Raw genomic sequence first — 56830 nt, 5'->3', positions numbered from 1 at the left:
CGGCCACTTCGATATCCCGATCGAGGCGGCGCCCGGGCAGACGCAGCGGCTGGACTACCGGATCGACGAGTCCGTGACGGGCAGTTGGAGCGGTGTGGCCGGAGTGAGCTGGGCGGCGAGCAAACGTTTCGGGCTGCTTGCGGAGTTCGGTTACGGCTATCACCGCAACGACGTCATCCTCACGGCGTTTCTGAGGTTCTGATGCGCGCGCCGCGGATTGCCATGGCGGGGCGGGATATGCGGCTCGGCGGCACGGCAGCCGTGCTGCTCGCCGTCAGCGCATGCGCCTGGGCGCCGCCGGCGTGGGCCCTCGACGCCGGCGCCCAGACGTCCGTTGCCGCACCCGCGGCCGGCTCGGCGACGACCGTGCCGGCCGACACATCGGCGACGGAGGCTTCGCCTGCCACGCGGCAAGGCTGGATCGATCGCCTGCTCGCGAAGCTCGGCGCGGCCGACAAGGTCGACGTGAGCCACGGGATGGACTGGGGCGTCATGCCGGGCCCGTTCTACAACCCCGAGATGGGGTTCGGCATTGGCGCGGCCGCCGTTGGCCTGTACAAGACGCGAGATGCCTTGCCTACCACGCAGCTCTCGACCATGACGATCCACGGCTTCGGCACCACGACCGGCGCGTTCGGTATCGGCGTGGACAACACGACGTTTTTCACCGACGACCGGTTTCGCTTCGTCTTCGCGGGTGCGCTGGTCAATATGCCGACGCAGTACTGGGGAATCGGCTACACGCGTGCAAGCAACGACGACAATCGCGAGAAGTACACCAAGCGCAGCGCCTTCGTGCGGCCGACCTTCCTCTGGCGACTCTGGCCCAGCGCCTACGGCGGCTTCGGCGTCGACGCGCACTTCGATTCGGCGGTGAACCGGGACAAGGGTGACGCCAGCGCGTTCGTTACGGACCCCATCGGTCCGTATGTGCGCAGCATCGGCGTGAGCGCCAACTTTTCCTACGACACCCGCGACTTCATTCCGAACCCGTACCGCGGCCAGGCGTTGGTCCTCACCGGCACTTTCTACCGGCGCGCCTTCGGCAGCAGCACGGCGTTCGAGTCGCTGGAATGGTCCTACGATCACTACACGCGGTTTCGCGAGCGCGATGTGCTGGCGGTGGACGTCTACGGGAAGTTCAGTTGGGGCGACGTGCCGTGGAGCATGATGCCGACGTTTGGCGATGGCAAGCACATGCGCGGCTATTTTCTCGGCCAGTACCGGGACAGGAACATGCTCACGGCGCAGGTGGAATACCGACTGCATCTCACGGGACGCCACGGGATGGTCGTGTGGCTGGGGGCGGGGGCGATCGCCGATCGCCCCGGTAACCTGGCCTCGGCGCACTGGTTGCCCAACGGCGGCGTGGGCTATCGCTTCGAATTCAAGCCACGAGTAAACGTGCGATTCGATGTCGGTTTCGGTCGCCAGACGCGCGGCGTCTACTTCCAGATCAACGAGGCGTTCTAGCGCGCTGATCCATCACGCCGAAAGCGGGGAGGGTGCCGCCCGGTTCGTTGTCGCCGGCACAGCGGCCGCGGGTGGACCGCCTCCGCCTCGCACTCAAAGCTCGTAGTTCTCGTGCTCGCCGCGCAGCGCCTGCTCGACGAGCTTGCGGGTGAGGATCGGCGAGAGCAGCTCCACCATGGTGAAGACGTAGCCGCGCAGGTATGCGCCCTGCTTGAGCGCGACGCGCGTTACGTTCGTGCCGAAAAGGTGCCCGACCTGGATGGCGCGCAGATTGCGGTCACGCTCCGGATCGAACGCCACCCCCGCGAGAATCCCCACGCCCAGACCCAGTTCCACGTAGGTCTTGATGACGTCGGCATCGATCGCCTCGAGCACGATATCCGGCGGTACGTGGCGCAGGGCGAACGCCTGATCGATCTTGGCGCGTCCGGCGAACTGCGGGTCGTAGGTGATCAGCGGATACTTGGCGAGATCTTCGATGCCGACCGACGATAGTTGCAGCAGCGGATGGTCCGGCGGCACCACGGCCACATGCTGCCACTGATAGCACGGCAGCGAGACCAGATCCTTGTAACCGGCGATGGCTTCGGTGGCGATGGCCAGGTCCGCCTGGTCATGCAGCACCATTTCTGCGATCTGCGTGGGGCTACCCTGGAGAATCGACAGCCGCACCTTGGGGAAGCGCTTCTTGAATTCGGCCACCGCGTGCGGCAGCGAGTAGCGCGCCTGCGTGTGCGTGGTCGCGATGGTGAGGCTGCCCTGGTCCTGGGCGGCATAGTCCTTGCCGATGCGCTTGAGGCTTTCCACCTCTAGAAGGATGCGCTCGATCGATTCGAAGATGATGCGCCCGGGCTCCGTCAGGTTACGGATGCGCTTGCCATGCCGGGCAAAGATGTCCACCCCGAGTTCTTCCTCGAGTTCGATGATTGCCTTGGAGACCCCCGGCTGAGAGGTAAAGAGCGCCTTGGCGGCCTCCGTCAGATTGAAATTCTGGCGGACGGCCTCGCGCACGAAACGGAACTGGTGCAGGTTCATTTGTATAACTTTAGAAAATATACAAACAATTTTTAATTCGTTTGAAGTATATAGCCTTTTCATTACAGTGGGTGCCACTGTTTCGATAACGTTATTCCCGCCAGGCATTAAGCATTCGACAGGCATTCGACACATTCGGCAGGCACCTGGCCTGCACCCAACCCGCACCCAACAGGAACGTCATTCATGTCGCTGTGGCTCGAACCCATTTCCGGATTTGGCGTCGGCCTGCTGGTCGGGCTGACCGGTGTGGGCGGCGGCTCGCTGATGACGCCCCTGCTCACGTTGCTGCTCGGCTATGCCGCGCCGGTCGCGGTCGGCACCGATCTGGCGTTCGCGGCCATCACGAAGAGCTTCGGCACCGTGGCGCACCGCGCGCACGGCCACGTGAAGTGGCACATCGTGCGCCGCCTGATCCTCGGCGCGCTGCCCGCGGCGCTCGTCACGATCCTTGGCCTCAAGCGCCTGGGCGAGATCGACGACGGGGCCTTGCACGTCATCAAACTGACGATCGCCGCATCGGTGTTGCTCACGGTGCTCTCGCTGCTTTTTCGCGCGAAGCTGCTCGCCACGCTGCGCGCCCACCCGAACTGGCAATTGACGGGATCCGCGCAGGCGGGCGCGACGGTGCTCGTCGGCGCCGTGCTCGGCGTGCTGGTCACGATTTCCTCGATCGGCGCAGGCGCCGTTGGCGCGACGCTGATCCTGATGCTGTACCCGCAACTGGAGCCGGCCGAAGTCGCCGGCACCGATATCGCCTACGCGGTGCCGCTCACGGCCATTGCCGCGTTGGGCCATATCTGGCTCGAGACGGTGCATTGGGCACTGCTCGGCAGTCTGCTGATCGGCTCGCTGCCCGGCATCTGGCTGGGCGCGAAGCTCGCCCGTCACTTGCCCGAGCGCATCGTGCGCGGGGCGCTGGCGGCGACGCTCACGCTCGCCGCGGTGAAGCTGGTCGGCTGACACCCCACGGAACACAAGGAGTTCGCGAGATGCGAAACGAAACCCGTCCCGAGGCCGCGATTCAGGCCGACAAGACCACGGTGCCGCCAAGCGCTGCCGATGCCGAGCATCAGGACATGGCGCTGCTCGACGAAATGGAGGCCGTGCTGGCCGAGCGCCTCACGCGCATCGCGCGCTCGCATCGCAACGTGAAGTTCGCGAGCAGCCTGGCTGCCGAGGACATGCTCATCACGCACGTGATTCTGCGCGAGCGGCTGCCGATCGCCATCTTCACGCTGAACACCGGGCGGCTGCATGCCGAGACGCTGGGCATGATCGATCGCATCAAGTCTCGCTACGGTTATGACGTCGTGCAGTACGCGCCGCAGGCCGAAGCCGTCGACGCATACGTCGCCGAGCATGGCGCGAACGCGTTTTACGAAAGCGTGGACCTGCGCAAGGCGTGCTGCCAGATCCGCAAGGTCGAGCCGCTCGGCCGCGCCCTTGCCGACGCCGATGCATGGCTCACCGGCCAGCGCCGGGAGCAGTCGGTCACGCGCGGCGAACTGGCCTTCGCCGAGCACGACGACGCGCGCGGCATCGCCAAGTACAACCCGCTGTTCGACTGGACCGAAGCGCAGGTGTGGGCGTATCTGACGGCGCGCGACGTGCCCGTCAATCCGCTGCACGCGCGAGGCTACCCGAGTATCGGCTGCGAGCCGTGTACGCGTGCCATCCGCCCGGGCGAAGACAGCCGCGCCGGACGCTGGTGGTGGGAGTCGCGCGACAGCAAGGAGTGTGGGCTGCACGCGAGCAATCTGAGCAAGATCCCGGTCTCGGTGCAATCGGGCTGAGCGCCTGCGGGCGCGACGCCGGCGAGCGAGGCGAGCGAGGGGAAAGAGGGCCGCCACGGCAGAACGAATGAGGATGCGAGGCCGCGCATGGCGGACATCGCGGCAAACCGAATCTACGGAATCACGGAATCATAAAGGAAGGAACACTATGGGTGCGATGCACGAAGTCGCGCAGGCCAACGGCGCGCGCATGGACCATCTGGACTGGCTCGAAGCCGAATCGATGTACATCCTGCGCGAAGTCGTGGCCGAGTGCCGCAAGCCGGCGCTGCTATTCTCGGGCGGCAAGGATTCGGTCGTGGTGCTGCATCTGGCGCTCAAGGCATTCGGCCTGGGCCCGAATCGCAAGACCGTCCTGCCGTTCCCGCTCGTTCATATCGACACCGGGCACAACTATCCGGAAGTGATCGAATTCCGCGACCGTCACGCCAAGGCGCTCGGCGCTGAACTGGTCGTCGGCCATGTGGAAGATTCGATCCGCCGCGGCACGGTGCGTCTGCGTCGTGAGAACGATTCGCGCAACGCCGCGCAGGCCGTGACGCTGCTCGAGACGATCGCCGAACACGGTTTCGACGCGATGATCGGCGGCGCGCGCCGCGACGAGGAAAAGGCGCGCGCGAAGGAGCGCATCTTCTCGTTTCGCGACGAATTCGGCCAGTGGGACCCGAAGGCGCAGCGCCCCGAACTGTGGCATCTGTTCAACGCGCGTCTGCACAGCGGCGAACACCTGCGCGTGTTCCCGATCTCGAACTGGACCGAACTGGACGTGTGGCAGTACATTGCCCGCGAGAAGCTCGATCTGCCCTCGATTTATTACGCGCATGAGCGTGAGATCGTGCGCCGCAACGGCCTGCTGGTGCCGGTCACGCCGCTCACGCCGAAGCAGGACGGCGAGTCGAGCGAGTACGCTTCGGTGCGTTTTCGCACGGTCGGCGACATCAGTTGCACGTGCCCGGTGGCGAGCGTCGCGGCCAGCCCGGTGGAGATCATCGCCGAGACGGCCGTGACCGACATTACCGAGCGCGGCGCCACGCGCATGGACGATCAGGCGTCCGAGGCGGCGATGGAGCAGCGCAAGAAGCAGGGGTATTTCTGAAGCTGCGACGCGTCGCCATCAGCCCCAACGTTCAGAGACACCGGCCCGACGGGCGCGCCGCAACACCGCGCCGGGGGCCTTGCAATCGAGTTGAATAGACCATGAGCCTCACCCCGCATCAGGAAGACCTCGGCGTGCTGCGTTTCATCACGGCGGGCAGCGTCGACGACGGCAAGAGCACGCTGATCGGCCGTCTGCTTTACGACAGCAAGTCGGTGCTCACCGACCAGCTCTCCGCGCTCGCCCGCGCCAAGCACAAGCGCACCGCCGGCGAGGACATCGACTTCGCCTTGCTCACCGACGGCCTCGAAGCCGAGCGCGAGCAGGGCATCACGATCGACGTCGCCTATCGCTATTTCACGACGGCGCGCCGCAAGTTCATCATTGCCGACACGCCGGGCCACGAACAGTACACGCGCAACATGGTCACGGGCGCCTCGACGGCGCACGCGGCGATCATTCTCGTCGACGCCACGCGCGTGAGCGAAGTGAACGGCCGCACCGAATTGCTCGCTCAAACCAAGCGCCATAGCGCGATCGTCAAGCTGCTGGGCCTGCAGCACGTGATCGTCGCCATCAACAAGATGGACCTGGTCGATTACAGCGAGACGACGTTCAACGCCATTCGCGCTGCCTACCTGGAGCTCGCCCATCGCCTGGGTCTGGAAGGCGTGCGCTTCGTGCCGGTCTCGGCGCTCAAGGGCGACAACATCGTGTACGCGAGCGAGCGCATGCCCTGGTATCAGGACGAGCCGCTGCTCGACGTGCTCGAATCGCTGCCCGTCGCGCAGTCCGGCGGCGAGCTGCGTTTCCCGGTGCAACTGGTCGCGCGCCAGGACGGCTCGCATGCCGACGATTTTCGCGGCTACATGGGCCGTGTCGAATCCGGTACGGTGCGCGTGGGGCAGGCGCTGCGCGTGCTGCCGGCCGGGCGCACCGCGACCGTGGCCGAGATCGTCGGGCCGCGCGGTTTGCTCGACGAGGCGTTCGCCGGGCAGTGCGTGACGATTCGACTGGCCGAAGACGTCGACGTCTCGCGCGGCGACACGTTCGTGGCGGCCGAGTCGACGCTGGCGCCGTCGCGCAAGGTGGCCGCCGACGTCTGCTGGTTCGACGAGGAGGCTCTCGCCCCGCAGCGCAAGTACCTGCTCAAGCAGGCGACCAGCACGGTGTACGTCAAGATCGGCAGCGTCGATACGGTGCTCGACGTGAGCACACTCTCGCACGGCACGGACAAGGCCACGCTCACGATGAACGACATCGGCCGCGTGCAGCTGAGCCTGCAAAAGCCGCTTGCCGCCGATACTTACGACGCGAATCCGGCCACGGGCGCGTTCGTGCTCATCGACGAAGCGACGCACCATACCGTGGCGGCGGGCATGATCCGTTCGCTCGCCGCGTAAGCCGCCGCAGGCGTTATCCGTTGGCGCGCATGCCTCGGCATTCCCGCGCATTCTCGCTACTTCGGATGCTCGGATGCACGGCCCCCGCGAAGGGGCCGGCCTCCGGCTCCACCAAAACGGTCGCATCATGACGACGACGCACTCACAATCCGCTCCGGCACCCGGCAAGGTGTACCTCGTTGGCGCCGGCCCCGGTGCGGCCGACCTGATCACGGTGCGCGGCGCGCGCCTGTTGGCCGAGGCCGACGTCGTGCTGCACGACGCGCTCGTCGAGCCCGAGATGCTGGCCCTGTGCCCACAGGCGAAGCTCGTCGCCGTGGGCAAGCGTTGCGGCAAGCACTCGAGCGCGCAGCACTTCATCAACAAGCAGCTCATCGATCACGCGCGCACGCACCGGCGGGTGGTGCGCCTGAAGGGCGGGGACCCGATGCTGTTCGGCCGAGCCGACGAGGAACTGCGCGCACTCGAAGGCGCGGGCATCGAAGTCGAGGTCGTCCCGGGCATTACGGCGGCGCTGGCCGGTGCGGCGGCGCTCGGGCGCTCGCTGACGTTGCGCGGCGTGGCACGCAGTGTGGCGTTCGCCACGCAAAGCCGTGCGCCCGAGTCGGCCGAGATCGCGGCACAGGCGTCGGCGGATTCGCTGGTCTACTACATGGGGCGCGATGCGGCACAGCGCATTGCGGGCGAGCTGATCGACGCGGGCAAGCCGGCGGGCACGCCCGTTGCGATCGTGGAAGCGGCGACGACGCCGCGCGAGCGCCGCGCACTGCTTTCGCTGCAGGCGTTGCGCGACGGCGCCGCCTCGTCCTGGTTCGATGCCGCCCAGCCCAGCGTGCTGCTCATCGGCGACGTGTTTGCGGGCGCGAACGCGCAGCGCATCTCGCGGTGCACGGCGCAGGTCGCGCGCGAGGCCGCGTGAGGTCGCGTGAGGTCGCCTGAGGTCGCGTGAGGTCGCTTGAGGCGTCCCGGCAGGGCGGTCAGGCAAGGTCGCCGGAAGAGACTGAAAGAGGCTGAAAGAGGCTGAAAGAGGCTGAAAGAGGCCAGGAAATCAGGCGCGGTCGAGTTCGCTGGCGCAGAAGGCGACGATGGCCTGCAGCACGGTATCGTCCTCCCCAACGGGGACGCTCACGCGCACCGTCAACCCCGCATGCGCCTGACGGCAGGCCTCGACGAGCACGGGCAGGTCGCGCCGCACATGCCCGCCCTGGCCCAGGAACACCGGCACCACGGTGACCGTGCGACAACCCTGCGCCGCGAGTTCGGCGACGGCGTCGCCGAGACTGGGCGTCATCAATTCCAGAAAAGCGAGACGGACGACGGCGTCCGGGCGTTGCGCACCGAGTTTCTCGCGCAGCCGCTCGAACGGCTCGGCCCAGCGCGGATCGCGCGAGCCGTGAGCGAAAAGGACGATGCCGGCCGGGCCACTCATGGGTGTGCGCTCAGTGTTTGTCGACCCAGCGCAGCGCGGCGACGGCGAGCACCAGATAGAGCAGTGAGGGCAGCGCGGCGGTGAACCACGCGGGCCAGGTATTGAGCAGCCCCAGATGCGAGAACAGATTGTTGAGCAACTGGAAGCTCATACCGAGCATGATGCCGCCGAACACCTTCAGGCCGATGGCCCCCGCGCGCGCATGCAGATACGCGAACGGCAGCGCGAGCGCCATCATCACGAACACGGCGAACGGGTACAACAGCTTTTGCCACAGCGCGAGGCTGTAACGGTCGGTGTTCTGCTGGTTTTCCTTCAAGTGACCGATGTATTGGTACAGGCTGCCGATGGCCATGTTGTCCGGCGAAACCATCAGCACGGACAGGATCTGCGGCGTGAGCTCCGAGCGCATCTGCACGGTGCCGATGTGCACCTGCTTGCTCTGCACCAGCGCGCGCAGCGGATCGGTGCTCGAGGCGGCGTCGTCCGCGGCGGTAAACACCGTCTCCGAGACATCGGTGAGCTTCCAGTAGTTGGGCGACTGGAACTGGCCCTTCTTGGCGAGGCGCACGCTGTCGAGCCGCAATGCGGCGTCGAATTCGTAGATGCGCACGTCCGCGATGGTGTTGTCCGGGTTGAGCGTGCCCACGTTGATGAAGCGGGTGACGCGCGTGCCGTTCTGATCGACCGTGTCCTTGACCCAGACGCCCGAGCGGAATCCGGCCGAGACCGAACTGCCCAGCGCCTCGAGACGAATTTTCTGGGCGAGCTGCTCGGCGTTTGGCGCTACGTATTCGCCGATCAGGAACGTGATCAGCACGATCGGAAAACCGATCTTGAGCAGCGAGCGCAGCGCCTGTCCGGTCGACAGCCCCGAGACGCGGAAGATCGTGAACTCCGAATTGCCGGCCAGTTGCGCGCAGACGTAGATGGCGGCGATCAGCGAGGCGACCGGAATGATTTCATACATGCGCTGCGGCGCGAACAGCATCACATACGCCAGCGCGTGCTGGAAGCGATAGCCCCCGCGGCCCACGTCGCCGAGCTCGCTCACCAGATCGAAGAAGACGAACAGGCCCACGAACGCGAGCAGCACGAACAGGAACGCCAGATAGATCTGGCGCGCGAAGTATTTCTCGTAGACGCGCATCAGCGAACGCCTCCCGAGGCGCGAGCCGCCGTATTCGTCGAATTGCGGCGTCGGCCGAACAGACCACGGAAGCGCACCCGGCGCACGTAGAGCAGCACGATGATGCACAGCGCCAGCGCATGCAGCAGCCACACGCCGATGGCCAGCGGCAGGCGCTCCTGCGCCACGTAGGCCTGCGAGAGACTGAGCAGGTTCGTGTAGGCGAGGTAGATGAGCACGGCCATGACGAGGTTGATCGTGCGGCCATGGCGCGGGTTCTGATAGGCGAGCGGCACGGCGAGCAGCACGAGCGAGAGCGCGAGCAGCGGCAGGCCGACGCGCCAGACGATTTCACCGCGGAAGATCGGATTCTGGATCTCGTGCAGCAGCCGCATGGTCGGCACGCCCTTGGTCGGCGTGTTGTCGACCTCGGCGGTGGCCGGGTTGTCGATCTTCACGCCGTAGCGTTCGAACTCCATCACGCGATAGTCGGGCTGGCCCGGTACGCCGTCGTAGCGGCGGCCCTTCTCCAGCACGATGTAGCGGTTGCCGTCCTTGGCCGTCTCGATGTGGCCGTCCTTGGACACGACCACGTTGACCTTGCCGTTTTCCGTGCCGGAGACGAACACGTTGTGGACCCTGGTTGCGTCGGAGGACACCGTCTCCACGAAGAACACCCGATGGCTCGACGCGCTCTCGCGGAACTGTCCCGGCGAGATCATGGAGACGTCGTCGCGCTGCGCGAAGCGGGTCTCGAGCGCGGAGATCTGCTGGTTGGCCCACGGCCAGGCGACGAGCGCGCAGAACGTGATGACGGCGAGATATGGCGCGGCGAAGCGCAGCACCGGCCTGATGAAGTCGGTAATGGACAGGCCCGAGGCGAACCACACGATCATCTCGGAGTCGCGGTACCAGCGGGTGAGGACGAACAGGATCGAGACGAACAGCGTGACGATCAGGATCACGGCGAGGTAGCCGATCACGGCAAGGCCGATGAGTACGAGCACATCGCGCGGATCGGCTTTCCCCGACGCGGCGAAGCCCAGGATGCGGATCATCATGGTCGTGAGCATGACGGTGATCAGCACCATGAAGACGGCCCCGGCGGTGTAGTTCAGCTCGCGCTGCAGGGAACGCTGAAAAATCATGTGATGGCGATTGGGGAGCTCTCGCGGTTGGGCGAGCGCAGAAAAAAAGCGGATAATTGCGGCTCGAACGAATTTTACCCGAGGAAAGCGCGATGGACTTTAGCACAAAAGCCTTCGATTCGACCAAGGCGGGCCAGGCCGGTCTTGCCAACGCAAAGACCGAGTGTCTGGTGGTCGGCGTGTTCGAGCAGCAGCCGCTCGCGGGCCTTGCCAAGGCGCTCGACGCGGCAAGCAAGGGCCTGCTCGCACGCATGGTCAAGCGCGGCGAACTCGACGGCAAGCTCGGCAGCACGCTCATGCTGCACGAGGTCGCCGGCTGGAGCCCGGCACGTGTGCTGTTCGTCGGTCTGGGCCGCGAGGACCAGCTCTCGCAGAAGGGGTTCAACGAAGCCACGCGCGCCGCGGTGCGCGCCGTGCTCGCCTCGCGCGCCGCGGACGTGCTGTGGACGCTGCCGCAAGCGAAGGTCGCCCAGCAGGATACCGCCTGGGCCGTGCGCGCTTCGGTGCTGGCCCTGCGCGAGGCCACCTATCGCTTCACGCAGATGAAGAGCAAGGTCGAGCCGGCCAACACCGCGCTGCGCAAGGTTGTCTTCGCGGTGGCGCCCGAGGCGCTCAAGGCCGCGCGCCAGGCCGCCAGGTACGGAGAAGCGATCGCCAACGGCATGGCGCTCACCAAGGATCTGGGCAACCTGCCCGGCAACGTGTGCACGCCGACCTATCTGGCCGACACCGCCCGCAAGCTCGCCCGCGAGTTCAAGCTCAAGGCCGAGATTCTCGGACCGAAGCAGATCGAAGCGCTCAAGATGGGGGCGTTCCTGTCGGTCGCCCGCGGTTCGGTTCAGCCGCCGCAGTTCATCGTGCTCAGGTACGAAGGCGGCGCGGCCAAGCAGGCGCCGATCGTGCTGGTCGGCAAGGGCGTGACGTTCGACTCGGGCGGCATCTCGCTCAAGCCGGGCGAGGGCATGGACGAGATGAAGTACGACATGTGTGGCGCCGGGTCCGTGCTCGGCACGATCCGTGCGGTCGCCGAGATGGGCCTCAAGCTCAACGTCATTGCCATCGTGCCCGCCACGGAGAACATGCCGAGCGGTCAGGCGACCAAGCCGGGCGACGTGGTGACGAGCATGTCGGGGCAGACCATCGAAGTGCTCAATACCGACGCTGAAGGCCGCCTGATCCTGTGCGATGCGCTCACCTACGCCGAGCGCTTCAAGCCGGCCGCCGTGATCGATGTCGCCACGCTGACCGGTGCCTGCATCATCGCGCTGGGCCATGTGAACTCGGGCTTGTTCTCCAGGAGCGACGCGCTTGCCGACGAGCTGCTCGCCGCCGGCCGCACGACGGGCGACACCGCCTGGCGCCTGCCGGTCGAGGACGAGTATCAGGAACAGCTCAAGTCGAACTTCGCCGACGTGGCGAACATCGGCGGGCGCCCGGCCGGCAGCGTGACCGCGGCCTGCTTCCTGGCGCGCTTTACCGAGAAGTACGAGTGGGCGCACCTGGATATCGCCGGCACCGCGTGGAAGAGCGGTGCGGCCAAGGGTGCGACGGGCCGGCCGGTGCCGTTGCTCACGCAGTTCCTCATCGATCGCGAAGCCCGGTGACACGCGTCGATTTCCACACTCACGTCGCGGACCGGCTCCAGTATGCGTGCCGGTTCGCGCGCAAGGTCTACGGCACCGGGCAGACGCTCGTCGTCGTGGGCGAGCCCGATATTCTGCGGGCGTTCGACCAGACGTTGTGGACGTTCTCGCCGCTGGAATTCGTGCCGCACTGCTTCGCCCGCGATCCGCTCGCGCCCCGCACGCCGGTGGTGCTGGCCGCGCCCGACGAAGAGGCGCAGCACCACCAGGTCCTGCTCAATCTGGCGGCGAGCGTGCCCACGCACTTCGCGCGCTTCGAGCGCGTGGTCGAGATCATCGGCGACGCCCCCGAGGAACTGTCCGGCGCGCGTGAGCGCTACCGGTTCTACCGCGATCGCGGCTACACCCTGAACAATTACGACCAGAGAGGCTGATCGTGACCCACGAGCCCGAGCGCGCCGACCCCGGTATTCCCACGCTGACCGAAGTGCTCGCGCCGGGCGCCGCCGCGCCCGCACCGGCTGCCACGCGGGCGGCCGAACGGGCGGCCGAGCGCGGCGTGCCGGCCGACGTCGCGGTCTTTGCCGAGCGCGTGAGCACACGGCTCACGCGGCAACTGGCCGACGAGATCACCACGATGGTCGAGCGCCGCTGCCACGATGCGCTGATCGACCAGACGTCCTGGCTCGTGCAACTGATCGGCAAGCAGGTCGCCGACGCCCTGCAAGCGCAATTGCCGGACAGGATCCGGCAGGCGGTCATCGACGAAGTCGCGAAGCAGTCTCGCTCGCAGGGATAGCACGAAGCCGGGAAGCGGGCGGACGCGCGGCGCGGCCGTGCGCCCGGTCGATGATGACGGCGTGGGCAGCAAGTGGGGGCTCGGAAAGGCGACGGTGGGCGCTCTCGGGAGTGCGCAGGCCGGCATGCACCGGCGCGAGCCGCCTCAAGCCCCCTCAAGCCCCCTCAAGCCCCCTCAAGCCCCCTCAAGCCGCGGGTTCAGCGTGCCAGCCCGAGAATCCAGCGTGCCAGCCGGTTCGCCTCCTCCGGGGCGACCTGCGGGCCGGCGGGCATCGGAATGCTTCCCCACTTGCCACGACTGCCCTCCGCAATGGAGTGCGCGATGACCTCGGCGGCCTTCGGCTGTCCGGCATACCGCCGGGCGATGTCACGATACGACGGCGCCAGCAGCGTGCGATCCGTGGCATGACACGTCATGCAGTTCCGGTCTCGGGCGAGCTTCTCGACGGCGCGAGCGTCGGTGGCGGCGTCGGCGGTGGCGGGGCCCGTCTGCGCGGTTGCAGCGCCTGCCGCGAAGAGGAGCCCCGCAACGATCATCGCAGTCGCAGACTGGCCGGCAAATGGCTTCATTCGAGCGTCGTATCCGGGAAGTGGAGGGTGGTTTCGGCAGCAATATAGCACTTGCGCACCGCTGCACGGACCTCCTGCCGGGCGGATTTGCGCCATCGGCGCAAGCCCTGCGACGCGAAATCGCACGCGCGCGAAAAAAACGACACGTCCGCGGGCAGGCCGGACGTGTCGTCGGTGCAGCGCGAAGTCGTGCGATCGGGTCAGCCGGTCACGGCGCCCTTGTTGGCCGGCTGGGCCAGTGCCGCGTACTTGGCGAGCACGCCTCGGGTATAGCGGGGTGCGGGCGCTTTCCACGCCGCGCGGCGCCGCGCGAGCTCGTCGTCGGGCACGTTGAGCTGCAGCAGCAGCTTGTGCGCGTCGATGGTGATCGAGTCGCCTTCCTGCACGAGCGCGATGGTGCCGCCCACGAACGCCTCGGGCGCCACGTGCCCGACCACCATGCCCCACGTGCCGCCGGAGAACCGGCCGTCGGTGATGAAGCCCACCGATTCGCCCAGACCCTTGCCGATGATGGCCGACGTCGGCGCGAGCATCTCCGGCATGCCCGGGCCGCCCTTCGGGCCGAGGTAGCGCAGCACGAGCACGTCGCCTGCCTTGATCCTGTCGGCGAGAATCGCCTCCATCGCACTTTGTTCGTCGTCGAACACACGCGCCGGACCCGTGATGACCGGGTTCTTCAGCCCCGTGATCTTGGCCACCGCGCCGTCTTGCGCAAGATTGCCCTTGAGGATGGCGAGATGGCCTTCCTTGTACAGCGCACGCTCGATCGGGAAGATCACTTGCTGGTCAGGGCTCGGCACGGACGGCACGTGCTCGAGTTCCTCGGCGATCGTGCGGCCGGTGATGGTCATGCAGTCGCCGTGAAGCAGGCCGGCATCGAGCAGAATCCTGAGCACTTGCGGAATGCCGCCGGCCCTGTGCAGGTCCGTCGCGACATACTTGCCCGACGGCTTCAGATCGCAGATGACCGGCACGCGCGCGCGAATGCGTTCAAAGTCCTCGATGCTCCATTCCACCTGCGCCGCATGCGCGATCGCGAGATAGTGCAGCACGGCGTTGGTCGAGCCCCCGGTGGCCATGATGAGCGCCACGGCGTTTTCGATGGACTTGCGCGTGATGATGTCGCGCGGCTTGAGGTCCTTTTTCACGGCTTCGACCAGCACGCGCGCCGATTCGGCCGCGGAGTCCACTTTTTCCTGATCGGGGTTGGCCATCGTCGACGAGTAGAGCAGCGACATGCCCAACGCCTCGAACGACGAGCTCATCGTGTTGGCCGTGTACATGCCGCCGCACGAGCCGGTCGACGGACATGCGTTCTTCTCGATGCCCTTGAAGTCGGCCTCGGTCATGCGCCCGGCGGTGAATTCGCCGACGGCCTCGAACGAGGAGACGATCGTCAGATCCTTGCCCTTCCAGTTGCCCGGCTTGATGGTGCCGCCATAGACGTAGATGCCCGGCACGTTCATGCGCGCGAGCGCAATCATGCCGCCCGGCATGTTCTTGTCGCAGCCGCCGATGACGACCACGCCGTCCATCCATTGGCCCTGCACCGCGGTCTCGATGCAGTCGGCGATCACTTCGCGCGAGACGAGCGAGTACTTCATGCCCTCCGTGCCCATCGACATGCCGTCGGAGATGGTGGGGGTGCCGAAGATCTGGGGATTGGCCTGATGGGCCTTGATCGCTTCGACAGCGGCGTCGGCAAGACGCTGCAGCCCCGCGTTGCACGGGGTGATGGTGGAATGGCCGTTGGCCACGCCGATCATCGGGTTGTCGAAGTCTTCTTCCTTGTAGCCCAGCGCGTAGTACATCGAGCGGTTGGGCGAACGCGCCACGCCCTGCGTGACATTGCGCGAACGACGGTTGAATGCCATGACGTCTCTCTCCTGTGGGGATGCGCTACGCCGCGGCCTGTCGCGGCGTTGCGCATAGGCGTTGTTGTATCACGCTGGGATGCCGGGCGCACGACCCGGGCTGCGACGTGCCGCCCGCGGTGCGTGTCGAGCGCGGTCCCGCGATCGGGGACGGCGGGGGCGGCGGCAAGCATCTGGCGTGCCGCCGCGCCGGGTCAGGCGCCGGCGCGCTCAACCGCGCTTGGCGAGCTTCAATTGCGACAGGTCGCGCACGGCGCCGCGGTCGGCCGACGTCGCGAGCGCCGCATAGGCCTGCAGCGCCTGCGACACCACGCGTTCGCGCGCCACCGGCTGCCAGGCCTTGTCGCCGCGCGCTTGCATCGCCGCGCGACGACGCGCGAGTTCCTCGTCCGACACGGCCAGGTGCATCTTGCGCCGGGTGATGTCGATCTCGATCACGTCGCCGTCTTCGACCAGGCCGATCGTGCCGCCTTCGGCCGCTTCCGGCGAGGCGTGGCCGATCACCAGGCCCGACGAGCCGCCCGAGAAGCGGCCATCGGTGAACAGGGCGCAGGTCTTGCCCAGGCCCTTGGACTTCAGATACGAGGTCGGGTAGAGCATTTCCTGCATGCCCGGGCCGCCCTTCGGGCCTTCGTAGCGGATCACCACTACGTCGCCCGGCTGCACCTTGTCGCCCAGGATGCCCTCGACGGCGTCGTCCTGGCTTTCGAACACGCGGGCGCGGCCCGTGAAGACCCACTGCGATTCGTCCACACCGGCCGTTTTCACGATGCAGCCCTTCTCGGCGAGGTTGCCATACAGCACGGCCAGGCCGCCGTCCTTCGTGTAGGCGTTTTCCTTGCTGCGAATGCAGCCCGTCTCGCGGTTGAGGTCAAGCGACGGGTAGGTCGACGACTGGCTGAACGCGATGGTGGTGGGCACGCCGCCCGGCGCGGCGCTGTAGAACGTCTGCGCCTTGTCGCCGGCGCCGCCGGCCACGTCCCACTGCGCGATGGCGGCGCCCAGCGTGCCGCTGTGCACGTTGCCGCACGAGGTGTCGAGCAGGCCGGCGCGCGAGAGCTCGCCGAGAATGCCGATGATGCCGCCGGCGCGGTGCACGTCCTCGATGTGGTACTTGTCGGTCGCGGGCGCGGCCTTGCACAGGCACGGCACCTTGCGCGAGATGCGGTCGATGTCGGCCATCGTGAAGTCGACGCCGGCTTCCTGCGCGGCGGCGAGCAGGTGCAGCACGGTGTTGGTCGAGCCGCCCATGGCGACGTCGAGCGTCATGGCGTTCTCGAACGCGGCCTTGGTGGCGATGCTGCGCGGCAGGACCGAGGCGTCGTCTTCCTGATAGTAACGGCGGCACAGATCGACCACGAGACGGCCGGCCTGCTCGAACAGGCCCCGTCGCCAGGCGTGCGTGGCCACGATCGTGCCGTTGCCCGGCAGCGCGAGACCGATGGCTTCGGTCAGGCAGTTCATCGAGTTGGCGGTAAACATGCCGGAGCACGAGCCGCACGTGGGGCACGCGCTGCGCTCGACTTCGGCCACGTCGGCGTCGCTCACGTTCGGGTCGGCGGCCTTGATCATGGCGTCGATCAGGTCGATCTTGGCGATCACCTGGCCGTCGCCTGACTTCACCTTGCCGGCTTCCATCGGGCCGCCCGAGACGAAGACGACCGGGATGTTCAGGCGCATGGCGGCCATGAGCATGCCCGGGGTGATCTTGTCGCAATTCGAGATGCACACCATCGCGTCGGCACAGTGCGCGTTGACCATGTACTCGACCGAGTCGGCGATCAGCTCGCGCGAGGGCAGCGAGTAGAGCATGCCGCCATGCCCCATGGCGATGCCGTCGTCCACGGCGATGGTGTTGAATTCCTTGGCCACGCCCCCGGCCGCCTCGATCTCCTTGGCCACGATGGCGCCGAGATCGCGCAGGTGTACGTGACCCGGCACGAACTGCGTGAAGGAGTTCACCACGGCAATGATCGGCTTGCCGAAGTCGCCGTCTTTCATGCCGGTGGCGCGCCACAGCGCGCGGGCGCCGGCCATGTTGCGGCCGTGGGTGGAGGTGCGGGAACGGTATTGAGGCATGGTCGTCTCTGGAACGCTGTACTTATGGGGAAGGGCCGTCGGGCCGTCCGGCTTTTCTTGTCGGCGTCCGCGCGCTGGGAGCGCACGGCGCCGGTCTGGCCGGACGTCAAGATTCGTCTTTCCTTGAGTGCTTGTCAAATATATTATTTGACTCGAATTGAGTCGAAAAACATATCATGGACTTACGCCAACTCCGGTATTTCGTCGCGGTCGCCGAAGAGCGCCATTTCGGCCGTGCGGCGCAGCGCCTGTCGATGACGCAGCCGCCGCTCTCGCAGCAGATCCGGGCATTGGAGACGTCGCTCGGCGCGCCGCTTTTCGTGCGCACCAACCGTTCGGTCGAACTCACGGCAGTCGGGCGGCAGCTCTTGCCCGAGGTGCGGCGCGTGCTGGCCGATGCGGACGCCTTGCCCGCGCTTGCGCAGGGTCTTGCCCACGGCGAAGTCGGCACGCTTTCGCTGGGTTTCGTATCGACGGCCGACTACGGCGTTCTGCCCCCGCTGCTGCGCGAATTCGGCGAGCGTTATCCGCGCGTGCGCCTGCAACTGCTCGAAGCGACGAGCGACGTGCAGGTCGAGGCCCTCATGGACGGGCGCATCGACGCCGGTCTTTTTATCCCGCCCGTGCCGGCGCGCTACGCCAGCGAACTGTCGTACCTGCCGATCGTGCGCGAGCCGCTGATGCTGGCGCTGCCGGCCGGCAAGGGCGAAGCGGCCACCGGCGCCGACGGGCTGCCCAGCGGCACGGTGAGCCTGGCCGACTACGCCGACGAGCCGCTCGTCATCTTTCCGCGCCGCGTGGCGCCCGCGTTTTACGACATCATCATGGAATGCTATGCGGCGCTCGGTCTCACGCCGCGCGTGGGGCAGGAGGCCATTCAGATGCAGACCATCGTGAGCCTGGTGTCGGCGGGCATGGGCGTGGCGCTCGTGCCGCAGTCGCTGTGTCACCTGCGCCGCACCGGCGTGACGTACCGGTCGTTGCGCGAGACGAGCGCGCTCATCGAGACCGGTCTGCTCTGGCGCACGGCCGAAGTCACGCCCGTGCTCGAAGGCTTTCTGCAGACGGCCCGCGGTATTGCGCTCACCCCGCCGGGCGCGATGCTGGCCGGCTGACGGCGCCTCACCTTCGCGACGGGACGGCGATGCCGCACGCGGGCAGGCTCGTGGTATCGTGCTGCCCATCCCAGCGCGCCCCCGGATTCGTTGCAAGCGCAGCGCCGGGAAGTGTCACACGCACACGGCAGGCTTTCGGCGCAATGCCCGGGCGCCGCGCGCCGCCATGGAACTTTCGTTCACGAACCGATTCTTCTCATCCATGCTGATTCATCCTCAATTCGACCCGGTCGCGATTCATCTCGGCCCACTCGCCATCCGCTGGTACGGCCTGATGTACCTGGTCGGCTTCATCCTCTTCCTGCTCGTCGGCCGCCTGCGCGTGCGCCAGCCGTCCATGGCGGCGCAAGGCTGGAAGGCGCAGGACCTCGACGACATGCTCTTTTACGGCGTGCTCGGCGTCGTGCTGGGAGGCCGTCTGGGCTATGTGATCTTCTACAAGCTGTCGTTCTATCTGGCGAACCCGCTGGACATCTTCAAGGTGTGGGAAGGCGGCATGTCGTTTCACGGCGGCTTTCTCGGCGTGCTCGTTGCGATGTGGCTATTCACGCGGCGCCGCGGCCATTCGCTGCTCGAAGGCACCGACCTCATCGCGCCGATGATCCCGCTCGGCCTGGCCGCCGGTCGCCTGGGCAACTTCATCAACGGCGAGTTGTGGGGGCGAGTGACGAGCCCCGATTCGCGCTGGGCGATGCTCTTTCCGCAGGCCGCCGTCGAGGACGCGCGGTGGGTCATGGCGCATCCGCAGGCGATGGCCGACAGCGCCATGCAGATGATCTTCGCTCAATACCATGGGCTGCCGCGCTATCCGTCGCAACTGTTCGAGGTGGCGCTCGAAGGCGTTGCGCTCTTCGTGCTGCTGTGGATCTTTTCGCGCCGCGCGCGCCCGCTCGGCGCCGTGTCGGGCATGTTCCTCGTGGGCTATGGCCTGTTCCGCTTCCTCGCGGAGTTCACGCGCGAGCCCGACGCTTTCCTCGGGCTGCTCTCGTTCGGCCTGTCGATGGGCCAGTGGTTGTCGCTGCCGATGGTGCTCGCGGGCGTGATCATGCTCGCGTGGTCTTATCGCAGGCCGGTGACCTCGGCCGCCTGAGGTTTCTCCGGCGGCCTCTCGTCTGGGCGTCCCTTTCGGGTGGGAGCGCCCCCAAGGACCACTCGCGGGGCCACCCCAGGCCCCCCCCCCCGCCTTTTCTCAACCGGCCTTGCGCTCCAGGGCCCGCAGCGAAGCCATCAGATCGGCGAAACGCTCGCCCTGCACGGTGACGTGCGCGCGCAGCCGCTCGGCTGCCGCCTCGGCGTCTCCCGCCTCGATCGCGCGGAACACGCCGTCGTGCTCCGAAAAGGAGTGCTGCGGCCGGTCGCGCACGCGCAACTGCAGGCGCCGATAGACGCGCAGCCGCCGGTGCAACTGCAATGCGGTTTCCTGCAGATACGCATTGTGGCTCGCCTGATAGATCAGTGCGTGAAAGTGCGCGTTGACTTCGTAATAGGTGTCGATGTCGCGCGCCTCGGCCGCCGCGCGGCTCGCTTCGTGTGTGGCGCGCAGCGCTTCGAGTTCGTCTTCGGTGATGCGGCGCGCGGCCAGCCGGCCGCACATCGATTCGAGCTCGGCCATGACTTCGAACATCTCGCACAGACGCTGCGGATCGATCTGCGCGACTACCGCGCCACGGCGCGGCCGGATTTCGATCACGCCGGCCGACGCGAGCTGGATCAGCGCCTCGCGCAAGGGGGTGCGCGACACGCCGAACGCGCTGGCGAGCTCGACCTCGTCGAGCCGCATGCCCGGCGGGTATTCGCCCACGGCAATCCTTTCCTCGATGGCCTGTCGCAGCGCCTCCGATCGCTTCGGTTTTACGCTCATGACGCTCTCGCTCGGTCGTGGTCCTGTCCCGCCGCGCGGCGGGACGAACGGTCAGTCGGGGCTGCGGGGGGTGTCGGGGCAGTGGGCTTCATCGTCGCCAAAGTAACGCGCGAAAGTCGCGCTGAAGATCGGGGTAAACGCCAGAAATGTATTTTTTGTGGCGTCGATTTGTATACACGGTGTTGGAATAACTATACGATTTGATTCCGAGAGCGGCAACTCGCGCACTCGGAACACCCAAAAACAAGCAGTCATCCGTACATGCAGTGCCGGCGGAGCCGGTGCACCCCGGGGCGGGAACCGATCCCACCGATGTCGTCCATGTTGTCAACGTCATCGGCCTGGTCGGACCTGTCGCGGGCGATGTCAGGCACCGGTTGCGCTGGTTCATCACTGACAGAAGCGACAGGAGACGCCATGGAGACAACACCTTCCCCGCTGCGGCGGCAGCTCATGCTCGGGGCCGCGTCGGCCCTCGTGACCGGCGGTCTGGCCGGCCCATGGGGCGGCGCATTCGCGCAGTCCGGCCCGCTCAAGATTTCCCATCAATTCCCCGGCGGCACGCTCACGGAAGGGGACTTCCGCGACCGGTTGTGCCGCAAGTTCGCGCAGGAAGTCGAGAAGCGCACCAACGGCGCACTCAAGTTCCAGGTCTATCCGGGCAGCTCGCTCATGAAGACCAACGCGCAGTTCTCGGCGCTGCGCCGCGGCGCGCTCGACCTGTCGCTGTATCCGCTGCCGTATGCCGGCGGCGAAGTGCGCGAGCTCAACATTGGCCTGATGCCGGGGCTCGTCACCTCGTATGCGCAGGGCAACGCGTGGCGCAATGGCGAAATCGGCAAGGTGCTCTCGGGCGTGCTCGCCGAAAAGAACATCGTGATCGTGAGCTGGGTCTGGCAGGCGGGCGGAGTGGCGAGCCGCACGGCGCCGCTCGTGGCGCCCGAGGACGCCAAGGGCCTCAAGGTCCGCGGCGGCAGCCGCGAGATGGACATGATGCTCAAGGAGGCGGGCGCCGCCGTCATTTCGCTGCCGTCCAACGAGCTTTATGCAGCCATGCAGACCGGCGCGATGGACGCGGCGATGACCTCGTCCACGAGCCTGATGTCGTTCCGTCTCGAAGAGGTGTCGAAGCATTTGACCACCGGCCGCAACAAGTCCTATTGGTTCATGCTCGAGCCGCTGCTGATGTCCAAGCAGGTCTTCGACAAACTGCCGAAGGACCAGCAGCAGGTGATCCTGCAGGTCGGCGCGGAACTCGAGGCGTTCGGCACCGAAGCGGCCAAGGCCGACGACGCCCAGATCGCGAGCGTGTATACGAAGGCCGGGGCGAAGGTCTATGACCTGGACGAAGCAACGGTCATGAAGTGGCGCGAGATCGCGCGCCGCACCGCGTGGAAGGATTACGCGAGCAAGTCGGACACGTGCGCGAAGCTGCTCGCACTGGCCGAGAAGGTGCCCGCATGAGCGGGGCCGACGTGAGGGCCGTGCCGGCGGCGGCGCGCTCGCGCACGCTGCGGCGGCTCGACGCCCTGCTGCAGGGCGTGAGCCGCCTGCTCATGGTCGTGTGCATGTTCGCGCTCGTCGGGGCGGCGCTGGTGCTGAGCTACAGCGTGTTCGCGCGCCACGTGCTCAAGCTTGCCACCGACTGGCAGGACGAAGCGGCGGTCTTCATGCTGGTCGGCGCGACGTTCGTGTCGGCCGCGCACGTGCAGCACCTGCGCGGGCACATCGGCATCGAAGCGATCACCACGCTGCTCTCCGCGCGCGTGAACCGGGTGCGGCGCTGGCTCGTGGACATCGCCACGCTGGCGTTCTGCGCCTTCTTCGCGTGGAAGTCCTGGACGCTCTTTTGGGAAGCCTATGTCGACGGGCAGACCAGCAGCTCGACGTGGGGGCCTCCGCTGGCGATTCCCTACGGACTGATGGCGTTCGGCATGACGCTGCTCACGATGCAGTTGCTTGTGCAGGTGGCGATCGGCGCGTGTGAGATGCGAGGCGCGGAGGCCGCCGGCGGCGCAGCGCACGCCGGCGCGCCGGTGGGGCCGGGGCGGACGGGAGGGCACGCATGAGCGAGCTTGGCATTGGATTGCTCTACGGCGGCGCAACGCTCGCCGCCATGTTCTCGGGCATGCCCATCGCGTTCGCGCTCGGCGCGGTCGCGGTGGTATTCATGTTCGGCTTCATGCCCGCGTCGTCGCTCGATACGGTGACGCAGAACGTCTACGAAGAGATGGCGAGCATCACGCTGCTGTCGATCCCGTTGTTCATTCTGAAGGGCGCGGCGATCGGCAAGTCGCGCGCGGGGCAGGATCTCTACCTCGCGCTGCACGCGTGGATGCGGCGCATTCCCGGCGGTCTGGGCATTGCCAACGTATTCGCCTGCGGGCTGTTCGCGGCGATGGCCGGCTCCAGCCCCGCCACGTGCTCGGCCATCGGCAGCGCCGGCATTCCGGAGATGCGCCAGCGCGGGTACTCGCCCGGCTTCGCCGCCGGCATCATTGCCGCGGGCGGCACGCTCGGCATTCTGCTGCCGCCGTCGATCACGATGATTCTCTATGCGGTGGCCGCCGAGCAGTCGCTCGGACGTCTGTTCCTCGCGGGCATCGTGCCAGCCCTGCTGCTGGTGGGGCTCTTCTCGTGCTATGCGGCGTGGCGTTATCGCAAGGAGTACGGGCTTGCGCAACTGGCGCTCGCGCGCGACGGCACGCCCTCGCCGTTTCCGACCGAGCCGCCGGCCACGATGCGCGAGAAGCTGGCGCTGCTGCCGCGCGTGCTGCCGTTCGTCACGCTGCTCATCGGCGTGATGGCGGCGCTCTACGGCGGCTACGCCACGCCGTCGGAGACGGCCGGGCTCGGCGGTCTGCTGGCGCTCGCGCTCATCGCCGTGATCTATCGCATGTGGCGCCCGCGCCAGCTCGCCCCGATCCTCACCGGCACGCTGCGCGAATCGACCATGCTCATGTTCATCATCGGCATGTCGCTGCTGTACTCCTACGTCATGAGCTATCTGCACATCAGCCAGTCGGCCGCGCAGTGGATCGTGGGGCTGCATCTGTCGCGCTGGGTGTTGCTCACGGCGATTCTCGTGATGGTCGTGGTGCTCGGCTTCTTCCTGCCGCCGGTGAGCATCATCCTGATGACGGCGCCGATCATCCTGCCGCCGCTGCGCGCCGCCGGTTTCGACCTCGTGTGGTTCGGCGTGGTGATGACGATCGTCATGGAACTGGGATTGATTCATCCGCCCGTGGGGCTCAACATATTCGTTATCAAGAACACCGCGCCCGATATCGCGCTGCGCGACATCGTGTGGGGCGTGATGCCGTTCGTGGCGCTGATGATCCTGGCCGTCGTTCTCATTTGCGTGATGCCGGGTCTGTCGCTGTGGCTGCCGGACCGGTTGATGGGATGACGGGGGCGGGCGGCATGGGCGAGGCGGGGGATGGACGCGGCCACGGCGGGCGCCGCAAGCGCGATGCACTGTCGTGCGGTTTTGTCGTGGAGATCCGCGCCGCAGGGCGCAAGCATTGAGAGGAAGCCATGAAGGATGAGCCGAACACGTCTGCAACGTCTGCTACCGCAACCTCGGGAAGCGCCGCGTCGATCGCCGCCGCGTCTTCGGGCCGCGGCTCGCCCGATGCGGCGACGGAGGTGAGCGCGCCGGTGCCGTCGCCCAAGCCGTCGCTTGGCGAGCGGCTCGGTCAGTGGTTCGGGCGCGGCATGGGCAGGTCCGGGGGGCAGGGCGGTGGGCCGGGGGGCGGCAAGGGCGACGGCAAGGGCGATGGGAAGGGCGACGGCAAGATCGAGCCCGTGAAATTGTCGACGCGCGCGGAAAATGCGCTGCGCCGTCAGTTGTCGCAATGCCTGTCGGCGCGGCTCACCGATACCGCGGCGAACGAGGCGGCGCGCGAATTCATGGCGCGTTACACCGGCGCGTCGCCGGCCGAGCAATTGGCGTTGCTCGGTGTGGTAGCGGACATTTGCGCCAACGACGGCAACGCCGGCACCCATCCTGGCCTCAATGCGCGCGAGCAGAGCACGAAGGACGGCAGCAGGGACGGCACCAGGGACGGCGAGAGCGCCAGACGCGGCGCTGGCGGGCTGGCCGGCGCGCTCGGCAGCGCGCGCGTGCGGTTCCTCAAGCGCTTTAACGCGTTGCCCGACGGTTTGCCGTTTCTGGTGCGCTGGCGTGCGGATATGCTGCATCATCGCGCCGCGCTGCCCGGCCTCGCGGCACTCGAAGAGGACCTGGGCAGCCTGTTCTCCACATGGTTCGACGTGGGCCTGCTCGAGCTGCATCCGATTACCTGGGACTCGCCGGCGTCGCTGCTCGAAAAGCTCATGCGCTACGAGGCCGTACACGAAATCTCCTCATGGACGGACCTGCGCAACCGGCTCGATTCCGACCGACGTTGCTACGCGTTCTTCCATCCGCGCATGCCGCGCGAGCCGTTGATCTTCGTCGAAGTGGCGTTCGTGCCCGACATGGCGGCCGAAGTGCACCTGCTGCTCGACGAGCAGGCGCCGCTCGAGGACCTGCGCCGCGTGCGCTGGGCCATCTTCTACTCGATCTCCAACACGCAGCCCGGGCTGCGTGGCGTGAGCTTCGGCAACTTCCTGCTCAAGCGCGTGATCGACGAGCTCCAGGTCGACTTCCCCAAGCTGCGCAACTTTGCCACGCTCTCGCCGATTCCCGGCTTCAACGAGTGGCTGCGTCAGCTATCCGCGCAGGCGCTGGCCGAAGTGCTCGGCCCGAAGCGCCAGAAGCTGCTGGCGCAGGAAGCGTCGCTGGCCGACGGCGCGTCGGGAGCGCAGATGGTGGCGTGGCTGCAGGCGTCGCCCGAGCGCAAGGGCACGCAGGCGTTGCAGCGCACGCTGGGCGAGGCGCTGGCGGCGCACTATCTGGCGCGCGAGTTCGTGCGCGGGCAGCCGCGCGACCCGGTCGCCCGGTTTCACCTGGGCAACGGCGCGCGCGTGGAGCGCATCAACTGGCATGCCGACCTGTCGAAGAAGGGCGCCCGGCAGTCGTGCGGCATGATGGTGAATTATCTGTACGAGCCCGAGGAGCTCGACGCCAATCTGCAACGGCTCATCGACGGCCAGCCGGCGCTCGGACGCGCGGTGGCGCGCCTGCTCTGAGCACGGCGGCGATCGACACGAAAAAGGGAGACATCTGTGAGTGAAGTGCTGCGCGACGACCGCGCGCTCGACGAAGGGTGGGTCACGCTGACGCTGTCGAACCCGGCGCGACTCAACGCCATCTCGGTGGCGATGTGGCGCTCGCTGCGCGAGCATGTGGAGGCGCTCGACGCCGACGCGCGTGTGCGGGCCATCGTAATTCGCGGCGCGCAGGGCAACTTCGCGGCCGGGGCCGACATCGAGGAATTCCCGGCCGAGCGCGGCAGCTACGACGCGTTGCGCCGCTATCACGGCGAGATCATCGGCCCGACGCTGGAGGCGCTCGCGCGCTGCCGGCATCCGAGTGTGGCGCTGATCGAAGGCGTATGCGTTGGCGGCGGACTCGAGATCGCGGCGCACTGCGATCTGCGCATTGCCGGCGAGAGCGCGCGCTTTGGCGTGCCGATCAACAGGCTCGGGTTTCCGATGGCGCCGGGCGAGCTGCGCGGCGTGCTGGCGCTCGTGGGCCGGGCGGTCGCGCTCGAGATTCTGCTCGAAGGGCGCGTGTTCGGTGCGACCGAGGCGCGCGAGAAGGGACTGCTCACGCGCGTGGTGGCCGACGAGGCCGTCGAGGAAGCCGGCCGTGCCTGCGCGCGGCGTCTGGCGGCTGGGGCGCCGCTGGCCTCGCAGCTCAACAAGTGGCTGATCGCGCGTCTCGCGCCGCCCGTGCCGCCGCTCTCGGAAGCCGAGTGGCAGCAGGCCTTCTCCTATTGGGATTCCCAGGATCATCGCGAGGGCGTCGCTGCATTCCTCGAGAAGCGGCCGCCGAAATTTGAGGGGCGCTAGCGGGCAGGTACCGCGCTTTCCTTGGCGGCTCCAATGGTGGTTCCCATTGCCGCTCGATTGCGGCTCGATTGCGGCTCGATTGCGACTCGATGGCGGCCCCCAGGGCGCCCGAATGGCGGTCGCGGCCGCGCCGGCGCGCGGTGCTGACGAGATGCAGTATGCTGCCGCGTCTGCCGTTGAAACCTTTTTTCTGTTGATGCATTCACCGTTCCGTATCCGGTTCCGTTTATGACGCAAGACGCCAACCTCTATCGACTGTTCGCCGAACGTTTTCCCGCCGACAAATCGGCGTGCGCCATCGAGACGCCCGAGGGGCTTTACTACAGTTGGGACGACATCGAGCGCGCCAGCGCTCGCATGGCGAACCTGCTCGCCAGCCTCGAGCTCACGCCCGGCGCACGTGTGGCCGTGCAGGTCGAGAAGTCGCCCGAAGCCCTGTTGCTGTATCTCGCGACACTGCGCGCCGGCTACGTGTATCTGCCGCTCAATACGGCGTATCGCGAAGCCGAGATCGCGTATTTCGTCGAGAACGCGCAGCCCGACGTGGTCGTGTGCAGCCCGGCCAATTTCGGCTGGGTCTCGAAGATCGCGTTCACGAGCGGCGCGAAGCACGTATTCACGCTGGGCGAGGACCGCACCGGTTCGCTGCTCGAGCGCGCCGCGTGGTTCGGCGACACGTTCGAGACCGTGCCGCGCGCGCCGCACGATCTGGCGGCCATTCTGTACACCTCGGGCACGACCGGGCGCAGCAAGGGCGCCATGCTCTCGCACGGCAACCTCGCGAGCAACACGCGTGTGCTGCATGCGTTCTGGGGTTGGGGCGAGCGCAGCGGCGGCGACGTGCTGCTGCACGCGCTGCCGATCTTCCACGTGCACGGGCTGTTCGTCGCGAGTCATGCGGCGCTGTATTCGGGCAGCAAGATGATCTGGCTGCCCAAGTTCGACGCGCGCGAGGTGCTGCGTCAGTTGCCGCGCGCCACGGTATTCATGGGGGTGCCGACGTATTACGTGCGGCTGCTGGCCGAAGCGGGGCTCGATCGCGAAGTCTGCCGCAATGTTCGTCTGTTCATCTCGGGCTCCGCGCCATTGCTGCGCGAGACGTTCGACGCGTTTCGCGAGCGCACCGGTCACACGATTCTCGAACGGTACGGCATGTCGGAGACGGTCATGCTCGTCTCCAATCCGTATCACGGCGATGCGGCGCGCGTGCGCCGGGCCGGCACCGTGGGCGTGCCGCTGCCGGAAGTGTCGGTGCGCGTCGTCGACGATGAGGGCCGGCCGTGCGCGCAAGGCGAGATCGGCCACATTCAGGTGAAGGGGCCGAACGTGTTTGCCGGCTATTGGCGCATGCCGGAGAAGACGGCCGAGGAATTCACCGCCGACGGGTTTTTCAAGACGGGCGACGTCGGCAAGTTCGACGAGGATGGCTACGTGCACATCGTCGGCCGCTCGAAGGATCTCATCATCTCCGGCGGCTACAACGTCTATCCGAAGGAAATCGAAGGATTCATCGACGAGATGGACGGCGTGGCCGAGTCGGCGGTCATCGGCGTGCCGCATCCGGATTTCGGAGAGGCGGTGGTCGCCGTGGTCGTGCCGCGCAACGGCGCGGCGACGCCCGACGAGCGCACCGTCATTGACGCGCTCAAGCATCGCATCGCGAATTTCAAGGTGCCCAAGCGCGTGCACTTCGTTCCCGAACTGCCGCGCAACACCATGGGCAAGGTGCAGAAGAACGTGCTTCGCGAGCGCTTCAAATAAGCCGCGGCCACTCGCACCCGCGACATGTGACACGCGACCACGCCACATGGTGTGGCGACGCCTTGTTGCGGTGTGGGGTGCGGTGCGGAAACGTCGCGATGTGATCCGTAGTGCTTCGTTGGCCGAATAAAGCAACGCCGCCCTCGAGGGGCGGCGTCTTTCCATTGCGAGGACGGCGACCGGCCGCCGACGCCGGCTTACTTCATCTGCACGGTGCCGGAGACGGTCACGGTGACTTGCGTCTTGCCGCCTTCGAGCTGCATCGGCGGCGCGGCGTCGGCGCTCGCGCTCATCGCCATTGCCTTCATGGCATACGGACGCGGCATGACCGGGGCGTTCGTGCCGACCTGCACCTGGCGGATGGTGTAGCTGCCATAGCCGAACGCCTTCGTGTTGCTCTGCGCCTGATCGCGGAACGCCTGGATGGCCTGGTTGGTCAGCTCCGCCTGCGTTTTCTCCTGCGCTTCACGCGAGAGCGAGAACGATACGCCGTCCATCTGCATCTGGCCCGAGATCTGGCTCGCGAGGCGCGATGCCGCGCCGAAGTCCTTCGACGTCATCTGCAATTCGGTGCGGCCGCGCCAGGCGGTGATCTTGCCATCGCGATTGGTCGTCGGATACAGCGAAACGTTGCCGGTCTGCACCTGCACGGTGTTCTGGCCCTTGGCAATGGCCATCGCGCTGTTGGCCTTTTGCGTGAGGTTGCGCGAGACGGTGGCGGCGTCGGGACCTTGCTCCTGCGCTGACATCGTGATGTGCACGGTGTCCTGCTCGACTTCCTTCGTGGCGTGGGCCTCGAGGCCCAGCACGCCCGCGACATTGCGGTTCGGATCGTCACCCGACTGGGCGTAGGCGGCATTGGCGGCCGTGGCGATCAGGAGAGCGGCGGCGAGAGATTTGCGCATAGTTGTGTCCTTTTTCGAGTGTGAGTTCGCGTCTTGGCGGCGAACGTTTGACCGGTTGCCGACTCACACATGCACGCGTTCCGGCAGCGCCGAGAGCGCTAGTGGGTACGTACTATGCGTGTGCCGATAACGTTATACAGACGCTATCGCCACAATTTTGGTTCCCTGGATACCCCGGCTCCTAGAGTAAGTGCTTCGTGATGAATCGCCAGTGCTCGGGCGAGACCGGCGTGATCGACAGCCGGTTGCCGCGCGCGAGCACCAGCATGCCTTCGAGTTCCGGCGTCTGGCGCATTTCCGTGAGCGGCACGAGGCGGGTCTTGCGATCGAGCTTGACGTCGACGAGCAGCCAGCGCGGCGCTTCGGGCTTCGACTTGGGGTCGAAGTACGGGCTCTTCGGATCGAACTGCGTGGGGTCGGGGTAGGGGGTGGAGGCCACGGTCGCCAGACCGGCAATGCCGGGTACGGCGCAACTGGAGTGGTAGAAGAGCACGCCGTCGCCGACTTGCATGTCGTCGCGCATGAAGTTGCGCGCCTGATAGTTGCGCACGCCTGTCCACGGCAGGGTCTTATGTCTGGCAGCGGCAAGATCGTCGATGCTCGCCTCCTCGGGTTCCGACTTCATCAACCAATAACGTTGCGTCATGACGTTTCACGGTTCAGATGGGTGCAACGCAGGCAAACGTCGGTCATCGGCGCCGGAAGGCCTCTCATTTGTCGCCGATCGTTTGCCGCGCTGCGATATTGGGCCAATTCCTATACTATGCCTTTGTGACCTTCGTGTGACGTTTCATGTGGCCTGTCCGTGCCACCGGGCAATGGACGCAGTGCACCACCCGTTTGCCGGCAGCCCGGTCCGCCAGCGTCGCACGCACGTGCTTGGGCGATTCATGTTCAACCCCCTATGCCGATAGGAGAGTGTGTCATGGCAGCAGAGCCGTCTGTCCGAAGCAATGCGTTTATCTTCTATTCCCTTGCCACGGTGTCGTTCATCGAGACCAGCGTCCCCGAGTTCGTCGCCACGCTCAATCAGATGTACAGCGACGATGACGAGATGCGAACGTGGCTGCGCGACACCTGGCTGCCCGAGGAGGTCGAACACGGGCGCCTCGCCAAGGACTATATCGCACGCGTATGGCCCGAGTTCGACTGGCAGAACGCCTATGACGCGTTTCTCGAGCGCTACAAGCCGCGGTGCGATGTGGAGTACATGCGGCCGTCGCTGGCGCTCGAAGCCTTGTCGCGGTGCGTCACGGAAACGCAGACGGCCATGATCTACCGTTGCCTCGAGTCCTACATGCCGGTCGAGGAACTCAAGCAGATGATGCACAAGCTGAGCAGCGAGGAGGTCGGCCACTATCGCTACTTTCGCAAGACCTTCGATCGCTACAACGCGGTGGAGCGGCACGGCGTGATCAGCCGCCTGCGCACGATGGTCGCGCGCAGCGAACTGGTTCGTGACGAGGACATTGCCTTCGCGTTCGAGCCGCTCAACCGGTTCTGGCGCTCGCCGCCGCCGTTCGAGACGATGACCTGGGAGGCTTTCCTCGCCATGTCAGGCGACGTCATGAAGCAGTACATGCCAGTCGAGGCGGCCACGCGCATGATGTTCAAGCCGCTCGAGACCGGCTCGTGGTGGCGCGATCGTCCCGTCAAGGCGCTGATGTCGTTCATGGTCAAGCGCCAGTATCCGCAGTTGGCCGGCGAGGCCTGACCTGCCCGGGGGCGGCCCGCGATGGCAGCGGGCGCGCGGCAGAGGCAGACGGCGTGATCGGCGGGAAAGGCCGTCAATCACGCTGTGCCGGAAATTGCCGGGGCTCCCCGTTGCGGCGGCAACAGACGAAAAAAACCCCGCCGAGGCGGGGTTTTTTCGTAGTCGGCGAACCGTATTACTTGTTCGTGCCGACGACTTCGACTTCCACGCGACGATCCGGTGCCAGGCACTTGATCAGCTGAGCACGGTTCTTCTGGTTGCAACCCGTCGTGACCGGGTTACGCTTGCCCTTGCCTTCGGTGTACACGCGGTTGGCTTCGACGCCCTTGCTGACCAGGTAAGCCTTCACAGCTTGAGCGCGACGCAGCGACAGACGGTCGTTGTACTTGTCCGAACCGATGCGATCGGTGTAGCCCGTAGCAACCACGACTTCGAGGTTCAGCGCCTGGACCTTGCCGGCCAGATCGTCCAGCTTGGCCTTGCCTTCCGGCTTCAGGATGGCCTTGTCGAAATCGAACAGGGCGTCAGCTTGGTACGTCACCTTCTGCGAAACCGGAGCGACCGGAACCGGAGCCGGTGCCGGAGCCGGAGCCTGGGCGATGATCGAACCATCGCACTTGGCATTGGCCGTGGCCGGGGTCCAGTAGGCGTCGCGCCAGCAGAGTTCGTCCGAGCCGTTCTTCCACACCCACTCGCCGCTGCCGTTAACCCAGTTGTCGTTGACAGCTTGTTTCGAGGCCGCGATCGGGCCCGGAGCGGTCTGGACATAATTTTGAGCCATAGCCGAAGCAGCCATCACTGCGGTAGCTGCAACGATCGCGAGCTTAGCGAATTTATTCATATTTCTCCTCTCGAAATGAGATTACCGCAGGTTTACTGCGAGCCTAGACGACGGAACCAAAGTCTTACATCGCTCGAAGTATAACATCGCCGAGTGCGCGAAAGCATGGCCCATGCACTTCGAATAATGTCTAACTTATGCCACGGCATTTTGCCATAGCGCTCCAGCCGGCCGCGAGAAAAAACCCAGGTTTGCCGCCCCTCGTGGCGCAGTTGTGGTTTGAGCGCAACACCTTTTGAAGCGCCTCGCCAACCGTTTCATTGCCCGTGATTACGCGACGTTTTGGCCTCCTCTTCATGTCTTGTGCATCGCATCACGCTCGTTTCGGATGCCTATGACGGGCATGTTAGAATCACGTGATCATATCGCCGGCAGCCGCCTATCGCGATTAGGGCTTGATAGACACGGATAATGGATCAGTTCGCCAAAGAAACTCTCCCGATTTCGCTCGAAGAAGAAATGCGGCGGTCGTATCTCGATTACGCCATGAGCGTGATCGTCGGCCGCGCCTTGCCGGACGTGCGCGATGGCCTGAAGCCGGTTCACCGCCGTGCGCTGTTCGCCATGCACGAGTTGAACAACGACTGGAACCGGGCGTACAAGAAATCCGCGCGTATCGTCGGTGACGTCATCGGTAAATATCACCCGCACGGCGACGCTTCCGTCTACGACACCATCGTGCGCATGGCGCAGCCGTTCTCGCTGCGCTACATGCTCGTCGACGGACAGGGCAACTTCGGTTCGGTCGACGGCGACAACGCCGCCGCCATGCGATACACCGAAGTGCGCATGGCCAAGATCGGCCACGAGCTGCTCGCGGACATCGACAAGGAAACCGTCGACTTCGGTCCGAACTACGACGGCAGCGAAAAGGAACCGCTGATCCTGCCGGCCCGCATCCCGAACCTGCTGCTCAACGGCTCCTCGGGGATCGCGGTCGGTATGGCGACCAACATTCCGCCGCACAACCTCAACGAAGTCGTCGAGGGCTGCCTGCACCTGCTCAAGCACCCGGACGCCAGCGTCGACGAACTCATCGAGATCATCCCCGCGCCCGACTTCCCGACGGCCGGCATCATTTACGGTATCTCCGGCGTGCGCGAGGGCTACCGCACCGGCCGCGGCCGCGTCGTGATGCGAGCGAAGACTCACTTCGAAGACATCGATCGCGGCCAGCGCGTGGCGATCATCGTCGACGAACTGCCTTACCAGGTCAACAAGCGCTCGCTGCTCGAGCGCATTGCCGAGCTGGTCAACGAGAAGCGTCTGGAGGGCATCTCCGACATTCGCGACGAGTCCGACAAGAGCGGCATGCGGGTGGTGATCGAGCTCAAGCGTGGGGAAGTGCCCGAGGTGGTGCTCAACAACCTCTACAAGCACACCCAGCTGCAAGATACCTTCGGCATGAACATGGTGGCGCTCGTCGACGGCCAGCCCAAGCTGCTGAACCTGCGCGAGATGCTGGTGCACTTCCTGTCGCACCGCCGCGAAGTGATCACTCGCCGCACGATCTACGAACTGCGCCGCGCCCGCGAGCGCGGCCACGTGCTCGAAGGTCTGGCGGTAGCACTCGCTAACATCGACGACTTCATCGCGATCATCAAGGCCGCGCCCACGCCGCCGATCGCGAAGGCCGCGCTGATGGAGAAGTCGTGGGATTCGTCGGTGGTGCGCGAGATGCTCGCGCGTGCCGAGAGCGAGACCCAGGGCGGCCGTGCCGCCTATCGTCCGGAAGGGCTGGACGCCGCGGTCGGCATGCAGGCCGACGGCCTGTACCGCCTGTCCGAGACGCAGGCGCAGGAAATCCTGCAGATGCGTCTGCAGCGCCTGACCGGCCTGGAGCAGGACAAGATCGTCTCCGAGTACAAGGAAGTCATGGCGCAGATCGCCGACTTGCTGGACATTCTGGCGCGTCCGGAGCGCGTCACCACGATCATCGGCGAAGAACTCACGGCCGTGCGCGCCGAGTTCGGCGACGCCCGTCGCTCGACCATCGAACACAACGCTACCGAGCTCGACACCGAAGACCTGATCACGCCGCAGGACATGGTCGTGACCCTGTCGCACTCGGGCTACATCAAATCGATGCCGCTGTCGGAGTACCGCGCGCAGAAGCGCGGCGGCCGCGGCAAGCAGGCGGCTGCGACGAAGGACGACGACTGGATCGACACGCTGTTCATCGCGAACACGCACGACACGATCCTGTGCTTCTCGAACCGCGGTCGCGTGTACTGGATCAAGGTCTACGAGGTGCCGCAGGGCTCGCGGAACTCGCGTGGCCGCCCGATCGTCAATATGTTCCCGTTGCAGGACGGCGAGAAAATCAACGTGGTGCTGCCGGTCAAGGAGTACACGGAAGATCGCTTCGTGTTCATGGCAACGAGCCTGGGCACGGTCAAGAAGACGCCGCTGGCGGCCTTCAGCCGTCCGCTCAAGAAGGGCATCATCGCCGTGAACCTGGACGAGGGCGACGTTCTGATCGGTGCGGCGATCACCGACGGCGCTCACGACGTCATGCTGTTCTCGGACGCCGGCAAGGCCGTGCGCTTCGACGAGAACGACGTGCGCCCGATGGGTCGCGAAGCGCGCGGCGTTCGCGGCATGCAGCTCGAAGACGGCCAGACGGTCATCGCGCTGCTCGTCGCCGAGAACGAACAGCAGTCGGTGCTCACGGCCACGGAGAACGGCTACGGCAAACGCACGTCGATCACCGAATATACGCGCCATGGCCGCGGCACTAAGGGTATGATTGCGATCCAGACGAGCGAGCGCAACGGCCGGGTGGTCGCCGCGACGCTGGTCGAGCCGGATGACGAGATCATGCTGATCACGACCGGCGGGGTGCTGATCCGTACGCGCGTGTCCGAGATCCGCGAAATGGGCCGCGCCACGCAGGGGGTGACGCTGATCAGCCTGGACGAGGGCACGACGCTCTCAGGTCTGCAACGCATCGTCGAGTCCGATGCCGAAGTCGCGGACACCGCCGAGAACGGTGGCGACGGCGAGGCGCCCGAAGCGGATGTCACGGAGTAATTCAGGCGTAACTCGATGTAAGCTTCGGGTGCATTGTCCCGAAAAGTCAGTAGAATCTGGCTCGATGCAGTGAAGTGACCAGGCGAGGATGCATCTATTTATCGCCGGCGGGAGCTGGCGAACTTTGGAGTGACTATTACTATGCAACACAACGTCAAGAAGTGGATGTGGCTGCTGCTGGCAGCACCGGCAGTGGCAATGGCCCAGCAGAGCGCTCCGCTGGATGCCGACAAGAAGGCAGCCATCAAGGATCTGCTCGATGCCATCGACTCCAGCAAGCTCGTGACCGCCATCGGCGAAGGTGCTCAGGCGCAAGCCAAGCAACTGGCGCCGCAAGTGCTGGAGCGCCAGCTGGTCGAGAACAAGACGTTGAGCGACGCACAGAAGCAGGCCATCGTGCCGACGCTGCAACAGAATTCCGTGCAGAAGCTGGTTGACGGTGCGGGCAAGGTATTCACGACCGACTCGTTCAAGAACGACGCGGTGCAGGCCCAGTACGCCGCCTATGGCAAGTACTACACGACCGACGAGATCAAGGGTCTGACGGCGTTCTACAAGAGCCCGGTCGGCCAGAAGTACATCAAGGTGCAGGACCAGGTTGGCCAGGAAGTGGTCGGCGGCCTGATGCAGAAGTACATGCCGCAATCGATCGACGCGACCAGCAAGCAGGCTGACGCCGAAATCGCCGCGGCTGCCAAGTCGGCACCGAAGGCTCCGGCCAAGAAGTAATTCGGTACGATTCGGCGGGCGCCGCCGGGTTTGACCGATAATGGCCGTTTGCGAGCGATCGCAAACGGCCATTTTGCGTTGAGGAGGCAAATCGGCAGATTCGGCTCGGAATTATCCAGAATCCCTTCGTCCAACGCCGGAAAACTGGCCCGGCCCCGCACGCGAAGTGCAACTGGCGGTATAGTTGGCCCTTATCGCCGCCGCGCAACCGAATCATCGTCCAGACGTGAAACGCAAGCCGCACGGGTGCCTGTCCGACGGCTTGCGTTTCACTTTTACTGCAGCAAACGATTATGACGCGTGCTTTCAATTTTTCCGCCGGTCCGGCGGCGTTGCCCGCCGAAGTGCTCGCGCGGGCGGCCGAGGAGATGCTCGACTGGCACGGGGCCGGCATGAGCGTGATGGAGATGAGCCATCGCGGCAAGGAATTCATGAGCATTCTGGCGCAGGCGCAAGCCGATCTGCGCGAGTTGCTGGCCGTGCCGGAGAACTACCGCATCCTGTTCATGCAGGGCGGCGCGCTCGCCGAGAACGCGCTCATTCCGATGAACCTGCTCGGCGCGCGTGCAGACGGGCAGCGCACGGCCGACTATGTCGTCACGGGTTCGTGGTCGGTGAAGTCTCAGAAGGAAGCGCGCAAGTATTGCGAGGTGAACATCGCGGCGAGCACAGAGGACGAAAAGTTCACGCGCCTGCCGTCGATGGCCGAATGGAAGCTGTCGAAGGACCCCGCTTACGTGCACATCTGCACGAACGAGACGATTCATGGCGTCGAGTACTTCTGGACGCCGGACCTGGCCGCCGCAGGGTTGCCCGATACGCCGCTCGTGGCCGACGTCTCCTCGCACATTCTCTCGCGTCCTATGGACGTCTCGAAGTTTGGCGTGATGTACGGCGGGGCGCAGAAGAATATCGGTCCGTCGGGGCTGACGGTCGTCATCGTGCGTGACGACCTGCTGGGCCGTGCATTGCCGATCACGCCGAGCGCGTTCGACTGGAAGATCGTTGCGGAAAACGATTCGATGTACAACACCCCGCCGACTTATGCCATCTACATCGCGGGGCTGGTGTTCCAGTGGATCAAGCGTCAGGGCGGTCTGGCCGCGATGGAAGCGCAGAACAAGGCGAAGGCGGAACTGCTGTACGGCTATCTCGATGGCAGCGACTTTTATCGCACGTCGGTGGCTGCGGATTGCCGCTCGCGCATGAACGTGCCGTTCTTCCTGCATGACGACGCGCTCAACGAAACTTTCCTGGCCGGCGCTCGCGAGCGCGGCCTGCTGCAGCTCAAGGGCCACAAGTCCGTGGGAGGCATGCGCGCCTCGATTTACAACGCGATGCCGCTCGCCGGCGTCCAGGCGCTGGTCGACTATCTGCGTGAATTCGAACGCAGTCACGGCTGACGAGGGTGGACCGACGGCGTGAAGCGAGCGTTCCGGGCGCCCGAGACGGGGCCGGAACCACAGAGGCAGCGCGCCGGAGAGCACCTGACCATGTCCCATCGCAAGAAGACAATACGTTCCATGGATGACGATCTGAATGCATCGCTGCGCCCGCTGCGAGAGAAAATCGATGCCATCGACGCGCAGTTGCTCAAGCTGCTCAATCAACGTGCGGCCATCGCGCTGGAGGTCGGCGAGGTCAAGAAGCGTTTCGGCGCGCCCGTGTTTCGGCCCGAGCGGGAGCTGCAGGTGATTTCGCGGCTCCAGCAGGCGAACGACGGGCCTTTGTACGGCGACAACCTCGCGTCGATCTGGCGCGAGATCATGTCTGCGAGCCGGGCGCTCGAGAAAGTCATGACGGTGGCCTACCTGGGACCGGCGGGAACTTACAGCGAGCAGGCCGCGTTCTCTTATTTCGGCCAGAGCGTGAAAGGGTTGCCGTGCCCGTCGCTCGATGAAGTGTTCCGTGCGGTCGAGGCCGGCAGTGCGGACTTCGGCGTCGTGCCGGTCGAGAACTCGACCGAAGGCGTGGTGTCGCGCACGCTGGACCTGTTGCTCCAAAGCCCCCTGACGATCGGCGGCGAAGTGGCGTTGCCGATTCATCACAATCTGATGTCGCAGTCCGGCACGCTCGAGGGCGTGACACGCATCTGCTCGCACGCCCAGTCGCTCGCACAGTGCCAGCACTGGCTGTCGGCGCACTTGCCCAAACTCGAGCGGCAGGCGGTGGCGAGCAATGCCGAAGCGGCGCGCATGGCGTCGACCGATCCGACCGTGGCCGCCATCGCAGGCGAATCGGCGGCCACGCAATACGGTTTGCAGATCGCGTTCTCGCACGTGCAGGACGATCCGCACAACCGCACGCGCTTCGTCGTGATCGGCACACAGGATGCCGCCCCGAGCGGCCGCGATCAGACGTCGCTGATCCTGTCGGTGCCCAATCGCGCCGGTGCCGTCGTCGCACTGCTCGAGCCGCTCGCGAACAACGGCGTGTCGATGACCCGTTTCGAGTCGCGTCCGGCCAAGAGCGGTGCCTGGGAGTATTACTTCTACATCGACTTCGAAGGCCACAGGGACGATCCGAACGTGGCCCGGGCGCTCGACGCATTGCGCCAGAACGCGGCCTACTGCAAGGTGCTCGGGTCGTACCCGCGCTCCGCATGAACACCATGCGCGTGAACAGACTTGTCATCTGCGGCGTTGGCCTGATCGGCGGCTCGCTGGCGCGTGCGCTCAAGGCGGCGGGCGCCGTGGGCGAAGTCGTTGGCGTCGGGCGCAGCGAGGCATCGCTCGCGCGAGCGCGCGAGCTGGGCGTGATCGATCGTGCCGCGACATCGATGGCGCAAGACGTACCCGGCGCAGACATCGTCGTGCTCGCCGCGCCGGTGGCGCAGACGCCCGCGTTGCTCGCCGCGATTCGTCCACATCTGGGCGGCGGCACACTCGTGACCGACGCGGGCAGCACGAAGAGCGACGCGGTGGCCGCTGCTCGCGCGGCGCTGGACGACGAGGCGTGGCGCTTCGTGCCGGGCCATCCGATTGCGGGCGCGGAACTGTCCGGCGTCGACGCCGCGAAGGCCGACCTCTATCGCGATCGGCGCGTGGTGCTTTGCCCACAGGCGGTGAACCGTGCGCAAGACGTCGCCCGGGTGCGCGCCATGTGGGAGGCCACGGGCGCGCGGGTGTCGGAAATGTCAGAGACGCAGCACGATCGGGTTTTCGCGTCGGTCAGCCATCTGCCGCACGTGCTGTCGTATGCGCTTATCGCGCAGATTCTGGAGGCCCCCGATGCCGCGCTGAAATTCGGTTTCGCGGGCGGTGGCTTTCGGGATTTCACGCGCATTGCCGCCTCCAATCCGGAGATGTGGCGCGATATCTGCGTGGCTAATCGCGACGCCCTGCTCGCTGAGCTCGACGGCTATCTCGCCACGCTCGGCGCGTTGCGCCAATTGATCGACGCCGGCGACGGCGCCGGTCTGGAGGCCATCTTCGCTCGCACGAGTCAGGCGCGAACGGACTGGGCCAAGCAACAGGAAAAGTAATGGAAACGCTCGATCTCGGCCCTTACGGCCATGCCGAAGGCACGCTGCGCCTGCCCGGCTCCAAAAGTATCTCGAACCGTGTGCTGCTGCTCGCCGCGCTCTCGCACGGCACGACGCGCGTGCGCGATCTGCTCGCGTCGGACGACACGCAGGTCATGCTCGACGCACTGGCCGCGCTGGGCGTGGCGTGCACGCAGGTCGGCAACACGCGTGACTTCGTCGTCGAGGGGTGTGGCGGGGAGTTTCCGGTGAAGGCGGCCAAGCTGTTCATGGGCAATGCCGGCACGGCCATTCGTCCGCTGACGGCAGCGCTCTCGCTCAGCCACGGCGACTACGAAGTCTCGGGCGTGGCGCGCATGCACGAGCGTCCGATCGGGGATCTGGTCGACGGGCTGCGGCAACTCGGCGCGCACATCGACTATCTGGGCAATCCGGGTTACCCGCCGTTGCATATCAAGCCTGCGGACGTGGCTGCGCCCACTGCGCCGATTCGCGTGCGCGGGGACGTCTCGAGTCAGTTCCTGACCGCGTTGCTGCTCACGCTGCCGCTACTGCCCTCGGCCTCGGGCGAGATTGTCGTGGAGGTGGAAGGCGAGTTGATCTCGAAGCCATACATCGAGATCACGCTGCGTTTGCTGCGCCGTTTCGGCATCGACGTCCGGCAGGACGGATGGTCGCGCTTCGCGTTGCCCGCGGCTGGCGCCGACGGCCCGAAATACCGGAGCCCCGGGGAGATCCGAGTGGAGGGCGATGCCTCGTCGGCGTCGTACTTCCTCGCGGCAGGCGCCATCGGCGGTGGGCCGATGCGCGTGGAGGGCGTGGGCCGCGACAGCATTCAGGGCGACGTGCGCTTCGTCGACGCGCTCGCCGCGATGGGGGCGAAGGTCACGTTGCACGACAATGCGATCGAGGTGCATGGCGTGGACACGCCGAGCGGCAAGCTGCGCGCGCTGGATATGGACTTCAACCACATTCCGGATGCCGCGATGACAATCGCCGTGGCGGCGCTGTTTGCTGACGGTACGACCACCCTGCGAAACATCGCGAGCTGGCGCGTGAAGGAGACCGACCGGCTCACGGCGATGGCGACGGAACTGCGCAAGGTTGGCGCGACCGTGGAAGAGGGGGCGGACTATCTGCGAGTGACGCCTCCGACGGCGCTCACGCCGAACGCCGCCATCGACACCTACGACGATCATCGAATGGCAATGTGCTTCTCGCTGGTAAGCCTTGGCGGCGTGCCGGTGACGATCAACGACCCGAAGTGCGTGGGCAAGACGTTCCCGACTTACTTCACCGAGTTCGTCCGCGTCGCGTCGTAATGCAGATTCGTGGTTTGCGCCTCGCCGCCGTGACCGTCGATCAATAGCGCCGGGAGGAGTGCCAGTCCGCGCGAGAGGACGGTGTCCCGGTGGGTGGCGCGCAACGTGCGTCGCACTGTCGCCGGAGACGATCGCGATCTCGCAGAGTCCCCACAACGCCAGCGAGGTGCGGCGGCTATACTGGCTACGAGAGAGCTGCGCGAGGTCGCGTCCGGTGACGAGGCCGACGCGCGCTGCCAGCCATTGCAGCAACAGCGCCATCACGCTCGAGAGCAGGACGACGCACAGCAGCGTGTAGCCGTAGCGCGCGCCTCCGGCAATGGCGGTTGCCTAATTGCCCGGATCCATATAGCCCGCGGCAACGAGCGTGCCGGCGCCCGCGAAACCCATCCATCCCCGGCCAGGCGCGGGAAGGGTTCCCGGGCGTTGGGCGATGGCCCTCGATCGGGGCCGCCTAAGCGATAATCGCGGCTTTGCACGTCGGTCACTTCTTCCGGAACGCCGGCGGTGCATACATCTAAATGATAATCATTGTTATTTAGATGGGAAGTATATTTTTCAATGTGTTGAATAGACAGAGACGAAGGGATGCCTGATTTGACGGTGGTGGACGACTCGATTCCGGTCATTACGGTGGACGGCCCGACGGCGTCCGGCAAGGGCACGGTGGCGCACCGCGTGGCCGACGCGCTGGGCTTTCACTACCTCGACAGCGGGGCGCTGTACCGGTTGACGGCGCTGGCGAGCGCGCGCCACGGCATCGATCCGGACGACGTCGGCGCGCTCACGGTGCTGGCCGAGACGCTCGACGTTCGTTTTCGCGACCAGCGCGTATGGCTGGCCGGCGAAGACGTGACCGACGCGATCCGCGCCGAAGCCATCGGCAACCGCGCATCGAGCATTGCCGTGCACAAGCCGGTGCGCCAGGCGCTCGTGGGCCTGCAGCGGGGCTTCAAGACCGCGCCGGGCCTGGTGGCGGACGGTCGGGACATGGGGACGGTGATCTTCCCGGAGGCCGATCTCAAGGTGTTTTTGACCGCCAGCGCGCAGGCGCGTGCCGAGAGGCGGTATAAGCAATTGATAGAAAAAGGATTTTCTGCTAACATAGACAGTCTCATGCTGGATCTTGAGGCGCGTGACGCGCGGGATCGTACCCGTGCCGAGGCGCCGCTGCGGCCGGCAGAGGGTGCGCGGGTGCTCGATACATCGGGGCTCAACGTCGAACAGGCGGTGGCCCAGGTGCTCGAATGGTTCGCGCAGGTGCAGTACCCGCAAGGCGCCTGACCGAATGTTTCATGCAGTCATTCGGCCCGGCTTTGTTTAACCTTTAACCCAACCGTTGTACGTGAGCGTCAGTCCCCCTTACGGCAGACGAACGTCAGCGGCGTAATCCACTTTTATGTCCGACCTGCAAACCTCGACCAACGAATCTTTCGCGGCACTTTTCGAAGAGTCGCTCTCCCGCCAAGACATGCGTGCTGGTGAAGTCATCAGCGCAGAAGTCGTGCGGGTTGACCACAACTTCGTGGTCGTCAACGCCGGCCTCAAGTCCGAAGCGTACATCCCCATCGAAGAATTCCTGAATGATCAGGGCGAGGTCGAAGTTCAGGCCGGCGACTTTGTTTCCGTGGCGATCGACGCCCTGGAAAACGGCTACGGCGACACCGTGCTGTCGCGCGACAAGGCCAAGCGTCTGGCTTCGTGGCTGCAACTGGAAAAGGCCCTGGAATCGGGCGACCTCGTGACCGGTACGATCACCGGCAAGGTCAAGGGCGGTCTGACCGTGATGGTCAACGGCATCCGTGCGTTCCTGCCGGGCTCGCTGGTTGACACGCGTCCGGTCAAGGACACGACCCCCTACGAAGGCAAGACCCTCGAATTCAAGGTCATCAAGCTCGACCGCAAGCGCAACAACGTTGTGCTCTCGCGCCGCGCGGTGATCGAGGCCACGCAGGGCGAAGAGCGCGCCAAGCTGCTCGAAACGCTCAAGGAAGGCGCGATCGTCAAGGGCGTGGTCAAGAACATCACCGACTACGGTGCATTCGTCGACCTCGGCGGCATCGACGGCCTGCTGCACATCACCGACATCGCATGGCGCCGCGTGCGTCACCCGAGCGAAGTTCTGTCGGTCGGCCAGGAAGTCACTGCGAAGATCCTCAAGTTCGACCAGGAGAAGGGTCGCGTCTCGCTGGGCGTCAAGCAACTCGGCGAAGATCCGTGGGAAGGCATCGCTCGCCGTTACCCGCAAGGCACCCGCCTGTTCGGCAAGGTCACCAACATCACCGACTACGGCGCGTTCGTCGAAGTGGAATCGGGCATCGAAGGCCTGGTTCACGTCTCGGAAATGGATTGGACGAACAAGAACGTTGCTCCGACCAAGGTTGTCCAACTCGGCGACGAAGTCGAAGTCATGGTGCTCGAGATCGACGAAGACCGTCGTCGTATCAGCCTTGGCATGAAGCAGTGCAAGCCGAACCCGTGGGACGACTTCTCGCGCAACTTCAAGAAGGGCGACAAGATCAAGGGCGCGATCAAGTCGATCACCGACTTCGGCGTGTTCATCGGTCTGCCGGGCGGTATCGACGGCCTGGTCCACCTGTCGGACCTGTCGTGGAGCGAAGCTGGCGAAGAGGCCGTGCGCAAGTACAAGAAGGGCGACGAAGTCGAAGCCGTGGTGCTGGGCATCGATGTCGAGAAGGAGCGCATCTCGCTGGGTATCAAGCAACTCGAAGGCGATCCGTTCAACACCTTCGTGGCCATCAACGACAAGGGCTCGATCGTCAACGGCACGGTCAAGTCGGTTGACGCCAAGGGCGCTGTCGTGTCGCTGGGTGAGGATGTCGAGGGCTACCTGCGCGCTTCGGAAATCTCGCAGGACCGCGTGGAAGATGCTCGCAACGTGCTCAAGGATGGTGACGCCGTCAACGTGATGATCGTCAACATCGACCGCAAGTCGCGCAACATCAACCTGTCGATCAAGGCTAAGGATTCGGCTGAGCAGCAAGAAGCGATGAGCAAGCTGTCGTCGGATAGCTCGGCAGCGAGCGGCACCACGAACCTGGGTGCGCTGCTCAAGGCCAAGCTGGACAGCCAGAATCAGTAAGGTCCACGGCCTATGACCAAGTCTGAATTGGTCAACCAGTTGGCGGCGCGGTTTCCCCAGTTGGTGCTCAAGGATGCCGATTTCGCGGTGAAGACGATTCTCGACGCGATGGCCGATGCGCTTGCGCGCGGTCATCGAATCGAAATCCGCGGTTTCGGCAGCTTCGGGCTCAACCGCCGGCCACCGCGCGTCGGCCGCAACCCCAAGTCGGGCGAGAAGGTGATGGTGCCGGAGAAATTCGTGCCGCACTTCAAGCCGGGCAAGGAGCTGCGTGAGCGGGTTGATCACAAGGCGTCGGACCAATAAGGCCCTTTGGGATCTACTACGCAAGAAAAGCGCCTTCGGGCGCTTTTTTTGCATCTGGCGCATGCGTGTGCGCGCATTTGCCGAAATGTGAAGCGCACTGCAGGAACGACGCCTCTCAGGGCACATCCGGTACAATACGCGCACGTGCCGGCCCGGCGCGGCGACGGCATGGCAGCGGCGTGCGCGGGCGGTTCACATCGCACAACATACGGCAGGCCTGCCGCAGGAGCCTTTCGGCATGAAGCTGATTGTTTGGATCATTCGTCTCATCGTGTTCGTGGTGTTGCTGTGTCTCGCGCTCGCCAACACGGGAGAGGTCACGTTGAACCTGTTCCTGGGCCGCACGTGGACGGCGCCGCTGATCATGATCGGCCTGGCATTTTTCGTCGTGGGTGGCGTCATCGGGGTGCTCGCTACGCTGCCGAGCCTGATGCGGCAACGTCTGGAACTGCGTCGCGCGCGACGCGATCTGGCCCGTGCCCAGCGCGATCCCGAGGCGAGCGATCAGCCCCCCATGCTGCCGCCGGTCTAAGGCGACAGCGACGCGGCACGCGAAGCACGCCATCTTCATCGACTGTTTCAACGACAACACGCTTTCATGGAATTCGAGGTCTGGTGGCTTCTGGCCATCCCCGTGATCTTCGGCTGCGGCTGGGTGGCCGCGCGCCTGGATCTGCGCAGCCTGCTCTCGGAGAGCCGCAATTTGCCGGCGTCCTATTTCCGAGGGCTGAACTTTCTGCTCAACGAGCAGCCCGACAAGGCCATCGACGCCTTCATCGAGGTCGCCAAGCTCGATCCGGAAACCACCGAACTGCACTTCGCGCTGGGCAGCCTGTTCCGCCGTCGCGGCGAGACGGAGCGCGCCATTCGCGTGCATCAGAACCTGCTCTCGCGCGACGATCTGCCGCAAGCCGACCAGGAGCATGCGCTCTACGAGCTTGGCCACGACTTCCTCAAGGCGGGGCTGCTCGATCGCGCCGAAGAGGCGTTCGGCCGTCTGCACACGGGCGCCTATGCAAAGGCCGCGCAGCACGCCAAGCTCACCATCTATCAGATCGAGAAGGAATGGCGCAAGGCGCTCTCCGAGGCCGAGACGCTGAGCGAGCTCGATCCGGCGGTGTCCTACCGCAAGGAGATCGCGCAGTTCCACTGCGAGTTGGCGCAGGAAGCGTTGCAGCGAAAGGACACCGAAGCGGTCTCGCGCGAGCTCGACGCCGCGCTCGCCGTCAACCCCGCCAACGTGCGCGCGCCGCTGTTGCGCGGCGACATGCTGCTCGCCGCGGGCGATGCGGCCGGTGCGCTCGCCGTACTGCGCACCATCGAAGCGCAGAATCCCGTGTATCTCGGCCTCGCGGCCAAGCGCCTGATGCGCGCCTACGAGGCGCTCGGTCGTGCGCCCGAAGGACTCGCCACGCTGCGCGACGCGCTGCGCAGGAATCCGTCGGACGATCTACTGGAGATCGTCTATGAGAAGACGGTGGCCCTCGAAGGCCCCGAAGCCGCGCTCAAGCTCATGCGCGAGCTCATGCACCGGGCGCCGAGCGCGCCGGGCATGGCGCGTCTGCTCGAAGCGCACGCCGCCACGGCGCACGGCGACACGCAAGCCGATCTCGCGCTCATGGGCAAGCTCATCACGCAGCGCACCAAGTCGCTGCCGCGCTACGTGTGCGATCAATGCGGCTTCCGCGCGCGACTGTTCTACTGGCAATGCCCCGGCTGTAACGGCTGGGAGACCTATACGCCGCGACGTGCCGACGTGCCGGCGGCCTCCTAATTTCCTCAAGTTCGCGCAATCATGAAAGTCACCATCATCGGCTCCGGTTACGTCGGCCTCGTTACGGGCGCCTGCCTGGCGGACGTCGGCAACGACGTGTTCTGCCTCGACGTCGATCCGCGCAAGATCGACATCCTGAACAACGGCGGCGTGCCGATTCACGAACCCGGCCTGCAGGAAATCATCGCGCGCAACCGCGAAGCCGGCCGTCTGCAATTCTCGACGGATGTCGAGGCGTCCGTCGCGCATGGCGACGTTCAGTTCATCGCCGTGGGCACGCCGCCGGACGAAGACGGCTCGGCGGATCTCCAATACGTCGTTGCCGCCGCGCGCAACATCGGCCGCTACGCGAAGGGTTTCAAGGTCATCGTCGACAAGTCGACGGTGCCCGTCGGTACGGCGGACAAAGTCCGTGCCGCCGTGGCCGAAGAGCTCGCCAAACGCGGCGAAAACGTGGCGTTCTCGGTTGTCTCCAACCCCGAATTCCTGAAAGAGGGCGCGGCGGTGGACGACTTCATGCGCCCCGATCGCATCGTGATCGGCGTGGATGACGACGCCAACGGCCAGCAGGCGCGCGCCATGATGAAGCGGCTGTACTCGCCGTTCAACCGCAATCACGAACGCACCCTGTACATGGACGTGCGCTCGGCCGAATTCACGAAGTACGCCGCCAACGCCATGCTGGCCACGCGCATCTCGTTCATGAACGAGCTGGCCAACCTGGCCGATCGCGTGGGCGTGGACATCGAAGACGTGCGTCAGGGCATCGGCTCGGACCCGCGCATCGGCTACCACTTCCTGTATGCGGGCTGCGGCTATGGCGGCTCGTGCTTCCCCAAGGACGTGCAGGCGCTCGTGCGCACGGCGGAAGACTACGGTCTGCCCCTGCGCATCCTGAACGCGGTCGAAGCCGTCAACGAAACGCAGAAGGCCGTGCTGATCGACAAGATCGTGGCGCGGCTGGGCGAGGACCTGTCGGACAAGACGTTCGCTCTGTGGGGGCTGGCGTTCAAGCCGAACACCGACGACATGCGTGAAGCGCCGAGCCGCCGTGTGATCGCGGAGCTGGTGCGTCGCGGCGCCCGCGTGCGCGCCTATGACCCGGTCGCTCTCGAAGAGGCCCGGCGCGTGATCGCGCTCGACTTCGCGAACGATCCGGCCGCGCATGCGCGCGTCGAGTTCTGCGCGACGCAAAACGATACGCTCGCCGGCGCCGACGCGCTCGTAATCGTGACCGAATGGAAAGCGTTCCGCAGCCCCGATTTCGCGCGCGTGAAGGGCGCGCTGTCGCTGCCGCTGATCTTCGATGGCCGCAACCTGTACGATCCGGAAGCCATGAAGGAACTGGGCATCGAGTACCACGGCATTGGCCGCGGTTTGCACGAAGCCGCCTGAATCTCGAGGAGTGACGGATGACTTCGACGGCAACTTCGCTCACACGCACGGTGCAGGCGCCGGGCGTGCCCAACCTGCCTCGTGAGGCGTTTGCCCGCGCGCGCGTGCTGATCGTCGGTGACGTGATGCTCGACCGCTATTGGTTCGGCGACGTCAACCGCATCTCGCCCGAGGCGCCCGTGCCGGTGGTGCACGTCAAGCGCAACGAAGAGCGTCTCGGCGGCGCCGCAAACGTGGCGCTCAACGCAACCTCGCTCGGTGCGCAGGCGGGCCTGCTGTGCGTGCTCGGCGAGGACGAGCCGGGCGCGCGCGTGGCCGAGCTGCTCGGTGCGAGCGGCGTGAACGCGTTCGTCACGCGCGACGCCGATCTCGCCACGACGATCAAGCTGCGCATCGTCTCACGCCAGCAGCAACTGCTGCGCATCGACTTCGAGAACCAGCCGGCGCGCGAAGTGCTGCTGGCGGTGCTAGACCAGTACCGTCAACTGTTGGCCAACTACGACGTCGTGCTGCTCTCCGACTATGCCAAGGGCGGCCTCACACACGTGCAGCCCATGATTGAAGCGGCGCGCGCGGCGGGCAAGCCGGTGCTCGTCGATCCCAAGGGCAGCGATTACGAGCGCTATCGCGGCGCGACGATCCTCACGCCGAACCGCTCGGAATTGCAGCAGGTCGTGGGCGAATGGCGCTCGGAAGACGATCTCATGGCGCGTGCGCAAAACCTGCGCGAGTCGCTGAGTCTCGAAGCGTTGCTGCTCACGCGTTCGGAGGAAGGCATGACGCTTTTCACCGCGGGCGGCGCGCTGCACGTACCGGCACAAGCGCGCGAGGTCTATGATGTCTCGGGAGCGGGCGACACCGTGATCGCCACGCTTGCCGCGTCGCTCTCGGCGGGCCTGCCGCTCGAGCAGGCCGTCGTCCTCGCCAACCGTGCGGGCAGTATCGTCGTGGGCAAGCTCGGCACGGCGACCGTGAACTACACCGAACTCTTTTCCGAACTGACATGACCATCATCGTGACCGGCGCCGCGGGCTTCATCGGCGCCAACCTCGTCAAGGCCCTCAACGAGCGCGGCGAGACCGACATCGTGGCGGTCGACAACCTCACGCGCGCCGACAAGTTCCGCAATCTGGTCGACTGCGAGATCAGCGACTACCTCGACAAGAACGACTTCGTCGCGCGCTTCGAGCGCCGCGAATTCGGCCGCGTGCGGGCGATCTTCCACGAGGGCGCATGCTCCGACACCATGGAGACGGACGGCCGCTACATGATGGAGAACAACTTCCGCTACACGCGCGCGTTGTTCGAAGCCTGTCAGGCGCAGACCGTGCCGTTCCTCTACGCGTCGTCGGCCGCCACGTATGGTGCGTCGGAGACCTTCGTCGAGACGCGCGAATACGAGAAGCCGCTCAACGTCTACGGCTACTCCAAATTCCTGTTCGACCAGATCGTGCGTCGCGCCATGCGCGAGGCGGGCGGCAAGTTGCCCAGCCAGGTCGCCGGCTTCCGTTACTTCAACGTGTACGGCCCGCGCGAAGCGCACAAGGGCCGCATGGCATCGGTGGCGTTTCACAACTTCAACGAATTCCGCGCCAACGGCCGCGTGAAGCTCTTCGGCGAATACAACGGCTACGCCGCCGGCACGCAAAGCCGCGACTTCGTCTCCGTCGAGGACGTCGTCAAGGTGAACCTGCACTTCTTCGATCATCCCGAGCGAAGCGGCATCTTCAACCTCGGCACCGGACGCGCCCAGCCGTTCAACGACATCGCGCTCGCCGTGATCAACACGCTGCGTGCACAGGCGGGCGAGGCGGCGCTCTCGCTCGACGAGATGGTGCAGCAGGGCCTGATCGAATACATCCCGTTCCCGGACGCGCTGCGCGGCAAGTACCAGTGTTTCACCCAGGCGAATATCGACCATCTGCGCCAGGCCGGCGGCTATCAGCAGCCGTTCTACACCGTGGGCGAGGGGGTGTCGCGTTACGTGCGCTGGCTGCTCGCGCAATAAGCGGTGCTCACCGAAGGTGATGCGGACGGGGAGCCCAGGCGGCTCCCCGTCTCGTTTGATGTCATCCGGAAGCGATCCGCGGCGTTAACATGAAGTAGGGAAGTCGCGTGGAAGCAGAGAGGTCCGGCCCGACGGAAAAGACGGCGAAGGGCGCACATCGATGAGGCGCCGGAGGGCAGGCGGGACAGGAGGCCGTCCGCGAGGCGGGACGGGGGCGGCAGTCCCGGCCACTCATGGCGGCTGCGCGGCTTGCCGTGGCGGGTGTTGTGATGTGGCAGGCAGTGCCGGGCGCGAGTTCGCGGCGGCGAAAGGGAGGGCGTGATGCCCGGCTGTCGTATGCCGTGCGTCATTGCCATTGGCGTGAGCCGGGCCGTTGCCGTTCGAATGCACCGGACGCGAGACGGAACAAGGCGGCAGCGGTGGCCGGCTCGTCTTGACGAGGATCGCATCATGCTTCGCAAACTCTTGCTGGCGGTGGTTGCCTTTTTCACCCTCTGCGGCCTGGCGATGGCCGCGGTCGACATCAATACCGCCGATCAGGCACAACTCGAAACGCTCAAGGGCATCGGGCCGGTCAAGTCCAAAGCCATTATCGACGAACGTAACGCTCACGGCCCTTACAAGGACGCCGCCGACCTGGCCAAACGCGTCAAGGGGCTCGGTAACAAGTCGGTCGCCACACTGCAGGCCGAGGGCATGACGATTGGCGGGCAGGGTGCTGTCGCACCGGCCGCCCCCGCTGCCACGGCGTCCGCCAAGCCCGCGCCGGCGCCGGCCGCGCCGACGGTCCCCGCCACGCCGGCCAGGCCGGCCAAGCCGACGACGCCGTCGGCTACCGCAACGCAGCCGGCGCCGGCAGCGGCAACCATCCCGGGCGCCAAGCCGGGGGCGACGGCGCCTGCGCCCGCGGCGGCCCCGGCCACCGGTGCCAACGCCAACGCCGGCGCGACGTCCCCCGTCACCGGGCCAGCGGCGAGCGCGGCGCCCACGAAGGCGTCGAAGTCGAAGAAGACGAAGGACGCCAAGGCGGCAGCCGCGCCGGCGCCGGCTTCGGCGGCCGATGCGGCGAGCGCAAAGCCGTCCAGAGCGAAGAAGTCGAAGGCGCCCGCCACGACAGGCGAGCCGAAGGCCTGAGCGCTGCGCCGGCCGGGATCGTGCGCGACGCCCGGCCGGGAGACCATACCCGGAGCGCGGACTTGGCCGGTGGATTAGAATGTTCCGATTCCCGACCGAAAAAGCTTAAGCGCAATGGCCTATAAGACTATCGAAGACACCATCGGCAATACACCGCTGGTGCAACTGATGCGTTTGCCCGACGACGAAATCCGTCGCCGCAACAACGTGATTCTCGGCAAGCTCGAGGGCAACAACCCGGCCGGTTCGGTGAAGGACCGCCCGGCGCTGTCGATGATCAAGCACGCCGAAGCGCGCGGGCGCATCAAGCCGGGCGACACGCTCATCGAAGCCACGTCGGGCAACACCGGCATCGCGCTGGCGATGGCCGCGGCCATTCGCGGCTACAAGATGGTGCTGATCATGCCGGAGGATCTCTCGATCGAGCGTCGTCAGAGCATGGGCGCCTACGGCGCGCAGATCATCCTCACGCCGGTCAAGGGCGGCATGGAATATGCGCGCGACCTGGCCGAGCAGATGCAGCGCGACGGCCGCGGCATCATCCTCGACCAGTTCTCCAACCCGGACAACCCGCTCGCCCACTACGAAACCACCGGGCCGGAAATCTGGCGCGATACCGAAGGGCGCATCACGCACTTCGTCTCCGCGATGGGGACGACCGGCACGATCATGGGCGTTTCGCAATACCTCAAGGAGCAGAACCCGGCAATCCAGATCGTCGGCGCGGAGCCGGCCGAAGGCTCGCGCATCCCGGGCATCCGCAAGTGGCCGGAAGCCTATCTGCCGAAGATCTTCGACCGCGCGCGCGTCGACCGCACGGTCTCGGTGACGCAGTCCGATGCCGAAATCATGGCGCGCCGTCTTGCCGCCGAAGAGGGCATCTTCTGCGGTATCTCGGCCGCGGGCGCCTGCCAGATCGCGCTCAACCTCGCGCATGAAGTCGAAAACGCGACGATCGTGTTCGTCGTGTGCGATCGTGGCGACCGTTACCTTTCGACGGGCGTGTTCCCGGCCTGAGGCGCGGGCGGAACGTCGCCCGGACGTTCGTCCGGCCATCAACGAGAAACGGGACCCGCGGGTCCCGTTTCTCATGGCGGTTTCGGCGACCAGGCCGGAGCGGGGGCGCGGGCCACGGCCGACGCCAAAGCCCGCACCGAGCCGAGCCTAAGCCCGAGGCGGAGCTCACGGCGCGCGAGCGGCCTTGATCGCGTCCGCGAGGTCGTACACCGACATGGCGTAGAAGAAACTGCGGTTGTAGCGCGTGAGCACGTAGAAGTTGGTCAGCCCCATGCGGTACTGCGTCGCCTGACCGGGGGTGGGCAGATCGACGATGAGCACCGGCGTGTCGAGCGACGCGCCCACGTCGAGCCGCGGCTCGTTCATCAGCATGCCCGCCTTGATGAAGTCGCCGAGTTTCCAGTGCGGCTCCGGCTGTCCGTCGGCACCGGCTTCGGCAAGCCCCTGGCTGCCGCGATCGGCGGCGATGTTCCATACGATCGGCTGGCCGGACTGCCAGCCGTGCTGCTTCAGGAAGTTGGCCACGCTGCCGATGGCGTCCGCCACGTCGTTGCTCAGGTTGATCTTGCCGTCGCCGCTGTAGTCGACGGCGTAGTTGCGAATCGACGACGGCATGAACTGCGCAATGCCGATGGCACCCGCGTATGAACCGTAGATGCTGAACGGATCGACGCCGCGCTCGCGCGCATAGAGCAGCAGGTTCTCCAGCTCGTTGCGAAACAGCGCCATGCGCTCGGAGCGATTGCGCGCCGGCGGGTAGTCGAATGCAAGCGTAGTGAGTGCGTCGATGGTGCGGAAGTTGCCCATGTTGCGCCCGTAGATCGTCTCCACGCCGATGATGGCGACGATGATTTCCTCGGGTACGCCGTATTGCCGCGCGGCGCGAGCCAGCGTGGCCGCATTCTGATTCCAGAATCGCACGCCGCCGTTGATGCGCGTGTTGTCGAGAAAACGTTTCTCGTAGTTGGTCCAGTTCTTCTGTCCCGGCACGGCCGGCGGTGCGGCCAGACGCGCCGCCGTCTGCGAGAACACCACGCGCGAGAAGATCCTCTGCAACTCGGCGCGATCGAAGCCGTCGCGCGCGACGATGTCGTTGATGAACGCATCGACCTCCGGATGGGCGGCGTAGCGCTGCGGCACCACCTCTTCCTCGAACTCCGTTTGCGCGACCGGCTTCGCACGCGTCTGTGCGTGCGCGAGCGTGGCGCCGAGCGCAAGCGCCCCGATGCAAAGCGCGGCGCCGAGCGCACGGGCCCAGCGTGACAGGCGTGGCAGGTGCGGCAGGTGCGGCAGGTGCGGCAGGGGGGCGCTGCGCGAAACGTTGCCGAGGGCCGCGTGAAGACGGGGCAGACGGCCAGTGTCCGGTCGATGGGTGAGGCGCGAGGGCGCCGGCGAGAGTGAGTCGTACATCCGTACCGGTGATGTCATGCTGTCTGTCAGGCCTGTATGAAGTCGAAATACGATGCCGGCGTGCGGGCCAACGTCGCGTTAGTCGCGTTGAGGCCGTCATCAGTTCGCGCACCGATCACTCGATGTGCGCCGCTGCGTCGAGCGTCAACCTTTCATGCCGGCGTGCGCCGTCCCGAAATTCGGGAGATCGGCCCTTGCCGGCTGACACGGGTCTGCTGGGAGACTGTCTGGCAGTATAACCGAGTGCACCTGTGATACCTTTAGGCCTGTGCATTGTCCGTGACAGTGCTCATGGGGGATGCCGGCCATCGGCGCGCGTTTGCCGATGCACTCGGCACACGCTCGCCAGGCACCACGCCCGGCCGCTACCGGACGTGGAGACGACGGCGCGGCGGGCATCCCCCGCCCGACCAATATAACGATACGAAGCGATAGGCGAGACATCGAATGGCTACCGGGTTTTATACGCATCCCGATTGCATCCGTCACGAGATGGGCGAGTGGCATCCGGAATGTCCCGCGCGGCTGCGCGCCATCGAGGATCAGTTGATCGCCGGGCGCATCGACGGCCTGCTCGAGCGGCGCGAGGCGCCGGTGGTCGACGAGGCCAGCCTGCTGCGCGTGCATACGCAGGAGCACATCGACTTCGTTCGCGACAGCATCCCCGAGTCAGGCTATTTCCCGATCGATCCCGATACGCTGCTCAATCCATATTCCTGGCGCGCCGCCACGCGTGCGGCCGGCGCCGCCGTGGCGGCCACCGATGCCGTCATTCGCGGCGAACTCGACAACGCCTTCTGCAGCGTGCGTCCGCCGGGCCATCACGCCACGCCCACGCGCGCCATGGGCTTCTGCCTGCTCAACAACGTGGCGGTCGCCGCGGCGCATGCGCTCGAAGTGCACGGCCTGTCGCGCGTGGCGATCGTCGACTTCGACGTGCATCACGGCAACGGCACCGAGGCGGCCTTCGCCAACGACGAACGCGTACTGATGTGCGGCATCTTCCAGCATCCGTTCTACCCGTTCTCGGGCGCCGATCATCCGGCGCCGAACATGCTCAACATCCCGCTCGCCGCGCGCACGTCCGGCATGGCCGCGCGCGAGGCGATCGACTATGGCTGGCTCGGACAGCTCGACGCGTTCCGTCCCGAAATGATCTTCTTCTCGGCCGGGTTCGATGCGCACCGCGAAGACGATCTCGGCAACCTCGGTCTCACCGAGGCCGACTTCACGTGGATCACCGAACGCGTGAAAGCTGTCGCGGATCGCCATGCGAACGGACGCATCGTGAGCTGCCTCGAGGGCGGATACAACCTGTCGGCGCTCGGGCGCAGCGTCGTCGCCCATCTGAAGGTGCTCGCCGACGTCTGACCAACATGCGATGTCGCGCGCCCGTCACGGGGCATGCGACGCAGGAGGCGACCATGACGGCATCCGATACGGCGGGCGCATCGCCCGAACCCCTCGTTCTCGTCTCGCGCGGCGAAGGCGATCTCGCCGGCGTGCTCACGCTCACGCTCAACCGGCCGCGCCACTTCAACGCGCTCTCCGAAGCCATGCTCGACGCGCTGCAGCGCGCGCTCGACGACACCGCGCGGGACGCCGGTGCTCGCGTGGTCGTGCTCGCGGCATCGGGGGCGGCGTTCTGCGCCGGGCACGACCTCAAGGAGATGCGCGCGCAGCCCTCGCTCGACGACTATCGCAAGCTCTTCGACCAGTGCACGCGCGTCATGATGACGATGCAGCGCATGCCGCAGCCGGTCATCGCCCGCGTGCATGGTCTGGCCACGGCGGCCGGCTGTCAGCTCGTCGCGATGTGCGATCTGGCGGTGGCCGCGTCTGCCGCGCGGTTTGCCGTGTCGGGCATCAACGTGGGCCTGTTCTGCGCGACGCCGGGCGTGGCGCTGTCACGCAATCTGACGCGCAAGCAGGCGATGGAGATGCTGCTGACGGGCGAGTTCATCGACGCACCGACGGCTCGTGAGCGCGGGCTCGTCAATCGGGTCGTGCCGATGGAGCGGCTCGACGCGGAAGTGGCGGCGCTGTGCCGCTCGATTCTCGCGAAGCCGGCCGCCGCCGTGGCGGCGGGCAAGGGATTGTTCTACCGGCAACTGGAGACTGGCATCGAAGCCGCGTATCAAATGGCCGGGCAGACGATGGCGTGCAACATGATGGACGAATGCGCGCTCGAAGGCGTGCAGGCGTTCATCGAGAAGCGGCGCCCCGACTGGGCGCCCCCGACGGACTGAATGCCGCGCGGGCGTGCGGATCGTCGGCGCCGCCCTCGCGTTCCCCCGGCGCGCCCGTTGCTCGCCAGTCACCACTGCTTTTCCAGCACCAGCGGCCCCGGCGTCGCCGTGCGGCTCACGGCGTAACCGTTGCCGGTGAACCAGGCGCGCAGCGCTTTCACCATGTCGGGATTGCCGCACACCATGATGCGCGAGGTGGCCGGGTCGAGCGTCGCGCCCATGGCCTTTTCCAGTTCTCCCGAGGCGAGCAACGACGTGATGCGTCCGTACAGCGCGCCGGGCGTCTGCTCGCGCGTCACGCACACCGAGAAGCGCAGCTTCTTCACGAGCGACGGATCGACGTCGGGATGCGAGAAATGACGCAACTGCTCGTAGTACGCGAGGTCGCGTTCCCAGCGCACGCTATGCACGAGGAAGATGCGCTCGAAACGCTGCCAGACAGCGCGATCGCGCAGGATCGACACGAACGGCGCGAGGCCGGTGCCCGTGGCCAGCAGCCAGAGATCGTCGCCGCCCGTGAAGCGATCGAGGGTGAGAAAGCCGTAGGCCGTGTGGTCGACGAAAATCTCGTCACCCACTTTGAGCTGCGACATGCGCGGCGTGAGTTGCCCTTCGGGAATCGTGATGACATAGAACTCCAACGTATCTTCCGCGGGCGCGTTGACGAACGAGTACGCGCGCCATATCAGCTCGCCGTCGTCGCCCGGCAAGCCCAGCCGCACGAACTGTCCGGCCGTGAATTGCAGCGCGGCCGGGCGCGTGGTCTTGATGCTGAAGATCGTCGGCGTCCAGAAATGCATGCCGGTGACCGTTTGCGGCGAGTACTTCGTCTGCGCTTGCATGCCGTTGGCTCCTCGCGTTTTGCATACGACTTCAGTGTAACGCGGGGGGCGCATGCACGTGCCGAGACCCTGCTCGCGTGGCGGGTTCCGTCACACGCCCGAGGGTGTGTCGTGCGTGACCGGCTCGCCGGCGCGTGCCTTCGCAGTGTCGAGATGCCGCAGCAGCCACTGCGTCAGATCGTCGATGACCTGCTCGCGGTCGAGGTCATTGAGCGTCTCGTGGAAGTGCCCCGGATACAGGCGCAGCGTCTTGTCCTGCGAGCCGGCGTTGCCGTGGAACTGCTCGCTCGCCCACGGTGCGGTGAGCCGGTCGGCCGTGCCGTGAAAGATGTAGAGCGGCAGATGCAGGGCGCCGGCATTGGCGTGAATGCGCGCCATCGCGTCGAGCAGTTCGGCGGCCGTGCGGGCGGGCGTGCCGCGATAGGCGTTGAGCGGATCGGCCCTGGCGGTGCGAACGACGGACGCGTCGCGCGAGATCTTTGCCGGATCGATCTTGAATACGGGCATCTTCGGCAGCCAGCGCGACACCCAGCGGCCGGCCGCGACCATCCACGGCGCGACCGGCTCGCCGGGCCCCAGCGCCGGGCTGCTCAGCATCAGGCCGCGCACGTGCGCCGGCGCGCGCGTGATCGTATAGAGCGCGGCGATGGCGCCGCCCATGCTGTGGCCGAGCACGAACAGCGGCACGGGGCCGAATGTCGCGCGAACGTGGGTGAGGAAGATTTCCGTGTCGGCGAGATACTCGTCGAAGTGCCTGACGAAGACGCGCGCGCCGCCCGAGCGGCCGTGCCCGCGCAGATCGTAGGTGACGGTGGCGATGTCGAGCGCCGCGAAGTGGGCGGCCAGCGGCGCGTAGCGTCCGCCGTGCTCGCCCATGCCATGCACGATGGCCACGACGGCGCGCAGCGGCCGATCCGCGGCGCCGTCGGGCCGCCAGGTGTGCATGTGCAGCGACAGACCGTCACTGGCCTGAAGGCGCGATTCCGAATATGTGGCCATGGTCTCCTCCCGGCGTGCGGGCCGGCGAGCGTCGTGCGTGCGACGCGCATCGATGAAGTGGGCCATTCGATCATAGGCCCGCCGCACGCGGGGCAAAATCTCTAGAGGAAATGCACCACGAGGACACTGGCTGTACGTCGCGATTTGCATAAAAATAGCACGATCGTTCGGGGCTGCGAGACCAGGCCAGGCCGGCGTCCGACGGGTTCCGGCACCGTTATCGCGAGGATCGCGCATCCGCGGCGCAGAGGTAAGGGGGGACTCCCTTGTTTGCCATAAAATGCCGCAAATGTGCAATAAATGCGTCATCCGTCGTGTGGTTATAATGGCAGCGGATTGACGTAAACGTAACTTTGGAGCGAGTTCATGAAGATCCTGGTACCGGTCAAACGGGTAGTGGATTACAACGTAAAGGTTCGGGTGAAGAGCGACGGGAGTGGCGTCGACATCGCGA

51 protein-coding genes and 2 pseudogenes (1 of these 53 cut by a window edge) are annotated in these 56830 nt (G+C 65.9%); 38 read left to right on the top strand and 15 right to left on the bottom strand.

The window, feature by feature from the left end; translation table 11 throughout:
* Positions 1-202, top strand: the 3' end of a protein-coding gene (locus CDN36_RS19655) for a hypothetical protein (RefSeq protein ID WP_287497674.1). It extends 950 nt beyond the left edge of the window; only the last 202 of its 1152 coding nucleotides appear in the window; the start codon falls outside the window, past its left edge; it ends in the stop codon at positions 200-202.
* Between the two features lie 20 nt (positions 203-222).
* A complete protein-coding gene (locus CDN36_RS19650) occupies positions 223-1473 on the top strand; it encodes a BamA/TamA family outer membrane protein (protein WP_287497673.1) in 1251 nt (416 codons plus the stop codon).
* A 93-nt stretch (positions 1474-1566) separates the two neighbouring features.
* Here CDN36_RS19650 and CDN36_RS19645 read toward each other — a convergent pair whose 3' ends face one another.
* Positions 1567-2508, bottom strand: coding sequence for a CysB family HTH-type transcriptional regulator (locus CDN36_RS19645; RefSeq protein WP_150556569.1), 942 nt, complete (start codon positions 2506-2508; stop codon positions 1567-1569).
* 186 nt (positions 2509-2694) lie between these two features.
* On the opposite strand from CDN36_RS19645, the gene CDN36_RS19640 reads away from it, so the two are divergent.
* The 5 genes from CDN36_RS19640 (at position 2695) to cobA (ending at position 7722) form a co-directional block, all read left to right on the top strand.
* A complete protein-coding gene (locus tag CDN36_RS19640) occupies positions 2695-3471 on the top strand; it encodes a sulfite exporter TauE/SafE family protein (protein ID WP_150556570.1) in 777 nt (258 codons plus the stop codon).
* A gap of 134 nt (positions 3472-3605) precedes the next feature.
* Positions 3606-4304, top strand: coding sequence for a phosphoadenylyl-sulfate reductase (locus CDN36_RS19635; RefSeq protein ID WP_241014021.1), 699 nt, complete (start codon positions 3606-3608; stop codon positions 4302-4304).
* 148 nt (positions 4305-4452) lie between these two features.
* Positions 4453-5400, top strand: a complete 948-nt coding sequence (cysD, locus tag CDN36_RS19630) for a sulfate adenylyltransferase subunit CysD (protein WP_150556571.1) — start codon at positions 4453-4455, stop codon at positions 5398-5400.
* A 101-nt stretch (positions 5401-5501) separates the two neighbouring features.
* Positions 5502-6803: a sulfate adenylyltransferase subunit 1 gene (locus CDN36_RS19625; RefSeq protein WP_150556572.1), complete on the top strand. Its 1302-nt coding sequence runs from the start codon at positions 5502-5504 to the stop codon at positions 6801-6803.
* A gap of 127 nt (positions 6804-6930) precedes the next feature.
* Positions 6931-7722 carry a uroporphyrinogen-III C-methyltransferase gene (cobA, locus tag CDN36_RS19620; protein ID WP_150556573.1) on the top strand — a complete coding sequence of 264 codons (792 nt, stop codon included), beginning with the start codon at positions 6931-6933 and terminating at the stop codon, positions 7720-7722.
* A gap of 129 nt (positions 7723-7851) precedes the next feature.
* On the opposite strand, the gene CDN36_RS19615 is transcribed toward cobA, so the two are convergent.
* Genes CDN36_RS19615 through lptF form a run of 3 tightly spaced genes read right to left on the bottom strand, consistent with a single transcriptional unit; the run spans position 7852 to position 10509 of the window.
* Entirely contained in the window at positions 7852-8232 is a 381-nt protein-coding gene (locus CDN36_RS19615) for a sirohydrochlorin chelatase (protein ID WP_150556574.1), read from the bottom strand.
* A 10-nt stretch (positions 8233-8242) separates the two neighbouring features.
* On the bottom strand, positions 8243-9382 hold the full coding sequence (gene lptG, locus CDN36_RS19610) for an LPS export ABC transporter permease LptG (RefSeq protein WP_150556575.1): 1140 nt from the start codon (positions 9380-9382) through the stop codon (positions 8243-8245).
* Positions 9382-10509: an LPS export ABC transporter permease LptF gene (gene lptF, locus CDN36_RS19605; RefSeq protein ID WP_287497672.1), complete on the bottom strand. Its 1128-nt coding sequence runs from the start codon at positions 10507-10509 to the stop codon at positions 9382-9384. Before lptF ends, lptG begins: the two co-directional genes overlap by 1 nt.
* 92 nt (positions 10510-10601) lie before the next feature.
* On the opposite strand from lptF, the gene CDN36_RS19600 reads away from it, so the two are divergent.
* The 3 genes from CDN36_RS19600 to CDN36_RS19590 are packed head-to-tail and all read left to right on the top strand — an operon-like array spanning position 10602 to position 12891.
* Complete coding sequence (locus tag CDN36_RS19600; RefSeq protein ID WP_150556577.1) at positions 10602-12113, top strand: leucyl aminopeptidase; 1512 nt, start codon at positions 10602-10604, stop codon at positions 12111-12113.
* Positions 12110-12526 (top strand): DNA polymerase III subunit chi, encoded by a 417-nt coding sequence (locus CDN36_RS19595; protein WP_150556578.1) that lies wholly within the window; start codon positions 12110-12112, stop codon positions 12524-12526. Before CDN36_RS19600 ends, CDN36_RS19595 begins: the two co-directional genes overlap by 4 nt.
* A 2-nt stretch (positions 12527-12528) precedes the next feature.
* Positions 12529-12891 carry a DUF2486 family protein gene (locus CDN36_RS19590; RefSeq protein WP_287497671.1) on the top strand — a complete coding sequence of 121 codons (363 nt, stop codon included), beginning with the start codon at positions 12529-12531 and terminating at the stop codon, positions 12889-12891.
* A gap of 197 nt (positions 12892-13088) precedes the next feature.
* On the opposite strand, the gene CDN36_RS19585 is transcribed toward CDN36_RS19590, so the two are convergent.
* From CDN36_RS19585 to ilvD (CDN36_RS19575), 3 genes are all read right to left on the bottom strand, one after another.
* Positions 13089-13460 (bottom strand): c-type cytochrome, encoded by a 372-nt coding sequence (locus CDN36_RS19585; RefSeq protein WP_174966440.1) that lies wholly within the window; start codon positions 13458-13460, stop codon positions 13089-13091.
* A gap of 200 nt (positions 13461-13660) precedes the next feature.
* Entirely contained in the window at positions 13661-15334 is a 1674-nt protein-coding gene (gene ilvD / locus CDN36_RS19580) for a dihydroxy-acid dehydratase (RefSeq protein ID WP_150556580.1), read from the bottom strand.
* 210 nt (positions 15335-15544) lie between these two features.
* A complete protein-coding gene (gene ilvD / locus CDN36_RS19575) occupies positions 15545-17413 on the bottom strand; it encodes a dihydroxy-acid dehydratase (RefSeq protein ID WP_150556581.1) in 1869 nt (622 codons plus the stop codon).
* A gap of 176 nt (positions 17414-17589) precedes the next feature.
* Between ilvD (CDN36_RS19575) and CDN36_RS19570 the strand changes: the two genes are divergently transcribed.
* Both CDN36_RS19570 and lgt read left to right on the top strand, forming a co-directional pair.
* Positions 17590-18528: a LysR family transcriptional regulator gene (locus CDN36_RS19570; protein WP_150556582.1), complete on the top strand. Its 939-nt coding sequence runs from the start codon at positions 17590-17592 to the stop codon at positions 18526-18528.
* Positions 18529-18730: 202 nt separating this feature from the next.
* Positions 18731-19618: a prolipoprotein diacylglyceryl transferase gene (gene lgt / locus CDN36_RS19565; protein WP_150556583.1), complete on the top strand. Its 888-nt coding sequence runs from the start codon at positions 18731-18733 to the stop codon at positions 19616-19618.
* Between the two features lie 99 nt (positions 19619-19717).
* On the opposite strand, the gene CDN36_RS19560 is transcribed toward lgt, so the two are convergent.
* The gene (locus tag CDN36_RS19560; protein ID WP_150556584.1) at positions 19718-20389 is read right to left on the bottom strand and encodes a GntR family transcriptional regulator; all 672 of its coding nucleotides are present in this window, start codon (positions 20387-20389) and stop codon (positions 19718-19720) included.
* 417 nt (positions 20390-20806) lie between these two features.
* On the opposite strand from CDN36_RS19560, the gene dctP reads away from it, so the two are divergent.
* The 6 genes from dctP to CDN36_RS19530 all read left to right on the top strand — a co-directional run bounded on the left by dctP (position 20807) and on the right by CDN36_RS19530 (position 28111).
* Positions 20807-21853: a TRAP transporter substrate-binding protein DctP gene (gene dctP / locus CDN36_RS19555; RefSeq protein WP_150556585.1), complete on the top strand. Its 1047-nt coding sequence runs from the start codon at positions 20807-20809 to the stop codon at positions 21851-21853.
* Entirely contained in the window at positions 21850-22458 is a 609-nt protein-coding gene (locus tag CDN36_RS19550; RefSeq protein ID WP_150556586.1) for a TRAP transporter small permease, read from the top strand. Before dctP ends, CDN36_RS19550 begins: the two co-directional genes overlap by 4 nt.
* Complete coding sequence (locus CDN36_RS19545) at positions 22455-23798, top strand: TRAP transporter large permease (protein WP_150556587.1); 1344 nt, start codon at positions 22455-22457, stop codon at positions 23796-23798. The genes CDN36_RS19550 and CDN36_RS19545 overlap by 4 nt, the downstream gene beginning before the upstream one ends.
* A 128-nt stretch (positions 23799-23926) precedes the next feature.
* Positions 23927-25525, top strand: a complete 1599-nt coding sequence (locus CDN36_RS19540; protein ID WP_287497670.1) for a malonyl-CoA decarboxylase domain-containing protein — start codon at positions 23927-23929, stop codon at positions 25523-25525.
* Positions 25526-25570: 45 nt separating this feature from the next.
* The gene (locus tag CDN36_RS19535) at positions 25571-26350 is read left to right on the top strand and encodes an enoyl-CoA hydratase/isomerase family protein (protein ID WP_287497678.1); all 780 of its coding nucleotides are present in this window, start codon (positions 25571-25573) and stop codon (positions 26348-26350) included.
* A 228-nt stretch (positions 26351-26578) separates the two neighbouring features.
* Positions 26579-28111 carry a malonate--CoA ligase gene (locus CDN36_RS19530; protein WP_150556590.1) on the top strand — a complete coding sequence of 511 codons (1533 nt, stop codon included), beginning with the start codon at positions 26579-26581 and terminating at the stop codon, positions 28109-28111.
* Between the two features lie 197 nt (positions 28112-28308).
* Here CDN36_RS19530 and CDN36_RS19525 read toward each other — a convergent pair whose 3' ends face one another.
* Entirely contained in the window at positions 28309-29016 is a 708-nt protein-coding gene (locus tag CDN36_RS19525) for an SIMPL domain-containing protein (protein ID WP_150556591.1), read from the bottom strand.
* A gap of 181 nt (positions 29017-29197) precedes the next feature.
* On the bottom strand, positions 29198-29662 hold the full coding sequence (locus CDN36_RS19520) for an EVE domain-containing protein (RefSeq protein ID WP_287497669.1): 465 nt from the start codon (positions 29660-29662) through the stop codon (positions 29198-29200).
* A gap of 279 nt (positions 29663-29941) precedes the next feature.
* Here CDN36_RS19520 and CDN36_RS19515 point away from each other — a divergent pair, with 279 nt between their 5' ends.
* Entirely contained in the window at positions 29942-30730 is a 789-nt protein-coding gene (locus CDN36_RS19515) for a hypothetical protein (protein ID WP_150556593.1), read from the top strand.
* Positions 30731-30905: 175 nt separating this feature from the next.
* On the opposite strand, the gene ompA is transcribed toward CDN36_RS19515, so the two are convergent.
* Positions 30906-31571, bottom strand: coding sequence for an outer membrane protein OmpA (gene ompA, locus CDN36_RS19510; RefSeq protein ID WP_150556594.1), 666 nt, complete (start codon positions 31569-31571; stop codon positions 30906-30908).
* A 411-nt stretch (positions 31572-31982) separates the two neighbouring features.
* Between ompA and gyrA the strand changes: the two genes are divergently transcribed.
* The 6 genes from gyrA to aroA all read left to right on the top strand — a co-directional run bounded on the left by gyrA (position 31983) and on the right by aroA (position 40139).
* Positions 31983-34604, top strand: coding sequence for a DNA gyrase subunit A (gene gyrA / locus CDN36_RS19505; protein ID WP_150556595.1), 2622 nt, complete (start codon positions 31983-31985; stop codon positions 34602-34604).
* Positions 34605-34745: 141 nt separating this feature from the next.
* Entirely contained in the window at positions 34746-35333 is a 588-nt protein-coding gene (locus CDN36_RS19500; protein WP_150556596.1) for a DUF2059 domain-containing protein, read from the top strand.
* Positions 35334-35626: 293 nt separating this feature from the next.
* Positions 35627-36736 (top strand): 3-phosphoserine/phosphohydroxythreonine transaminase, encoded by a 1110-nt coding sequence (gene serC / locus CDN36_RS19495; RefSeq protein ID WP_150556597.1) that lies wholly within the window; start codon positions 35627-35629, stop codon positions 36734-36736.
* Positions 36737-36856: 120 nt separating this feature from the next.
* Positions 36857-37939 (top strand): prephenate dehydratase, encoded by a 1083-nt coding sequence (gene pheA, locus CDN36_RS19490; protein ID WP_150556598.1) that lies wholly within the window; start codon positions 36857-36859, stop codon positions 37937-37939.
* Between the two features lie 5 nt (positions 37940-37944).
* Positions 37945-38817: a prephenate dehydrogenase gene (locus CDN36_RS19485; RefSeq protein WP_287497677.1), complete on the top strand. Its 873-nt coding sequence runs from the start codon at positions 37945-37947 to the stop codon at positions 38815-38817.
* The gene (gene aroA, locus CDN36_RS19480) at positions 38817-40139 is read left to right on the top strand and encodes a 3-phosphoshikimate 1-carboxyvinyltransferase (protein WP_287497668.1); all 1323 of its coding nucleotides are present in this window, start codon (positions 38817-38819) and stop codon (positions 40137-40139) included. Before CDN36_RS19485 ends, aroA begins: the two co-directional genes overlap by 1 nt.
* 123 nt (positions 40140-40262) lie before the next feature.
* Here the strand turns inward: aroA and CDN36_RS22610 are convergent.
* A pseudogene (locus CDN36_RS22610) lies at positions 40263-40460 on the bottom strand (divalent metal cation transporter); the annotation flags it as partial.
* A 267-nt stretch (positions 40461-40727) separates the two neighbouring features.
* Here CDN36_RS22610 and cmk point away from each other — a divergent pair.
* From cmk to cysM, 10 genes are all read left to right on the top strand, one after another.
* The gene (cmk, locus tag CDN36_RS19470) at positions 40728-41423 is read left to right on the top strand and encodes a (d)CMP kinase (protein ID WP_217433189.1); all 696 of its coding nucleotides are present in this window, start codon (positions 40728-40730) and stop codon (positions 41421-41423) included.
* Positions 41424-41538: 115 nt separating this feature from the next.
* Positions 41539-43242: a 30S ribosomal protein S1 gene (rpsA, locus tag CDN36_RS19465; RefSeq protein ID WP_039409192.1), complete on the top strand. Its 1704-nt coding sequence runs from the start codon at positions 41539-41541 to the stop codon at positions 43240-43242.
* A 12-nt stretch (positions 43243-43254) separates the two neighbouring features.
* On the top strand, positions 43255-43548 hold the full coding sequence (locus tag CDN36_RS19460) for an integration host factor subunit beta (RefSeq protein ID WP_017232087.1): 294 nt from the start codon (positions 43255-43257) through the stop codon (positions 43546-43548).
* A gap of 238 nt (positions 43549-43786) precedes the next feature.
* Positions 43787-44080: a LapA family protein gene (locus CDN36_RS19455; RefSeq protein ID WP_150556600.1), complete on the top strand. Its 294-nt coding sequence runs from the start codon at positions 43787-43789 to the stop codon at positions 44078-44080.
* A gap of 66 nt (positions 44081-44146) precedes the next feature.
* Positions 44147-45322, top strand: a complete 1176-nt coding sequence (gene lapB / locus CDN36_RS19450) for a lipopolysaccharide assembly protein LapB (protein ID WP_150556601.1) — start codon at positions 44147-44149, stop codon at positions 45320-45322.
* A 21-nt stretch (positions 45323-45343) separates the two neighbouring features.
* A complete protein-coding gene (locus tag CDN36_RS19445) occupies positions 45344-46717 on the top strand; it encodes a UDP-glucose dehydrogenase family protein (RefSeq protein ID WP_150556602.1) in 1374 nt (457 codons plus the stop codon).
* Positions 46718-46734: 17 nt separating this feature from the next.
* Entirely contained in the window at positions 46735-47724 is a 990-nt protein-coding gene (rfaE1, locus tag CDN36_RS19440) for a D-glycero-beta-D-manno-heptose-7-phosphate kinase (protein WP_287497667.1), read from the top strand.
* Positions 47721-48725 carry an ADP-glyceromanno-heptose 6-epimerase gene (gene rfaD / locus CDN36_RS19435; protein ID WP_150556604.1) on the top strand — a complete coding sequence of 335 codons (1005 nt, stop codon included), beginning with the start codon at positions 47721-47723 and terminating at the stop codon, positions 48723-48725. Before rfaE1 ends, rfaD begins: the two co-directional genes overlap by 4 nt.
* 450 nt (positions 48726-49175) lie before the next feature.
* Positions 49176-49859: a ComEA family DNA-binding protein gene (locus CDN36_RS19430; RefSeq protein WP_287497666.1), complete on the top strand. Its 684-nt coding sequence runs from the start codon at positions 49176-49178 to the stop codon at positions 49857-49859.
* A gap of 114 nt (positions 49860-49973) precedes the next feature.
* A complete protein-coding gene (cysM, locus tag CDN36_RS19425; protein WP_287497665.1) occupies positions 49974-50876 on the top strand; it encodes a cysteine synthase CysM in 903 nt (300 codons plus the stop codon).
* Between the two features lie 165 nt (positions 50877-51041).
* Here the strand turns inward: cysM and mltB are convergent, their stop codons facing one another.
* Positions 51042-52304, bottom strand: coding sequence for a lytic murein transglycosylase B (mltB, locus tag CDN36_RS19420; protein WP_287497664.1), 1263 nt, complete (start codon positions 52302-52304; stop codon positions 51042-51044).
* A 429-nt stretch (positions 52305-52733) separates the two neighbouring features.
* On the opposite strand from mltB, the gene CDN36_RS19415 reads away from it, so the two are divergent.
* Together CDN36_RS19415 and CDN36_RS19410 are read left to right on the top strand one after the other, a co-directional pair.
* Positions 52734-53657, top strand: coding sequence for a histone deacetylase family protein (locus tag CDN36_RS19415; protein WP_150557497.1), 924 nt, complete (start codon positions 52734-52736; stop codon positions 53655-53657).
* 53 nt (positions 53658-53710) lie between these two features.
* Positions 53711-54535 carry an enoyl-CoA hydratase gene (locus CDN36_RS19410; protein WP_150557496.1) on the top strand — a complete coding sequence of 275 codons (825 nt, stop codon included), beginning with the start codon at positions 53711-53713 and terminating at the stop codon, positions 54533-54535.
* 68 nt (positions 54536-54603) lie between these two features.
* Here CDN36_RS19410 and CDN36_RS19405 read toward each other — a convergent pair whose 3' ends face one another.
* Both CDN36_RS19405 and CDN36_RS19400 read right to left on the bottom strand, forming a co-directional pair.
* Positions 54604-55377 (bottom strand): ferredoxin--NADP reductase, encoded by a 774-nt coding sequence (locus CDN36_RS19405; protein ID WP_150557495.1) that lies wholly within the window; start codon positions 55375-55377, stop codon positions 54604-54606.
* Between the two features lie 90 nt (positions 55378-55467).
* Positions 55468-56376: an alpha/beta hydrolase gene (locus CDN36_RS19400; protein ID WP_287497663.1), complete on the bottom strand. Its 909-nt coding sequence runs from the start codon at positions 56374-56376 to the stop codon at positions 55468-55470.
* A gap of 366 nt (positions 56377-56742) precedes the next feature.
* On the opposite strand from CDN36_RS19400, the pseudogene CDN36_RS19395 reads away from it, so the two are divergent.
* A pseudogene (locus CDN36_RS19395) lies at positions 56743-56830 on the top strand (electron transfer flavoprotein subunit beta/FixA family protein); the annotation flags it as partial.

This window comes from Pandoraea sp. CB10b_02, assembly GCF_002216225.1.
Lineage (GTDB): Bacteria > Pseudomonadota > Gammaproteobacteria > Burkholderiales > Burkholderiaceae > Pandoraea > Pandoraea nosoerga.
The sequence above is the reverse complement of the archived record's forward strand: the minus strand, read 5'-3'. Positions and strand labels throughout refer to the sequence as shown.

Excerpts from the sequence above, each read along its gene's own strand:
- CDN36_RS19650 (WP_287497673.1), top strand. The coding sequence starts at position 223 with ATGGCGGGGCGGGATATGCGGCTCGGCGGCACGGCAGCCGTGCTGCTC.
- CDN36_RS19645 (WP_150556569.1), bottom strand. The coding sequence starts at position 2,508 with ATGAACCTGCACCAGTTCCGTTTCGTGCGCGAGGCCGTCCGCCAGAAT.
- CDN36_RS19640 (WP_150556570.1), top strand. The coding sequence starts at position 2,695 with ATGTCGCTGTGGCTCGAACCCATTTCCGGATTTGGCGTCGGCCTGCTG.
- CDN36_RS19635 (WP_241014021.1), top strand. The coding sequence starts at position 3,606 with ATGGAGGCCGTGCTGGCCGAGCGCCTCACGCGCATCGCGCGCTCGCAT.
- cysD (WP_150556571.1), top strand. The coding sequence starts at position 4,453 with ATGGGTGCGATGCACGAAGTCGCGCAGGCCAACGGCGCGCGCATGGAC.
- CDN36_RS19625 (WP_150556572.1), top strand. The coding sequence starts at position 5,502 with ATGAGCCTCACCCCGCATCAGGAAGACCTCGGCGTGCTGCGTTTCATC.
- cobA (WP_150556573.1), top strand. The coding sequence starts at position 6,931 with ATGACGACGACGCACTCACAATCCGCTCCGGCACCCGGCAAGGTGTAC.
- CDN36_RS19615 (WP_150556574.1), bottom strand. The coding sequence starts at position 8,232 with ATGAGTGGCCCGGCCGGCATCGTCCTTTTCGCTCACGGCTCGCGCGAT.
- lptG (WP_150556575.1), bottom strand. The coding sequence starts at position 9,382 with ATGCGCGTCTACGAGAAATACTTCGCGCGCCAGATCTATCTGGCGTTC.
- lptF (WP_287497672.1), bottom strand. The coding sequence starts at position 10,509 with ATGATTTTTCAGCGTTCCCTGCAGCGCGAGCTGAACTACACCGCCGGG.
- CDN36_RS19600 (WP_150556577.1), top strand. The coding sequence starts at position 10,602 with ATGGACTTTAGCACAAAAGCCTTCGATTCGACCAAGGCGGGCCAGGCC.
- CDN36_RS19585 (WP_174966440.1), bottom strand. The coding sequence starts at position 13,460 with ATGAAGCCATTTGCCGGCCAGTCTGCGACTGCGATGATCGTTGCGGGG.
- ilvD (WP_150556580.1), bottom strand. The coding sequence starts at position 15,334 with ATGGCATTCAACCGTCGTTCGCGCAATGTCACGCAGGGCGTGGCGCGT.
- ilvD (WP_150556581.1), bottom strand. The coding sequence starts at position 17,413 with ATGCCTCAATACCGTTCCCGCACCTCCACCCACGGCCGCAACATGGCC.
- CDN36_RS19570 (WP_150556582.1), top strand. The coding sequence starts at position 17,590 with ATGGACTTACGCCAACTCCGGTATTTCGTCGCGGTCGCCGAAGAGCGC.
- lgt (WP_150556583.1), top strand. The coding sequence starts at position 18,731 with ATGCTGATTCATCCTCAATTCGACCCGGTCGCGATTCATCTCGGCCCA.
- CDN36_RS19560 (WP_150556584.1), bottom strand. The coding sequence starts at position 20,389 with ATGAGCGTAAAACCGAAGCGATCGGAGGCGCTGCGACAGGCCATCGAG.
- dctP (WP_150556585.1), top strand. The coding sequence starts at position 20,807 with ATGGAGACAACACCTTCCCCGCTGCGGCGGCAGCTCATGCTCGGGGCC.
- CDN36_RS19550 (WP_150556586.1), top strand. The coding sequence starts at position 21,850 with ATGAGCGGGGCCGACGTGAGGGCCGTGCCGGCGGCGGCGCGCTCGCGC.
- CDN36_RS19545 (WP_150556587.1), top strand. The coding sequence starts at position 22,455 with ATGAGCGAGCTTGGCATTGGATTGCTCTACGGCGGCGCAACGCTCGCC.
- CDN36_RS19540 (WP_287497670.1), top strand. The coding sequence starts at position 23,927 with ATGAAGGATGAGCCGAACACGTCTGCAACGTCTGCTACCGCAACCTCG.
- CDN36_RS19530 (WP_150556590.1), top strand. The coding sequence starts at position 26,579 with ATGACGCAAGACGCCAACCTCTATCGACTGTTCGCCGAACGTTTTCCC.
- CDN36_RS19525 (WP_150556591.1), bottom strand. The coding sequence starts at position 29,016 with ATGCGCAAATCTCTCGCCGCCGCTCTCCTGATCGCCACGGCCGCCAAT.
- CDN36_RS19520 (WP_287497669.1), bottom strand. The coding sequence starts at position 29,662 with ATGACGCAACGTTATTGGTTGATGAAGTCGGAACCCGAGGAGGCGAGC.
- CDN36_RS19515 (WP_150556593.1), top strand. The coding sequence starts at position 29,942 with ATGGCAGCAGAGCCGTCTGTCCGAAGCAATGCGTTTATCTTCTATTCC.
- ompA (WP_150556594.1), bottom strand. The coding sequence starts at position 31,571 with ATGAATAAATTCGCTAAGCTCGCGATCGTTGCAGCTACCGCAGTGATG.
- gyrA (WP_150556595.1), top strand. The coding sequence starts at position 31,983 with ATGGATCAGTTCGCCAAAGAAACTCTCCCGATTTCGCTCGAAGAAGAA.
- CDN36_RS19500 (WP_150556596.1), top strand. The coding sequence starts at position 34,746 with ATGCAACACAACGTCAAGAAGTGGATGTGGCTGCTGCTGGCAGCACCG.
- serC (WP_150556597.1), top strand. The coding sequence starts at position 35,627 with ATGACGCGTGCTTTCAATTTTTCCGCCGGTCCGGCGGCGTTGCCCGCC.
- pheA (WP_150556598.1), top strand. The coding sequence starts at position 36,857 with ATGGATGACGATCTGAATGCATCGCTGCGCCCGCTGCGAGAGAAAATC.
- CDN36_RS19485 (WP_287497677.1), top strand. The coding sequence starts at position 37,945 with ATGCGCGTGAACAGACTTGTCATCTGCGGCGTTGGCCTGATCGGCGGC.
- aroA (WP_287497668.1), top strand. The coding sequence starts at position 38,817 with ATGGAAACGCTCGATCTCGGCCCTTACGGCCATGCCGAAGGCACGCTG.
- cmk (WP_217433189.1), top strand. The coding sequence starts at position 40,728 with ATGCCTGATTTGACGGTGGTGGACGACTCGATTCCGGTCATTACGGTG.
- rpsA (WP_039409192.1), top strand. The coding sequence starts at position 41,539 with ATGTCCGACCTGCAAACCTCGACCAACGAATCTTTCGCGGCACTTTTC.
- CDN36_RS19460 (WP_017232087.1), top strand. The coding sequence starts at position 43,255 with ATGACCAAGTCTGAATTGGTCAACCAGTTGGCGGCGCGGTTTCCCCAG.
- CDN36_RS19455 (WP_150556600.1), top strand. The coding sequence starts at position 43,787 with ATGAAGCTGATTGTTTGGATCATTCGTCTCATCGTGTTCGTGGTGTTG.
- lapB (WP_150556601.1), top strand. The coding sequence starts at position 44,147 with ATGGAATTCGAGGTCTGGTGGCTTCTGGCCATCCCCGTGATCTTCGGC.
- CDN36_RS19445 (WP_150556602.1), top strand. The coding sequence starts at position 45,344 with ATGAAAGTCACCATCATCGGCTCCGGTTACGTCGGCCTCGTTACGGGC.
- rfaE1 (WP_287497667.1), top strand. The coding sequence starts at position 46,735 with ATGACTTCGACGGCAACTTCGCTCACACGCACGGTGCAGGCGCCGGGC.
- rfaD (WP_150556604.1), top strand. The coding sequence starts at position 47,721 with ATGACCATCATCGTGACCGGCGCCGCGGGCTTCATCGGCGCCAACCTC.
- CDN36_RS19430 (WP_287497666.1), top strand. The coding sequence starts at position 49,176 with ATGCTTCGCAAACTCTTGCTGGCGGTGGTTGCCTTTTTCACCCTCTGC.
- cysM (WP_287497665.1), top strand. The coding sequence starts at position 49,974 with ATGGCCTATAAGACTATCGAAGACACCATCGGCAATACACCGCTGGTG.
- mltB (WP_287497664.1), bottom strand. The coding sequence starts at position 52,304 with ATGACATCACCGGTACGGATGTACGACTCACTCTCGCCGGCGCCCTCG.
- CDN36_RS19415 (WP_150557497.1), top strand. The coding sequence starts at position 52,734 with ATGGCTACCGGGTTTTATACGCATCCCGATTGCATCCGTCACGAGATG.
- CDN36_RS19410 (WP_150557496.1), top strand. The coding sequence starts at position 53,711 with ATGACGGCATCCGATACGGCGGGCGCATCGCCCGAACCCCTCGTTCTC.
- CDN36_RS19405 (WP_150557495.1), bottom strand. The coding sequence starts at position 55,377 with ATGCAAGCGCAGACGAAGTACTCGCCGCAAACGGTCACCGGCATGCAT.
- CDN36_RS19400 (WP_287497663.1), bottom strand. The coding sequence starts at position 56,376 with ATGGCCACATATTCGGAATCGCGCCTTCAGGCCAGTGACGGTCTGTCG.